This window comes from Psychrobacillus sp. Z3-81, from assembly GCF_056620325.1.
This window is the reverse complement of record NZ_JBWQPU010000007.1, coordinates 56743-114413: the sequence shown is the minus strand read 5'-3', so window position 1 is coordinate 114413 and position 57671 is coordinate 56743. Positions and strand designations below refer to the sequence as shown.

Sequence of the window (57671 nt, the reverse complement as noted above, 5' to 3'; positions counted from 1 at the left end):
TGCTGCTTTGGTTAACGATGGTGATAAGCACAATACCAATCCCAAAAAATACAGATAATACTAGACCGATTGCGGCATCTGCTTTTATCTTAGAATATTGGATAATCCATTGGATTACGTAAACAGATAGAGTGGCAGTAATAGCAGCTCCAAGCATGAGAAGCGGTAAATCCTTCGATTGGAACAATAAAAAAGATAAAGCAATTCCAGGCAACGCTGCATGAGCTGCAGCATCTCCCACCAGGCTTTGTTTTTGAAGAAAAGCAAAGGTCCCATTAAGACCAGCAGCAATACCTAATAAAATTGTACCTACTAAAACCCAGAGTAAGTTTCCTGTTATCACGGACATTCACCTCTCTCACTTGATGATGCTTTCTTTTGTCTGTTCCATAAAAAATAACTTTCCTCCGTATGCTTCCTGTAATTTATCCTTTGTAAAGGTTGTTTCAGTAGGTCCAGAAGCTGTTAAAGTTTGGTTTAATAAAATAATCCAATCAAAATACTCAGGAGCTGTTTGTAAGTCATGATGGACGACAAAAACAGATTTTCCTTGAGCTTTGAGTTGTTTCAGAATTTGTATAATGGTTCTTTCTGTAGCAGCATCTACACCGACAAACGGTTCATCCATAAAATATACTTCTGCTTCCTGTGCCAATGCTCTAGCCAGAAAGACACGCTGCTGCTGCCCCCCGGATAGCTGACCAATAGAACGGTTAGCATATGCCTCCATTCCAACTGCTCGTAGGCTCTCGAGGGCAATTTGTTTATCCTTTGCAGACGGTCTTCTCATTAATCCGACATGACCATACCGTCCCATTAGAACCACATCTATAGCGTTTGTTGGGAAATCCCAATCTACTGCATTTCTTTGGGGGACATAACCGACTTTGCAATCTTTAGGGCGAAGTGGCTTTCCAAGTATGCTCACCTCACCGGTTTTATTAGGGAGCTGGTTTAAAATAGCTTTTAACATCGTAGACTTACCTGCTCCATTGGGGCCAATAATTCCGGTTATTTTTCCAGCAGGAACTTCCACGCTTATATCCTTGAGTACTACCTTTTCCTCGTAAGCAACGGACAAATGCTTTACTTGTAATGCATTCATGATAATCTTCACTCCTATTTTAGTGAATCTACAATGGTATTTACGTTATGCTTATACATTCCGATATAAGTGCCTTCCTCTGTTCCTTCAGGTCCCATAGCATCTGAATAAAGTTCTCCGCCAATTTTTATGGAGTGTCCTTTTTCTTTTGCACCTTCAATCACTGAGTTCATTGCTTTATCGGATACACTTGATTCTATAAAAACAGCCTTAATATTTTGGTCCACCAAGAAATCTACTACATTCTGAATATCTTTAATACCATATTCGGATTCCGTGCTAAGACCTTGTAGACCACGTACCTCAAGGCCATTGCTGTTTCCAAAGTAATTGAAAGCATCATGTGCAGTTACTAAGACGCGCTGGCTCTCTTGGATTTCGCTCATTCGTTCTTGTGTCCAGTCTTTTAAGCTATCTAGCTCTTTAAAGTAGGCAGCCTCATTGTTTTGAAAGTCCTCTTCATTGGTTTTTATTTCATTTACCAATGTTTTGGTGATTTCTTCAGTAGCAAGCTTCCATAACTGGATATCGAACCAAATATGTGGATCGAACTGACCTGGATAGTTTGGGTCTTCCAATAACTGGTCTTCGGGCAATGCTTCACCGATTGCCACTACTACCTTATCTTTTTTCATCTTCTCAAAGATTTCACTCATTTTGCCCTCTAACTCTAGACCATTATAAAAAATCATATCTGCATCCTCTAATAGCTGAATGTCTCCTTGTGTTGCTTTGTAAAGATGAGGGTCTACCCCAGGTCCCATAAGTGACTTAACCTCGACATGTTCTCCACCAATGTTTTTAACAGCATCTGCGACTTGACCTGTAGTGGCTACAATAAGAGGCTTATCTGAATCAGCTTCCCCTACATTTTCATTACCGTTACAACCTACAACAAAAAATACCGCAACAAACAATAACCAAAGTTTTTTCACAAACAACACTCCTTTTCTTTTATATTAATTTATTTCCCGGAGGAAACTTTTAAAACAAAAAAATTTTTATTTCGTTATAACTATATTATTTCCTAAAGGAAACTTTTGTTCATAAGGTTAACACTAATTGTTCGACTTGTCAAAATAATCTATGTAGGTGGATGAAAAAAGGTGAACAAAACATCGCAATTTGGAAAAGAACTAGATGTAGCCTGACTTTAAGATTGGAAGAGAAGGAAGAGGGATGAAATGGATAAAAAAAGTAGACGTACTTTCTAGCTGACTAATAAAGCATACTGCCAAATTTTTAATCCCTGCAACACAATATACAAAATATTTTGATTATAATAAAGTTAGAAATAAAAATAGAAAAAGGGAGTGGAGCTGTGGAAGTATTAGTAGATAGAGTAAAGGACATTATTAAGCCTTCAAGAGGAACATGGGGAATTATTCTAGAAAATCTAGTCACCGGAGAAAAATGGGAGCTAAATAGCGAGGAGCTTTTTTATGCAGCAAGTGTAATCAAGGTACCAATTATGGCTTCCGTTTTTACGAAAGAAGAGAAAGGGAGTTTTTCATTAGATGACCCTTTCGTTTTGCGTAAGGAGGATTTAGTAGGAGGCTCGGGAGTTCTTCAACACCTAACACCAGGTACTTCCTTGCCAATACGAGATTTGGTCACGCTGATGATTATCCAAAGTGACAATTCTGCTACTAATATGTTGATTGACCTAATAGGAAAGGAAGCGGTTGTCTCTTTTATGAAGGAAGCTGGAATGGAGCTTAGCACGTTCTATAACAAGCTCATGATGAACAACCCAAATCCAAAAGGATATAACATGATAACTGCCGCTGATATTGCGATACTGCTAAAGAAAATAGCTAGGAAAGAGCTAGTGAGCGAGAAAGCCAGTGAGGAAATGCTACGTATTATGAAGAAACAGCAAATCCAAGACTGTCTACCGCAAATGTTTCCATCACCGTACTCCAATTATAATAATGGCCGCCCAGCTTGGAAAATGGCGCATAAAACAGGATGGGTTCCTGGAACAAGACATGATGTAGGAGTTTTATATGTAGGAGATAACCAGCTGGCGATAACGGTCTTATCGAAGGAAGAGGATGATCTTGTATCTAAAGCCATTTTAACTGAGATAGGAGCAGCTGCTTACGAATATCTAGCAAATAAAAGCTGAAGAAGGTGTAGTAACTACCAAGTTAAACGAAGAAAGCACTCACATCACAAGATAGTGGGTGCTTTCTATTTACTAAATCTTCATCTCAGCATCTTCTGTTTTTGATTCTCCAATTAGCTCATAAAGAACCTCCTGATAGGCATTCTGTAATTGAATAAGATTTGCTTCCTTTGTTAGCTCCTCAGAGTTTTGAATATCCTGTGCTAAGGAACTAAGTATCTTCTCTAAAGTAATCGAAGCATTCGTGACAGTGTTATAGAGTAGCACCTGCTTGAACTGCTCTTTGTATTCCTCTTTTGACATCCTACTTTCTCCTTTCCAATAAAGTGAAACTTTGATTGGTGGGGGTTTCTTTCATCCCCCGCCATTCATTAGTTGAACCAATCGGGCTTTTAGGGACAGTAAGACTCCCACTTAGCTGTCTCATTTCTTTCGCCATCTTGAAGTGGGAGTCTTACTGTCCCTTAATGCGGGATAAAAAAAATCTTCCCCTTTAAAGAGGAAGATGTTCGTGAATAAGAATACGGCAACATATAAAACCATTTGGATAGGAAAGAATAGACTTCTTCCAAATCCATCTGTGAGTATACGGTTTGTCGTACCATGAATCCTTCAAGCAATAGCTTGACGATCACTGAACACCCCCTATCCGCGTAGGTTTTTGGTGTGTACTAAAATTAGGCAGGTCTCCTGGCTTATGGTCATTGCTTTACTTTCCCTTCCCATTACAAGTAACAGTGGTTAAAAGCTTGCTCCCATTTACAGTTGCGGGACAGCGTCGGATTCTCACCGAACTTCCCTTTTAAGTTCTTCTCTCGAAGAGCACCTAATTCTACACAATATGAAATTACATTCTTACTATATCATACGTTCGTTACTTTGTTATTTTAAATCGTGAAGTATGGACCGAGCTGCTTCTCTCCCTGAGAATAGGCAGCCTCCTAAAAAGGTGCCCTCTAGTGCTCGGTAGCCATGCATTCCTCCGCCACCAAAACCTGTTAGCTCACCTGCAGCATATAATCCGGGAATTTGCTTTCCGTCTTTATTTAACACATGACCCCCTAAATCCGTCTGTAGGCCGCCTAATGTTTTACGAGTCAGGATGTTCAAACGAACAGCAATCAACGGTCCTTGTTTCGGGTCTAATATTTTGTGGGGTGCTGCCACTCGAATAAGCTTATCACCAATATAATTACGTGCTCCTCTTAAGGCGGTTATTTGAAGGTCTTTCGTAAACTTGTTATCCATTTCTCGATCTCTTGCTACAATCTGTCTATGGACATCCTCATATGTTAGTAGAGTGTTTCCGACAAGTGAGTTCATTCCTGCCACAAGGTCCTTTAGATTATCTGCTACTATAAAATCCTCGCCCTTCTCCATAAATGCTTTAACAGGAGCTGTTGGACCTGGAAGAATACGCTTTAACACTTCCTTCACGCTTTTTTCTGTCAAATCAGGGTTTTGCTCTGAACCAGATAAAGCAAATTCTTTTTCGATAATCTTTGCTGTAAGAATGAACCACGAATAATCATAGCCGGTATCTTGAATTGCTTTTAAGGTACCCAATGTGTCAAAGCCAGGAAAGTTGGGGGCAGGGAATCTGTTCCCTTCTGCATCTAACCAAATAGAAGAGGGACCGGGGAGAATTCGAATGCCGTGATTTTCCCAAATAGGATTCCAGTTTTTAATCCCTTCCGTGTAATGCCACATTCGATCTTTATTCACCCAGCGTGCCCCGGCCCTTTCGCTTATCTCAAACATTCTGCCATCGACATATGCAGGTACGCCAGCAATCATATTTTTAGGAGGGGTACCTAACCAGGACGGCCAGTTTTGACGAACGAGCTCTAAGTTAGCACCGATTCCACCAGTAGTTAGGACGACTGCTCGAGCATTGAATTGAAAAGAGTCTATTACCTTTCGAGAGCTGGCTTCTCCTCTTTTCGCATCAGAGGGTTCAAGGACTGAGCCTTTAATCCCTATTACTCTCCCCTTATCTACAATTAATTCATCTACACGGTGCCTTGATTTATAGGTTACAAGTCCGGTTTCCATTCCCTTTCTTACGATTGCCTCAAAAGGCTGGACAACCCCGGGTCCTGTTCCCCAAACAATATGGAATCTAGGGACTGAGTTTCCATGCCCCTCCGCTAAATACCCTCCTCGCTCTGCCCATCCCACTACAGGGAAGAAGCGAATTCCTAGGCCATGTAGCCATTCTCTCTTTTCTCCAGCAGCAAATCTTACATAAGCTTCGGCCCATTTCTTTGCCCAATATTCTTCTTCATTGTCTTCGTCAAAGCCAGCAGTCCCTAACCAGTCCTGCCAAGCAAGGTCATAAGAATCCTTTATACCAACTCTTCTTTGTTCAGGTGAATCTACTAGAAACAGTCCTCCGAAAGACCACCAGGCTTGCCCACCAAGGGAGCTTTCAGGTTCTTGATCTACCAATAATACATGCTTACCTTCTCTAACCAATTCAGCAGTAGCTACTAATCCAGCAAGACCAGCACCTACTACAATTGTTTCCCCATTCATTTTCCCAACCCCTTAAATTGGATAAAAATTCTGAATACATATCCATTATATTTCTTTTCTGGGAGAATAACTATGAGATTAGTAAGTCAGGCGTCCAAAGGTTAAGCGTGCTATAATAAGAGTATTAATGGAGGGAATATATTGGATACAAATATTCGAGAGTCTAGTTATATATATACATATGGATATAAAGATGGGGAACGCGCTCTATGTCAACTAGAGATGCGCTCTTTTTTTGGATTTGATACAGAACAAAAAATACTAAAGAGCAGTATTGCCATTGATCCTTCTAGAAGTCCGTTTATGAAGGGGCGGCTAGATGTACTGATAGAGGCTGATACAATAGAAGAAATTATTCAAGGAGCATCCAGGTATGGCAGTGAGGAGAAAACGAATAAAGTGATTTTCCTGAAAATTAATGATTTGCAGGGAGATGCGATTATTCGGAATGCCGACAGATTAGCCATTGTGCGTGCAATAGGCAGTGAGCTTCAAGGTAAATTTGATCTTCATCAACCACAACAGGTATTTGCTGTAGTTCCTTACCAGAGCCGGTGGTATTTTGGAGAATACAAGAAGAACGAGGCGATTTGGCTAGCTCATATGGAGAGACCTAGGGGTTATTCAACAGCTTTAAGCACGAAAGTGGCACGAGCAGTTGCAAATATTGCAGTACCACATCCAGCTGGAATAAAAGCAATCGATCCTTGTTGTGGAATAGGAACTGTTCTAATAGAAGCTCTTTCCATGGGAATTGATATAGTAGGAAGCGATATTAATCCACTTGTTTGTATAGGTGCGAGAGAGAATTTAGCTCATTTTAATCTAACGGGAGAGGTAACAAAACGTTCTATTGCAGAAATAGAAGAACACTACCATGTTGCCATCATTGATCTACCGTATAATTTATGGACTCATTCATCTTGGGAAGAGCAATTATTCTTATTAGAGCATGCAAGGAGAATCGCTGACAGGGTAGTTGTAGTGACAATAGAGTCTATGGATGAGCGACTTGAATCGGTTGGTCTACAAATAATAGATCGCTGTGAAACGCAAAAGCAACAGTTTATACGTGAAATATTACTATGTGAATAAAGGAGCAAAACGATGAAAGATATATCTGTAGGATCACTATTAGAAGTAATTGGTCAATTATTTTCCGATGAAATATCTATAGCTGTTACTGATCAGGAACAATATATTTATTATCGACCGAGTAAACGTATCGATTTAAAGATAACCCCTGGAGACCCAATTAAGGAAGGAACCCTGGCACATAAGGCTGTGCATGGAAAGCAGAAAGTCTCTGAGTTTATTGATCGAGGAGTTTTTGGAGTTCCATACCATGGAATGGCAGTCCCATTTCAACAGGATGGGGAGATAGGGGGGAGTGTGTTGGCGATATATCCAGCGTTTACCGAGGGAAAATCAGTTATTACGGTAAGAACGCAGGATGGCTGGGTCCCAATTCCGTTTCAGGACGTCATGTACTTGGAGGCGAAGGAGCGTAAGACAACTATTGTGACAAAGGATTTAACCGGCAGCCATAATAGCTCCTTACAAGATTTTGAATATAAACTTCCGAGAGATACCTTTATACGCTGTCATCGTTCCTATATTGTAAATGTCCATCATATTCAAGAGATCTATCCGGATACGCACTCTACCTTTGTATTAGCAATGAAAAATGGAGAAAAGATTTCTGTGAGTCAATCCTACTCTCGTTATTTTAGAAAGTTGTTGGGATTCTAAAAGGTTGAATAAGGGGAAAAACCTCTTTTATTCAACCCTTTTTTTCTATTTTATTCCTTTCTAAAAAATAATTATTTTTAAAAAATTCTGTTTCACCCATCAATTATTCTGCTTCAGTAATATTAATCGGCTCTCTGTCTATTTTTAGCGATTTTGTGACAAAAAGAGTTAAAATTTATTAAAAACTTACTTGTTGATGGGGGTAAACTGATGCTGAATAATCTTGATCGAATTAAAGACACGAGTTTACATAGCTTAGTTGTCAGTGCCGAAGAAGCAGCATCTTGGATTCAAGATGGTATGACATTAGGGTTAAGTGGTTTTACTCGTGCTGGTGATGCGAAAGCGGTTCCACAAGCACTTGTTGAACGTGCGAAAAAAGAAACGTTTAAAGTAAACGTATTTACAGGGGCTTCCTTAGGCTCTGATATCGATAAATTAATGGCTGATGCAGGGATTATTAATAAGAGATTACCTTTCCAAGCAGATGCTACTATGAGAAAGCATATTAACAATGGAGATCACTTATTTGTTGATCAGCATTTATCACATACAGCCGAATTGATTCGTGGAGGCGTACTCCCTACTATCGACTTTGCTATTGTGGAAGCGGTTTCAATTACAGAAGATGGGCTTATTATCCCTACTACCTCTGTTGGAAACTCGGCTACCTTTGTTTCTCAAGCAAAGCATATCATTATAGAGTTAAATTTAGCGGCGACGGAAGCGTTAGAAGGCGTGCATGATGTGTATGAGCCAAAAGCACAAGGGGAAAGAGATCCAATTCCTTTGATTGCTTCCAATCAAAGAATTGGGACTGCTGGTATTCCTGTAGATTCTTCTAAGATAAAAGGGATCGTGTTTACAAAAAATGTAGACTCTCCATCTCCAATTGTTCCTCCCGATGAAGAGACGGAACAAATGGCACAGCACTTGATCACATTTCTTCGTGAAGAAGTGAAGGCTGGAAGATTAACAAATGAATTGGCTCCATTACAAGCGGGTATTGGTTCTGTTGCTAATGCCGTTTTACATGGCATGATTGATTCGGAATTTGAAAACTTAGAGGTATATTCAGAGGTTCTTCAAGACTCTGTGTTTGAATTAATTGATGCAGGAAAAGTTAATTTTGCATCAGGCTGCTCCATCACATTATCTGAGGAAATGATGGATAAGATATATGGAAATTTCGATCTCTACCGTGATAAGCTAGTTTTAAGACCTCAAGAAATTACGAATCATCCAGAAGTTATTCGTCGATTAGGGCTTATCTCTATTAACACTGCACTAGAGTTTGATATTTATGGAAATGTTAACTCTACACATGTATGCGGAACAAGAATGATGAACGGAATCGGCGGATCAGGAGATTTTGCACGAAATGCGCGAGTAGCGATTTTTGTGACAAAGTCAGTTGCTAAGGGTGGAAATATTTCAAGTATTGTCCCATTCGTAGCACACGTAGATCATACCGAGCATGACGTAGATGTAGTCGTTACAGAGCAAGGATATGCGGATTTAAGAGGACTTGCACCTCGTGAAAGAGCAATGAAGATTATTAATAACTGCGTTCATCCGATGTATAAAAAACAACTGCAGGATTACTTTATTGAAGCGCTAGAAAGAGGAGGACAAACTCCTCACGTTCTAGAGAAAGCATTCTCATTCCATACAAATTTCACTAAAAATGGAACAATGCTTGAGCTTGAGCAGCAGGAAGAAGTAGTAAAATAAATAAAAACGAGGAGCCGTCTGAAAAGTCATTTTTAGACGGCTCCTTTGCGTCCATCCCAAGAGTAATGCTTCCTAGCGGAAATCCGTTAAAGAAGGAAGGGGTTTCCCATAAGTTTTTTACTGATGAGATACCCCTTTTATTTTTGTTCTATTAATGAATGTCTTTCTTTTTAAATCTACCACCTCTAACCTCTGCTATATTTCCAACTGCCAAGAAAGCAGAGTCATCAAATTCCTCTACAATCGACTTCAGCTTTGCTTCCTCCAAGCGAGTTATCACGGTAAAGATTACTTTTTTGTCATCACCTGTATAGGCTCCTTCTCCTTTTAAATAGGTCACTCCACGTCCCAAACGATCCATAATGGCAGCTCCTATTTCTTCTACTACGTCGCTAATAATAAAGATTGACTTAGATTCATCTAAGCCTTGAATGACAATATCAATAGTTTTAAAAGCAACAAAATATGCAAGAAAGGAATACATTGCTTGCTCCCAAGTAAATACAAAACCAGCAACAGAAAAAATAACTAGATTTATGATCATAATAATCTCCCCCACAGAGAAAGGGAGAGCTTTGTTAAAGAGGATTGCAAGTATCTCAGAACCATCTAAAGACCCGCCATGTCGTATAACCAGCCCAACCCCCATTCCTAGGACAATTCCTCCGAAAACAGTGGAGAGTAGTAAATCTGTAGTGAAGGGATGAATATGGTGTAAAAAAGAGGTACATAAAGAGAGTACTGTTATACCAAATAGAGTGGAAAGGGCAAAAGTTTTGCCGATTTGCTTATAGCCTAAGAAAAAGAAAGGGATGTTTAGAAGGAAAATATAGATGCCAAGACGCACACCAGTTAAATGAGCTAGGATAATAGAAACTCCTACTACTCCACCATCTAAAATTTGGTTAGGTACCAAAAATAGTTCTAAGCCTACTGACATTAATATAGCGCCTATAGCAATCATAATCATTCTTGCGGCTACAACTTTTCTAGGGGTGCTACGATGGGGAGCTTTCATTTTGATTTCTTCTTTTACTTTTACTTCTTCTAGTTCTATAACACTCAAAATACCTCTCCTCTTTTCTGTATATTCTATATTTTCTATTTTATAGAAGAAAATGAAAAAATAATATTACTTTTTACATCTTTTATAAGTTGTTTTAACTTTTATTCATCGTGATATAAATACGTTATACTAGAGAAAAAAAGAAAGAGGGGAAATAAGTGGTTGATAATTTATTAAAATCTCATGCGTCTGTTAGAAAATATAAGGATTATCAGTTAACAAAGGAAGAAGTTACTGAGCTAGTAGAAATTGCTCAACATGCCGCTAGCTCTCATTTTATTCAAGCTTATAGTGTTATATGGGTATCTGATAAAGATAAAAGAACTGAGCTAGGTAGACTATCAAAGAATCCAGTTCAGTTTGAAACAGCTGGTGCAGCACTTCTTTTATGCGCAGATTTCAACCGGTTACAGGAAGCAGGAAAACTACATGATACTAACATTACAATCGATACTGTAGAAAATGTACTAGTTGGAACGGTGGATGTTGCGCTATTTGCTCAAAATCTAGTGATTGCTGCCGAATCTAAAGGATATGGCATTTGCTATATTGGGGGAGTAAGAAATGCTCCAAAGGAAGTAAGTGAGCTATTTGGACTGCCTGAAGGAGTATTTCCGTTATTCGGTATTACACTAGGGCTACCTGATCAGCAAAATGGGGTGAAGCCTCGATTACCTGTAGCAGCCGTCCTACATGAAAATGAATATAACGCTACAAAATACGCGAAACTATTAAAAGAATATGATCAAACAATAGAAGGCTACTATGCGAATAGAGGGTCTAATCAAAAAGTATCCAACTGGACGAAACAAATGGCCGAGTTCCTAGAGAAACCTAGAAGAGAGCATATGGCAGAATTCCTAGCTAGCAAAGGCTTTCATCTAAAATAACATAAACATAAGAATATTTAAGTATGCTTGGAGGGAAAACGGAAAGTGTCACGTCGTGTGACAACGTTTTCCTGACCAATATCCTGTTGGCTCGCAGAAAGCGTCCGACACAGCGGAGAACCCTGAGGCCACAAAAAGAAGCACTTAAGATTCGTCTGATAGAATCATTAGTGCTCTCATCTGTGTCGTGCTTCGTCTATTTCGTGAAGAAATTTTGTGTATAATAGGGAGTTGAATTTTCGTTAAAAGCCGTACCAATCCCTAGTTTTTCATAGTTCGTATTTAAAATGTTTTTGCGATGACCCAAGGAATTCATTAAACCCTCATGCGCAAAAATGCTACTACTCTGTCCATAAGCTAGATTTTCACCAGCAAAGGAAAAATAATGACCATCTGTTTCTAAACGATCAAAAGGTGATTCACCACGAAGATTTTCATGAGCAAAATAGTTGTGGGCTGCCATGTCATTACTATGCTTTCTAGCAGTTTCGCTAATTGTCTTGTCATAAGTTAAAATAGGTAATCCCCTAATTGCTCTTGCTGAATTGGTCAAATCAAAAAGCTGATATTCAAACCCTTTTTTTAGTTCTTCAGAGGGTTCACCAAACGTATTGGGCTGACTTTTTTCTACTTCTTTGTCGATAATTTGAATAGCCGTTAGTGTTTGATTCTCATGTAAATCATAGAAAAAAGTAATGTAATTATCATTGATTAAAAATAAATCATACTCACCGGTATCCGGAAGAAGATAAATAATATTTCCTTTTCGTAGCTTCTTAATAGGATCACCTAAAGTATTTAATACTTCATCTCGCGTGCTATCCATCTCTAAGCCTAAAAAGGATTGAAAGGATGGCTGGTTCGTAAACATTGCGTTTACTTTGTTGTCATCGTCATACGAAACCATAAAAAAGTTTAGATAATCCTCGTGGTAGGTATGCCACACAAGGTTATACTCATTTAAGCTTACTCGCTTGGGATCTCCAAAAGCATCTTCAATCTCGCTTTTTTTCATGCCCATTTTTATCTGCTCTAGTTCGATGCCGTCCTCGGAAAGAATAATTTGTTTTTCGGCTGGCTGTGCAATAGACTCCGCTTTTATATCCTCTAAATACGCTTTTGCTTCACTGAAATATTGTCCAACCTCTAAAGAATCAATCCATTCATCAATGGGCTCAAGGAAAGAGAGATCTACATATTCGGTTGTATATTCCTCCCATAAAGGTCTAGACAAGAATAAAGCGACAAACAAAAGGAATGTCCATCCAATTACTCTCATACCTTTCACCGTCCAGTTTATTTCTTAATTTCTCCACAAACAATTCTTTTTCCTGAATTGCCGGAAGGATCTGTTTCATAATCGTCCGCATTTTCGTGTATGACTAATGCACTGCCATCTTCATCAAGTAAGGAATTACTTTTTCCAGCAGTCAAAACTACTGCGGGTGTTATTGTTTCTAATTCAATGGTACCATCTTGGTCAACCTCAATATTTGGTAAGTCTCCTGCATGGTAACCCTTTGGATTTTGGAAACCATGCTCTTTTCCTGCTGGATTAAAATGAGCTCCGGCTGAATCAAATGTTGGTTTTTCACATTTAGCCGTTTCATGAAAATGGATAGCCTTTACACCAGGGGATAAGTTTTTCGCTTGAAGTAGAATATGAACACCTTTTTGATTTTCTGTCAGTGTTGCTTTACCTACTTCTTTCCCTTCACTATCTACTAATGAAACATCTACTTTTTCTTTTTCACCTGCATCTGCCTCTGAAAAGCCGCATCCTGCTAAAATAAATGCGAGTGTACAAAATAATCCGATAAGCCTATACATAATATCCCTCCTAATGGTAATTCCACATAAGTCTTGCCAAAACAAGGGATTTTATACGAAGAAAGCGTAAGTACCTATACAATCCCCAAGGAGGTAGAAGGAAAAATAAAAACCTCCTGTTAGTTAACCGATGGAGGTTTCCTAACAAGGAGGTCGCAAACGATAGAAAATATGAGTAACTGAACGACTGTCCTTCCCATACTCTCTGCTAAATATATTGGGCTTTTTCGGATTCCTTGGTCTAACCAAGACGAGTCTTACGAGATCGGATAATAAAAACGATTAGAGTCACTACTACAATAATACTCGCGAATAAATATAGATTTTGATAACCGAGGTTTACGGCTACTAGGCCAAGTACGAAGGAGCCAACAGCAATGCCGATGTCAAACAGGGTAAAGAATGTTGCCGTAGCATAACCACTTCGATCATGGCTAGTAGATTGAATAGCCATTGTTTGAAAGCTTGGCACTACCGCTCCATAGCCTAGTCCAATAAAAGCACCACTTATAAGAAACAGGACAGGGCCATTCATAAAGGCTAGTAAAGTAAAGCCAATCATTAAGAAAACTAAACCAGGAATAATAATATAACTTGGACCTTTCTCATCAAATATTCTTCCTGTAAAAGGTCTTGTTAATAGCATGACAATAGCAAACACAGCAAAAAATGTACTAGTTAAATAAAGGACATTTTTTTCTTGTGAATATATAGATAGATAGGACAAGATACTCGAATAGGAAAAAGCAACACATCCCGCAATAAAAGAAATAGCAACAGCTTTTTTCTCAAATAAGTCGTTCCATGTAATCTTACTTCGAATAGGAGACTCAGCTTTTCTTTCATCCTTAGGGATTCCTAATGCAGTCACAGAACCAATCACCACAATGAGACTCATGACAATAAAGAATGTATCGTAGGAGAAATATTGAACTAGTGATAAAGCAATAAGCGGCCCTACTACCACTGCAAGGTTAGTTGCCATCGTAAAATACCCTAGTCCAGCCCCGCGTCTAGATGTGGGGATTGTATCAGCAGCTAGTGCTCCACTAGCTGTAGTAGCAATACTAAACCATATACCCTGAATGAAACGTAAAGCTAGTAAAATACTAAACAGCTCGATAAAATAATAGAAAATAGTACATAATAAGTATAGCAAGAGACTGACCCAGAGCATTCTCCGCTTGCCAGCGACCTCTAATAACTTTCCTGTAAAGGGTCTTACAGCTATAGCAGAAATTAAAAATATAGTCATTAGTAAACCAGCCTCTTCATCTGAACGGTCTAACGTGTCTGTCACGTATAGAGGAAGTACTGTTACTAAGCCATAAAAAATAATAAAAATAGAAAAGTTTGTACAAAACAAACTGATGAATGATTTTGTCCAGATAGGTTCTTTGTTAGCCAACTAGCATAACCCCCCTACTTAATTTTTCGCAAAAGCTCCATAAGCGTGTTTTGCTCTTCTTGAGAAAGGTTGGAGACTACACTATTTTCGAAGTCGGACATAGAGCTTTGAATCACAGGGAAATTCTCTAGAGCCTCAGAAGTCAATTTAACCATTTTCTCTCTTCGGTCCCTCCCTGAACTAACTTCCAACCAGCCTAAATCGGCTAAGCGGTTCACTGTTCTAGTGATCGTGGGGGCTTCTACATTTAAATATTTCCATATCTGTGTTAATGTCATTTCCTTATGCCTCTCCACGCAGTAGAGCACTGACCACTGAGAAGAATACAGCCCGTGTTGCTTTAAGGTTTGATTCGCCTTATAGGATAAATATCGTGATGTTTGAAAAAGGTCATGAATAAGTGGATTCATATATTTTCTTATACTCCTAAATCTACTATTTACCTAGCTAAACATATCGCACGAAGGTTGCTTTGTAAAGCATAAATAGCTCGGTATAATTTTAAGATAACATAGAAAATAACAAATATATACATAATTTGTTAGTAGTATTTCTTTACCTTCTGATTTAGTAGATTTCCGTTTGGGTTATCCTCAAAGGCACACTCTGAGGTACTGGGAGTGGTGAGGGAAATGTTGTAAAGCAATGGAAAGATTTTAAGGGACTGCCTGGCAATAATCCAGCCGACATATCCTTATAAAGACTTCCCTGGCTAGGCTTGATATGTATCCAAAAGAGGAAAATAAAAAATATCATTTTCCTCGGGAGAGAAAAATGATATTTAATAACAAGACTGATTTTTGTAAAAGAAGCAGGGATTCCATTAAAAATCTTTTATAAAGTATTATAGTTAAATAATTGCTTTTTCGTATAAGTTAGCGATATTTCTTAGAAAAGGATATCCTTACTTGACTAGAAGCACTGGAAAGAAGATACGCGACCTAAATCGGTACCATAGTAGGTCCACGTGAAGCCGTTCCAACGAAAACCGGAAACGGAATTCCGCCCTACATAGGTTGGGAAAATCCAAAATGATCGGCCATTATCTAGCCATATAAACGTGAACCTAAACAAACATCCCCTAATAGCACCAGGATCTACTGCAAATAAGCTAGGGCCACCGCTCTCGCGTTGTGGAGTAAATGAGGGTGGTGGCGTGCTTGGAGGGCCCTGTGGTCTCTGGCTCGGTTGACTGCCTGGCACTCTCGGTCTATTCCCCATACCTGGAAGACCTGGTATTAACGGCAAGTTAATGTTTCCAGGCCATTGTCCTCCTGGGAAATTATCTTGTTGGGGAAACGGAAATAAATTGGTCAAACAACATCCTCCTTTCAATACGGATGAAACTAGTATATGTAAGGAGCAGGAGTTAGGTACTTATAGAAGAGAAAGTGCTTGCTGGACAAGTTTCTCTGCAGGAACTATATGGTCACCCCCGCCTTGGGCAAAGCTATCGTTTCCTCCTCCTTTTCCATTTATTAAGGTTAGTAGCGATTTAATAAGCTCGTTCATTTTTTCTGTTCTTTCCGTTCCTCTCGCTAAAATGATTTGGAGCTTATTATTATTTTCACCTACAAGCATACAAATAGATTGTGGGTCTTGTTCGACAACTAGCTTGGAGAGCTTTTGGAGCTGTTGAATGGGTCTATTTTGATAAATAGCTGTGATGTTCTTATCCTTCAGCTGCTCTCTTAGCTCTTTAGCTTCGTAGCTTAAAAGCTTTTCTTGCGCTTCATTCAATTGCTTTTCAAGATGGTTTTGCCCAGCTATAAGAGTATGAATGGACGCCACTAATTGATCCTCAGGAGAGCTGAGCGTACTGATAAGCTCCTTTAATATTCGATCTTTACGAGTAAATTGAGAAAGAATCCGATTCCCACATAAAAACTCGACCCTTATTTGTTTTTTCTGTCTTTCTGTCCCAACAATTTTTAGCTGTCCGACTTGACCTGTAGAAGAAGGATGGATACCGCCGCAAGCATTATAATCATAGTCTGGAATAATGACTAAGCGGATATCCTCCTTTACTTTGGTTGGCTTTCTTAAAGGATAATTAGATAGCTTGTCTTCCGTTACCCACTTTGTTTCTATGGGCCTGTTCTCTAGGATAATTTGGTTGGCTAGTTTTTCAACTGCTTCTAGCTGTTCTGGAGAAATTTGTTCTGTATTCAAATCTATCGTTACATAGTCTTTACCAAGGTGGAAGCTCACAGTCTTAAATTGAAAAAGCTCGTCAAAAGCAGCAGAGAGGATATGCTGACCAGTGTGTTGCTGCATATGGTCGAACCGCCTCTCCCAGTCTATTGTCGCTTCTACTTTAGTTTCTGCTATTGGTGAAGCAAGATAATGCCGAATTTCTCCATTGATTATTTCCACGTTAGTTACTGCTATTCCATTCATATAGCCTAAATCGTGAGGCTGTCCTCCGCCGGTTGGATAAAATGCTGTTTGGGAAAGGACTACATAGTCAGCTTCCTTTCGAACTATCTGTGCAGAAAATTCCTGAATATAGGGGTCCTCGTAATATAATCTCTTGCTCATCTTTTTCTCTCCTTTTTCTACCGGTAATTTCTAGATAAAAGCACTAACTTTGATTGGATAGTATTTTTCTCTTTAGTTTACTATACTAAAATTAAAAAAATAAAAAATGAGGGTGCTGACATGAGTAAAATTGTCGAAGAATATTGGGATAGGTATTGGGGAGGTCAAGAAAAGCCGGAGGGGATGACTGCTTGGCAATTTGGAGAGAATCCTGATTATCTTGCCCAATTAGTTGTAGATGGCGTGAAGACAGCGACATGCTCTGCCTATGACCTTTATGAAATAGAAGGAGAGCCCCTTCCCCAGGCGGGTGAGTATAGCATTATTCTCAACAGCAAAGATGAACCTGTCTGTATTATTCAGACGATAGACGTTCAAATAATGCCATTTAATGAAGTGCCAGAGGAGTTCGCTTATGCCGAAGGTGAAGGTGATCGTAGTTATACATATTGGAGAAATGTTCATGTGAAGTTTTTCGCAGATGAGTTAAAGAGTATAGGAAAGGAATTTATAGAAGACATGTTGGTAGTTTGTGAACGCTTTAAATTGATAAATGTGAAATGAGGTATAGGTGATGTTTAAAACAGTTACGATGTATACCAATAAATTAAGAATGCTAAGAGGTTTTTATGAAAATGTTTTAGAGATTCCCATATCGGAAACTGGTGAAGGCTTTTTTAAAATGATAATAGGAGACTCCACCCTTATTTTTGCTGAAACCGAAGAGGATACACTCTATCATTTTGCCATTAATATTCCTGGAAACCAGTATACACTCGCTAAGTACTGGGCTAAAAACAAAGTCACACTTAACAGAGAGGCTGGGGTGGAGGATATTTTCTACAGTAGATTTAATGCAGACGCCTTTTATTTTGAAGACCCAGCTGGCAATGTAATAGAACTTATTGCTAGAAGGCATGTCGATAAATGGAGCGATTTCTCTGTTGACTCCTTCCTAAATATTAGTGAAGTTAGCATTACAACCCCACTAGTAAAAGAAGTAGGAGAAAGACTTCAGGACTTAGGAATACCTATTTCCGGCAATTATCAAATCGAACCCGATTCTTTAAACTTTCTGGGAAGGAATGACAGTTTTATTATTTTAGTACCTCCTCAGCGTAGATGGTACTTCTCTAAACAAATTAGTAAAACATCTAAGGTGGATATAGAACTAGACAGTGGGCAACATATATCTATATCACAGGAGGGAAACATAGATTTGGATAACAAACTAGGAGACCTCTAGAAGGAACATTCATGAAATCTGACAACAGGTTTCTTTTTTAAGAAAACTGAAATTATTTGATTAAAAGGGAGCATACTAGTCAATGGCTATTTTATTGACATAATTTCTACAAGTTTTCTTTAGGTATTTCAAACAGAAAGGCTGGTATCCCTATGTGGTACAACAAAACATCCCAAGAAGTATTATCAGAGCTTAAAATCAAATCAGCAGATGGCCTAACAAATGATGAAGCAAAGGCGAGAATAGAACAATACGGACCAAATCGCTTGGCTGCTGCAAAGAGAAAGACATGGAGTCAAAGGTTTTTTGCTCAAATAAACAACGTGTTAATCTATGTATTGCTAGTTGCTGCTGTTATTTCCCTACTAGTGGACGAAATAGCAGACGCAATTATTATAGGTATAGTGGTCATCATAAATGCGGTAGTAGGAATGATTCAAGAGTCTAGAGCTGAAGAAGCGTTAGAGGCACTGAAAAGCCTGTCTACTCCTAAAGCCATTGTAAAACGAGATGGAGTAGTAAAGGAAATAGACTCATCAGAAGTTGTTCCTGGAGACTTAGTAATCGTGAGTGCTGGATCCTATATTCCGTGTGATATCCGTTTGACCGAATCTGCAAATTTAAAAGTGGAAGAGGCTGCACTTACAGGAGAGTCAGTACCGGTTGATAAGGACGCAGAGGCAGATTTAATTAACTCATCAACAAATATTCCTCTGGGTGATCAAAAGAATATGCTCTTTATGTCCACACTTGTTACATCTGGAAGAGGAGCAGGAATTGCTGTATCCACAGGAATGGACACCCAAATGGGGAAAATAGCAGGAATGCTACATACAGAGGACGAGCAAACTCCTCTTCAAAAGAGCTTGGCACAGGTAGGAAAATATTTAGGATTGGCCGCCTTAGCTATCTCAGCAGTTATTTTTGTAATAGGGATACTGCAAGGAAGAGAGCTTTTGGAAATGTTTATGATTGCAATTAGTTTGGCTGTTGCTGCAATTCCAGAGGGTATGCCTGCTATCGTATCCATTGTTTTAGCAATCGGGGTCCAACGAATGATTAAACAAAATGTCATTATTCGGAAGCTCCCTGCTGTTGAAGCATTGGGTTCAGTAAATGTTATCTGCTCTGACAAAACAGGAACGCTTACGCAAAATAAAATGACAGTAACCAATTTCTATGCTAATGGTGAGATAGTTGACATCCAAAAGTTTGAAAAGAAGAACCAGGCTCATGCCCAATTATTAGAAACGTTTATCCTTTGTAATGATGCATCCTATTCGGATAACGAGACTACTGGAGATCCAACAGAAATAGCGCTTTTGGCAGCTGGAGCTAAGAATGGAATAGATAGACCGACTCTCGAGAAAGATTTTCCACGTGTAAGGGAAATACCTTTTGATTCAGATAGAAAGCTGATGACGACTATTCACAAACAAGATGACCTATACTATGTCATGACTAAAGGGGCAATTGACCGATTACTCAATAAATGTAATCGTATTCTTTACAAGAATAAAGTTATGGACCTAACCGCCGATTTAAGAGCAGACATATTAGTTGCTTCTCACACGATGTCTCAAGCAGCTCTACGTGTCCTAGCAGCTGCATTTAAGGTGGAGGAGGAATTAAATTTAGATGCAGCGGAGCAAGATTTAGTTTTTATTGGATTTGTCGGAATGATTGATCCGCCAAGAGAAGAGGTAAAGGATTCTATTGCTACTTGTAAAGAAGCTGGTATACGGACAGTTATGATTACAGGAGACCATAAGGATACCGCATTTGCTATTGCCACGAAGCTAGGAATAGCGACTAAAAAAACGCAGGTAATGGAAGGAACAGAGATTGACCAATTATCAGAAGAACAGCTTTCTACTGCGTGTAAAGATACCAATGTATTTGCACGGGTTTCCCCAGAGCACAAAGTAAAAATAGTGCAAGCGTTAAAAAGCTCAGGACATACTGTTTCTATGACAGGTGATGGTGTAAATGATGCCCCTTCTTTGAAGGAGGCGGATATTGGAGTAGCCATGGGTATTACAGGGACAGATGTTGCGAAGGGTGCTTCCGACATGGTCCTAACAGATGATAATTTTTCTTCTATTGTCAAAGCGGTAGAAGAGGGAAGAAACATTTATAAAAACATTAAAAAGTCTGTTGTCTTTCTCATTTCCTGTAATTTGGGAGAGATTGTTGCTCTCTTTATAGCAATTGTTGCTGGCTGGCCAACACCACTCCGTTCCATTCATATCTTATGGGTAAACTTAGTGACGGATACATTCCCGGCATTAGCTCTTGGAGTTGATCCAGAAGAGTCGGGAGTGATGAAGGAGAAGCCACGAGGGAAAAAAGAGCAGCTATTCCATGGTATGATACCGTTCATGCTGCTTAATGGAGCACTAATAGGAGCATTAACGCTAGTAGCCTTTTATATAGGTTTACAAGGACAAACTAGCGGTGCAAACGAAGAGCTTCTAATTCATGCGCAGACTATGGCGTTTATTACGCTCAGCTTTTCTCAGCTAGTCCATTCACTAAACTTTAGATCTTTAAATCAATCTATTTTTAAAGCTGGACTATTTAAAAATAAGCTGTTAATCTATTCCATTTTATTTGGAGTGCTTGTACAAGCTTTTATCGTATCTTTTGGACCTCTTGCAGAGGCATTTAGCGTACAGTCCTTAGAATTAAATGATTGGGCAATCGTGATTGGCTTAAGTATTGTGCCGTTATTGGTAAATGAATTAGTAAAAGCAGTGAAAGGTTTCCGGTAGGAATATATATTTTAAAATTAGCCCAAACAAAGAGTATAAATAAATATTTTTTAAACAAAAAAGAAAAATGCCTTCTCTAGTGCTAAAATGGGTGAATGGAGGTGTGCCTTTTGAAAATAGAGTCTTATGAGGTAGAACGAATTCTCGATCCTACTGGAATAATTGCTGGAGACCGCTATGAATTTCTTTTAGGAATTGAAGTCCCAGAGGACGATGAGTTATATGAAGAGGGAAATTCTCTAGATTTACGTGTTATTTTAGCTATCGTAAATGATGCAGCTCAGATTAAGCAATATCATTTTATTAATCGATCTAATGGAAAGATATTAGACTTTGGACTTGAAGAAGAGGAAGAAGCAATGGTATTAGCTTTTTGTATGGACAAGTATCAAGAAGCGGAATAAGGTCACAAATAATCAGTAAAATACAATACTGCTTATCAAAAGAAACCGTCCTGTTGGATGGGATGAAACGAGCACTTACGATTTTTATTTCCTATAAAATTGTAAGTGCTTTTCATTTGTTAATGGTATATTTCCACTACATTTTGGTACACAGCAGATACGAAATTCTGTATTATACCGTGAATAAATGTCATAATAATTGGTAAGGTCTTTCTTTTATTTCACATCTTTTTGGAATTGATGTAAACTTGATTGGAAAGATTTAAAGATGATAAAGGTGGCTATTTTGATGGAATTAATTGAACTAATGAAGCATCTACCTATTGTAGACGTCAAAAATGCTAAACAAGTGGACATAACAGGCCTTGCCTATAATTCACGTAAAGTGGAGAATGGACAAGTTTTCTTTTGTATAAAAGGTTTTAAAACGGATGGTCACTCTTATGCTGGACAAGCTGTGAAAAATGGAGCTGTTGCTTTAGTGGTGGAAGAGTTTTTGGAATTGGACGTGCCCCAATACAAAGTGGAGGATGCACGACAAGCGCTAGCAAAGGCGGCAGCAACCTATTATGACCATCCAACAAGTAAGCTAAAAACGATAGGGATTACTGCTACCAACGGGAAAACCTCTACTTCCTTTATGACGAATGCTATTTTAGAAAACCATGGATACAAAACAGGATTAATGGGAACTGTGGTAGTGAAAATAGGAGACTATGCAGAGCCTTCAGAGTTAACTACACCTGAGTCTCTTGATTTGCAACGTTTTTATGCCCAAATGGTAAAAGAAGAGGTAACACATGCAACCATGGAGGTTTCTTCCTCGGCACTCGAATTACATCGAGTTGGTTGCGTAGACTTTGATATTGTTACGTTAAATAATATTAGTAGAGAGCATATAGACTTACATTCTTCCTTTGAAAACTATTTTATGCATAAGTCGAGTTTGATTCGCAATGCTGGAGAGGGAAAAACAGCTATCCTAAATTTAGACGATTCATACTCCGCATCTCTTGTCGACAAAACGAAAGCTACAGTAATAACAATTGGTGTAAACAATCAATCTGCAGATGTTATCTGTAAAGACTTAGACTTATCAACCGGAAGAGCTAAATTTACTGTAGAAATTACAAAGGACTTAGTCACTGCGGATGTAGTAGTTCCAAAACAATCGTTCTATATTCAGCTTTCCACTCCGGGTTTCCATTCTGTTTATAATTCTATGGTTAGTATTGTGATTGGTCTTCTATGTGAGGTGCCGGTTGAAACAATTCAAAAAAGTCTACTGGAATTCGTAGGAGTAGAGCGACGCTTCGAAATCATCTTTGAGGATAATTTCAAAATTATAGATGACCATTTTGCAAATAGTGGGAATATCGATATTACACTCGGCACTTTAGAGAAGATGGACTTTGATCAAATAAGACTTATTTATGCGATAAGAGGAGATCGTGGTGTAACGGTTAATAGAGAAAATGCCGAAACTATTGCACGATGGGCCCCAAAGCTAGGGATTACAGAGGTGGTTGCAACGCTTAGTCGTTCCCATGTTACGGAGAAGGATGTAGTATCTGAAGAGGAGCTAGCTGTCTTTAAAGAAGTGATGGATGAAGCGGGCATTGAAGTGAAGCTGCATGAGGAACTTCCTGATGCAATCAATGAAGGACTATCCGAAGCTAAAGAAGGAGACGTTGTGCTTCTTGCAGGTTGCCAAGGAATGGACTATGGAGCTAAGCTTGCATTAGAGCAGCTAGAAGGGATTTTACCAGAGGTTGATAAGAAAAAACTATATCAGCCACTCGAAAAACGAGTAGCTGGAAAATCATAAAAAACAAGGGGGTGTCCATAAGTAGAAAACTTATGGGGCACCCCTTCCTTCTTTGATAGATATCTTCTATTTATCCTTGCTCCTGTGGTGGTCTCATCAAAATGCCAACATCCTCGTCACAAGGGCCCTCTCAAAATGACTTTTCAGAAGGCTCCTTGTTATCTTTTTGGCACATAATTTAGTTCTTTAAATAATTCCTTTTTCTCTTTGTCCGTCAAATCTCTCCATTGCCCAATAGCTAGACCATCTAGTGTTATGTTCATAATTCGTATACGCTGCAGTCTTTTTACCGTGAAACCTAAAGCAGCACACATTCTTCGGATTTGACGGTTTAAGCCTTGGGTAAGGACAATATTAAATGTATAAGGTCCTAGCTTCTTCACCTTACAAGGGAGTGTTTTCGTATCTAGAATTCGTACGCCATTGCTCATTTTTTCTATAAAGGAATCAGTGATTCTTTCGTTCACTGTAACGATGTATTCCTTTTCATGCTTATTTTCTGCTCTAAGAATTTCATTTACAATGTCTCCATCATTCGTTAAAAGAATCAAACCATCTGAGTCTTTATCTAAACGACCTATATGAAAAATACGTAACGGATGATTAACAAAATCTACAATATTGCCTGGAATATGACGTTCCGTCGTACTTGTAATTCCAACGGGCTTATTTAGTGCCAGATAAACAAGTGGCTGTTCTACCACAACAGGCTTTCCATCCACTCGAACATCATCTCCCTGCTCGACCTGGCTACCTAACTCGGCAATCTTTCCATTAATCGTTACCTTGCCATCCGCAATCCATTTATCTGCTCCACGTCTCGAAACAATTCCTGATTCACTTAAAAACTTATTGATCCTCATGTTTTCCCCCTACTTTTCCTATTATAGTTAGTATAACAAAAGACTTGAACCTGAGTAACTTCTTATAGTTTGGGTAATATACCAGCAAAAGCATTCAGAAAATTTATCGAATAAAAAAATGTTATACTAGAAAATATAATCATGTTTTAATAAAGTTTAGACAACTAGGAGTGGAACTATATGAAAACGAACCCAATGGGTCAATCCAGAACCATACAAACGCATTTAATCTTACCGCCTGATACCAATCACCATGAGACAATCTTTGGTGGCAAGGTTCTTGCATATATTGATGAAATAGCTGCAATCACTTCCATGAAGCACGCCAAGGGACCAGTAGTTACTGCGTCTATAGACTCGGTAGATTTCTTGTCCTCTGCAAAGGTAGGAGATGTGATTGAATTGGATGCTATTGTTTCCTCTACTGGACGCAGTTCTATGGAGGTTTATGTTCGTGTTACTTCCATGAATCTTCTAACTGGAGAAGAAAAATTAACAACAGAATCGTTTCTTACAATGGTAGCGGTAGATGACAACGGAAGGCCGGTGCCGGTACCGGGAATCCACCCAGAAACAGAGGATGAAAGAAGATTATTCGAATCTGGTCCAGCAAGACGTGCACACCGTAGACAACGATTAGAAATGAAGTATTAAACCCTAAGGAGGTGGCTATGTGTTAAAAATAATAGAGGAAAACTATAAGTATCTTTTACTGTTGCTCCTAGCCATTTATCTGATTAATACTCTCTTCTTACATGAAATTACCATTTCAATTACAGTAATTATTTTGGTCCTTGGACTGGAAGGGGTTAACCATCGACAGGAAATAAAAAAACTATCTTATTCACAGCTATCAGTTATGGGAGTGGTCCTTCTAGCTGGGATCGCTTCGGTTCTTTATTTAGTTATTCTAATTCAAATCTTTATAGAGCCTCTTCAGCTTCCTATAGTGATAGTAGATATAATCATTATTTTTGTTTTTGTCATTGCAGTGTATCTGCTCTATCAATTTCTTAAAAAATTATTTTAGCGTGCTTTGGAGCACTAATGACGAGACAAAAGATAGAAAGCACCTATGGTTTTATAAAAAATCATAGGTGCTTTCTTAATTTTTGAGACTTAAGATCTCCGCTGTTTCGGACGCTTTCCCGGAGGCCAACAAGATGTTGGTCAGGAAAATGTTGTCACACGATGTGACGGTTTTAGTTTTCCCTCCCTAAAATGAGCCACAGCCGGACGCTAACGCGTGAATGTTCGCTATCTTTGTGTGGAACTTTTCTGAATTCTATACGTAGCTATAGAGGAGGTGAATAGGTATGAAGCATATTTATGAAAGATCAGCCAAGTATACTAGGTTATCTGCATTTATAGGTATTATTCTTTATGTAATCTTTCTCCAGTTTACGGATACAAACCTTAAAGAAGACTTGGGAGATTATTTTCTCGTTGCTTTTCTTTTCTTGATGGCTTTAGGTGTTTCTTTCTTTTTTCAAGAGGCAGCTAATAAGCTTCCTGCAGATGAAATAGACAAAAATCGTTATTCAACAGAATTTCTGATAAATGAGCTTAATTATCAGAGGGACATTAGTGTGATTCCGATCACTTATCTGGTATCGAATACGGGGGAGAGGCTATATAAAATTACCCCTTCTGAGGATTATCCAATAGCTAGGCTTTTCACAATCGTTGATTTGTTTAGGAAAGGACTCTTTTTTCCTGTTACATACTGTGTCTATACAATGGATGAAAAGCTAGTGAGCTACTTCACCATTAAAAACAAATGGAAGTTTGTTCAAATAAAAGTGTTTAATGCTGAAAAAGAACACCTCTCCACTGCTGTCCTTCCTTTATTTTCTGTTAAAAACAGAGTGATTGTATATGATCCTCACCATAATAAGATGTTTCAGGCGGAGGCAAAAAGCGTATACGGAGATATTGATATAGATGATTTAGAGGGGAAAAGGCTTGCTACCTATCGGTTTGGCATTTTTCCTTATGCGACACACCCGGCATTTGAGGCTCAGTCAATGAATATACATGTGTCCTTATCGAAGGATTTACTAATGAATGAAAAGCTGACATTTAATGCACTGTTTTTCTATTGGACAACCAATTCACAATAAAGCAAGGGGAGAGGGAGGATTCGCTTGATTGAAAGAATAGACACAATCTGTTTACGGGTAAGCAATTTAGAAGGGGCTAGTAAGTGGTACCAAGAAAAGCTCGATTTACACGAAACCTATAAAGGGGATACGTACCGAATTTTACGTATAGGTTCTAGTGACATACCACTAACATTGGAGGAAGGGAAACCTGTCTCTTCAGAGCAGCAATCGTATCCAATATTTTTTACGAAGGATATTCATTCGGCATACGAGAAACTTAAAGATAAAGGTGTGAATGTTAGCGAGATACAACATGATGAACCAAATCACTTTTTTACTTTTTATGATGAGGATTATAATAAGCTACAACTTTGTCACTGGGAGTAGCACTTACGTTGTCCAATAGAAAAGGTGCTTTCTGAAATGTCTTCAGAAGGCACCCTTTTTCTATTAGTTAGTTCTTAAACAGCCTAAATCAGCCCTTAATTATGGTCGTTGAAGCATTAAAAAGAAATCCTCCATAGCAAGTGGCTGAACTCAAAAAAAGGTGCTCCGTGAGCCTAACAACCCAATGATATTCGTACTTGCTTGTTTCATTTCCTCTACAGGAAAGTCTAGTGCTACTTCCTGAATGTTTGCAATGCCTAACGTACGTATCATCTTATCAACTTGCCTTTAGCTGCTATTCTACTTCATCTGCTAAAAATGAATCGTTAAACCTTCTTTTTGGGCTTCTCATCTCTTAAAGCTTTAAATAGCGAGATAACCATTAATATCATGATAAATGAAAATGGCAGTGCAGCAATAATAATCGTATTTTGCAATGCGGTAAGCCCGTTTACAGATAACAATACCAATGCGATTGTTGACTGGATAACGCCCCAAGTAAGCTTCACTGTATTTGGTGGAGTTAAAGATCCGTTTGTAGACTGCATACCAAGCACAAAAGTCGCCGAATCAGCAGAGGTTATAAAGAAGGAACCGATCAGTAAGATGGCAAACAGGGAAATAACAGTGGATAGTGGCATCGTATGGAACATTTCGAAGATAGTTAGTTCTGTTGATAAGCTAGCTAAATCCACTAGTCCATTTTTTTGGATATCTATTGCCGTTGTACCGAATGCTGAGAACCATATAGCACCTAATAGTGTGGGAACGATTAATACTCCCGTCATAAATTCACGAATTGTCCTTCCTTTGGAAACTCGAGCAATAAACATACTGACGAAAGGTGCCCAAGAGATCCACCAAGCCCAATAGAATATTGTCCAAGCGTCTAACCACTCTCGATTTCCTTCGTTAAGTGGAGCAGTACGCATACTCATTTGTACGAGGTTTGCCAAGTAACCTCCAAGGGAGTCCGTAAACATGTTGAATATTAACAAGGTTGGACCAAGCACTATAACAAACAGTAATAAAGCCAAGCCGAGAACTAAATTAATATTTGATAAGTATTTAATTCCCTTGCTTAGACCAGACCAAGCAGATGCAACAAACAATATGGTGACTACTACGATGATTAGGAATTGAGAGAATGCGCTTATTTCAAAGCCAAATAAATAATTAAGACCAGCATTAATTTGAACAGCGCCGAAGCCAAGTGAAGTTGCTACCCCAAAAGCGGTCGCAAATACTGCTAGCACATCGACTAGAATACCCCATGGGCCTTCCATTTTTTTGCCGAAGATTGGCTTCAGTGTTGATGAAATTAAACCAGGTTCTTTCTTTCTAAATTGAAAGTATGCAAGCGATAATGCAATTACTCCATACATAGCCCAAACATGTAGACCCCAATGGAAAAAGGATTGCCTTAGCGATTCTTTAAATGCTTCATCGGTATTAGGTTCTGCTGTAGCCGGATTGATCGCAAAATGTGATAGTGGTTCTGCCGCACCATAGAATACTAACCCAATTCCCATACCAGCCGAAAATAACATGGCTAGCCACGATATTGTGCTGAATTCAGGTCGATCTGAATCTTTTCCTAATCGAAGTTTTCCATATGGGCTAACGATAAAAAATAGGCTCACAAGAACCATGAGCGACATTAAGAGCATGTAATACCAACCAAAAGAGGTTGAAACAAATGTCTTGATCTTATTTGTAACGATCTCAAAACTTTCGGGAGCTATTACACCATACCCGACAGCTAAAATAATGAGTCCTATTGTAATATAGAACACTTTTGATATATTCTTCATGCCTACCTCCTAAAAATTTTAATACAAGTTTCTACTATACTAATATAGAATTTGAGAATCAACCTTTATGACCTACATAATTAATATATGATTAATATATCCTTGTTTCCAAATTACAAAACATTATCAATTGCCCATAAGTTTGTTAAAAATAATAATGGTCTATATTTTCAGACAAAGTTAAACTGAATAATCAAATTATCATCCCTTTTCATTTTAAAAGATTTTTTCCTCATTTACTATGTCATATTTTTTAAAAAAATAATTCTGTCCTTTAATGGGTTATTTGATTAGCAGAGTTTTTATTAGAAATGAAGGTCAGCAGGTGGAAAAAGGGTTAAGGAAAAATTATTATATGCAGGAGTATTTAGAGGGATACCATTTTAATAATGAAATAATCAAAGATTGTTGGGAATTGTTACGAACGGTAGTCCTTGGACTTATTTAGAAAGCAGGATTTTCAAATGGAATTCAAAGAAGGGAAATCCTTCGATCATTCAATCAGCAAGTTGGTCACGCTCACCTTGAAGGGAAAAGTAAGGGGATCATCAAGAAAACGATAGCTACAAGAAAAATATTTAGCAATTGAGGTGTTTGTCTAGGTTGTCTTTCTTCTTCATGCATTTATTAAGTATATAAAGGAGGTGACAAAACATGCACCATAACAACTGTCATTCATGCAAGCAGTCAAAATGGGCTTCTCCAGCTCAGCCGATTGTATGTCCGCCTCAGTATCGTGTTCACGATACATTCGTTCCACGAATCCAACCGGTTATCCAACCGATTGTAAATGTAAATAGAGAGCACACGGTAAATATTCCTCAATACTACTATGCAGAAACAAATGAAACTGTAGCAGGAGAATCTATTAGAGCATGCCCTAGGTCCGGTAACGATTTTGGCTTTGGTGGCGGAGGAGGTTTCCCATCGCAATCCTTCCCTAGATTAAGATAGTTTATTATTCCTATGTCCTACTTCAAAACAAAAGCAATAGTTATTGAATAAATAGTATAGTTAAGAAGGTCACAGACATCCTAGTCTGTGACCTTCTTTTTTTATTTGATACCTTCCTTTTACATAAACTAGTCAATTCTATAGAATTTTCTTATAATAAATTGTTGCATTTGAAAAAATTTCCTCCTATAGAGATATTGAAATTTTCTATATATTTTGATAAAGTTGTTACACAAATTAGAAAATAGGCAAAAGTTGGGGGCTAAGGAATGAAGCTGTTTATATCTGTAGATATGGAAGGGATAACTGGGCTTCCAGACTATACGTTTGTCGAGTCTAATAAGCACAACTATGAACGTGCTAGAAGAATTATGACTCAAGAAGCAAACGCAATCATTGAAGGAGCACTGTCCGCTGGAGTCAAAGATGTTTTGGTAAATGATAGTCACTCTAAAATGAATAATATTTTAGTAGAGGAGTTACATCCTGAAGCAAGTTTGATAACGGGTGATGTCAAGCCATTTTCTATGGTTCAATCATTAGATGAAAGCTTTACAGGTGCGGTTTTTGCTGGTTACCATGCCAGAGCGGGACAGCCGGGTGTTATGAGCCATTCCATGATATTTGGAGTTCGTAATTTTTTTATTAATGATGTGGTTGTTGGTGAATTAGGCTTTAATGCTTATGTAGCGGGCTATTACGGTGTGCCAGTATTAATGGTTGCAGGAGATGACGGAGCCTGCAAGGAGGCAGAAAAACTAATTGATCATGTAGTAACTGTTGCAGTAAAAGAATCTATTTCCAGGTCCGCAGTAAAAACACTGCATCCTAAGAAAGCGCAAGTTCTTCTTTCAGAGGGAATTAAAAAAGCGCTAGCAAACAAAGATAAAATTAAACCTCTTATACCTCCGGATAATCCTACCCTAAAAATAGAGTTTGCTAACTATGGACAAGCTGAATGGGCAGCCTTGATGCCTGGGTGTCATATTATTGAAGGTACGACAATTGTTCAGTACAATGCCAAAGATATTCTTGAGGCATACCGCGCGATGCTTGTTATGACAGAGCTAGCAATGCAGACAAAATTTTGTTAGGAGGACTGTCATGACAAAATATATTATAAAGCGTTTCTTAATGATGGTTGTGACAATCCTTGTCATAGCTTCTCTTACTTTTGTGTTAATGCACTCCATCCCTGGATCTCCATTTAATGAAGAAAGAACAACGAATGAAACAATACAAGCCAATCTTGAAAAGTTTTATAAGCTAGATCAGCCATTATATGTACAGTACTTTTACTATCTGAAATCGATTGTGACTTTTGACTTTGGGCCATCTATTAAGAAGCCAAATGAAACAGTCAATGATTTACTCGCAAGGGGCTTCCCTATTTCCTTTGAGTTAGGAATTACCACCATTCTAGTTGCTTTATTATCTGGAATTATTCTAGGAACTTTAGCTGCTCTGAGGCATAATGGCATATTGGATTATGCGGCCATGACCTTTGCAGTAATTGGTATATCCGTGCCAAACTTTGTGCTTGCCACGCTGTTAATTCAGCAGCTTGCTGTAAATTTAGAATGGTTACCAGCTGCTACTTGGAGTAGTCCAAAACATATGATATTACCAACACTTGCTTTAGCAACAGGACCTATGGCTATCATAGCGAGGCTTACAAGGTCAAGTATGCTGGAGGTATTAACACAGGATTATATTAAGATGGCGCGTGCCAAAGGGCTATCTCCTGTACGCATTGTTATACGCCATGCATTAAGAAATGCACTAATGCCGGTGGTAACCATTATGGGTACAATGCTTGCTGGAATATTGACGGGAACCTTCGTTATTGAGCGTATTTTTGCTATTCCTGGAATGGGGAAATACTTTGTAGAGAGTATTAATAACAGGGATTATCCAGTCATTATGGGTACAACGGTTTTTTATAGTGCCTTTCTAGTGTTCATGTTGTTTCTAGTAGATATCGTATACGGCATTCTAGATCCGCGTATTAAGCTGCACAGAAAAGAGGGGGATGCATAATGACTAATATACAACCTGTATCTCCTGAAGAGATAAAAGATGAATGGTTTCGTCCAAAGGTTAAGGAAGAAGGAGAGGCAGAAGCTGTTGTTAGACCTTCCCTATCATATTGGAGCGATGCATGGAGAAGGCTAAGAAAAAATAAGCTAGCAATGAGTGGATTAGTATTTTTAGTTATCCTTGCAATTATGGCTATATTTGGTCCTATGATGACACCGCACACAATGGATGGTCAACAGCTTTCGAATCAAAATAAGGCACCTTCATTAGAGCACTGGTTTGGAACGGATGAGCTTGGAAGAGATGTCTTTACTAGAACTTGGTATGGAGCAAGAGTTTCTCTTTTCGTTGGCTTAATGGCAGCATTAATTGACTTCTTTATCGGTATTATTTATGGAGGAATCTGTGGTTATAAGGGTGGAAAAACAGACACGGTTATGATGCGAATAGTAGAGGTGTTGTACGGGCTTCCGCATTTATTAGTCGTTATTTTACTAATGGTAGTGATGGGTCCGAGCTTAACCACCATTATTGTAGCGTTGACTGTGACTGGTTGGGTAGGAATGGCCCGGATTGTAAGGGGCCAGGTACTACAAATTAAAAACTATGAATTTGTAACGGCATCGAAGTCTTTTGGAGCCAAAACTTCTCGTATAATAAGAAAAAATCTTCTCCCAAACACGATGGGTCCAATTATTGTACAAATGACCTTAACAGTACCAAGTGCAATTTTTGCAGAGGCTTTTCTTAGCTTTTTAGGGTTAGGGGTTGCTGCTCCTTTTGCGAGTTGGGGAGTAATGGCAAATGATGCGCTTCCAGTAATTTTATCGGGACATTGGTGGCGTCTATTCTTCCCAGCGTTTTTTATCTCCTTAACAATGTTTGCATTTAACGTGCTTGGAGATGGGCTGCAAGATGCACTTGATCCAAAGCTTAGGAGGTAAGGAAGATGACAGAACATCAATTGGATAATGCGAGGGAGCTTATACGAGACAGAGTCGATGAATTAGGGGCAACAATCCAAGAAGGAGATTCTGTTGCCAAAACGAGCAAGCAAAAGTATAAAAAAGTGATATCTGATGAAAAAATTCTGGAAGTGAAGGATTTGCAAGTAGCCTTCAAAACCTTTGGTGGAGAGGTTCAAGCCGTAAGGGGAGTCAGTTTTGACTTATATAAGGGAGAGACTCTGGCAATCGTGGGAGAGTCTGGCTGCGGAAAGAGCGTCACTTCTAATGCCATAATGGGTCTTATCCCTAAGCCTGCTGGCATTATTAAAAATGGCAGCATCTTGTTTAAGGGTAATGACACCACGAAAATGACTGATAAGGAATTGAGGAAGGTTCAAGGGGTAGATATTTCGATGATATTTCAAGACCCTATGACTGCCCTGAATCCTACATTGACGATTGGGGAGCAGCTCACGGAGGGATTGCGTACTCATAAAAAAATTAGTAAGCCTCAAGCAAGGCAAAAAGCCATTGAGATGTTAAATCTCGTGGGTATTCCAAATCCTCAAGAGCGTTTAAAGCAATATCCTCACCAATTTTCTGGGGGAATGCGACAGCGAATTGTGATTGCTATAGCTTTAATTTGTGAACCAGAGCTTCTGGTTGCGGATGAGCCAACGACAGCGCTTGACGTAACGATTCAGGCTCAAATTCTAGAATTATTTGAAGAGATTCAGAGAAAAACCAATATATCTATCATCCTGATCACGCATGACTTAGGGGTGGTAGCGAAAATTGCAGACAGAATTGCCGTAATGTACGCAGGTAAGATTGTGGAAATAGGAGATAAAAGAGAAATTTTTTATACCCCACAACACCCTTACACAAAAGGATTACTAAATTCCGTGCCACGTCTAGACTTGCTGGACGAGGAGCTACAGCCAATCGAGGGTACACCACCCGATTTATTTTCTCCACCAAGCGGGTGTCCTTTTGCAGCAAGATGTAATTTTGCAATGGAGGTTTGTGATCGTGTCTACCCGTTTACGGCAAACTTATCAGAAAAGCATGCGGTAGATTGTTGGCTCCAGGATGAACGAGCAAAAGCAATGCAAAGTCAAATTAAACAGGGATGAGCGCATGAAAGTGCATTCACATAAACATTAAAAAAGGGGGAACTAATTTTGAAAAAATGGTTATCGTTAATGGTTATTGCATTCCTTACAATCGTATTGGCTGCGTGTACTGCAAATGAAGAAGCTGGTAAAAAACCTGCGGATACCGATACTAAGGCTCCTGAAACAGGGGAGAAGGAAGAACCAGCTGAAGAAGAAAAAGTGCTGTATTTAAACAATGGAAACGAACCAACCTCGTTTGACCCATCTGTTGGCTTTGATTCTGTTTCGTGGAGTGCTTTAAATAACTTAATGGAAGGCCTCGTACGACTTTCACAGGACCATCAAGCAGAAGCTGCAACTGCTGAAGATATACAAGTTTCTGAAGATGGTTTAACTTATACGTTTACCATTCGCGATAATGCAAAATGGTCAAATGGAGATCCTGTCCTTGCAAGTGATTTTGTGTATGGCTGGCTGCATATGTTAAACCCTGAAACTGCTTCTCCTGCAGCGTTTTTAGCATATTTCATTGAAGGTGCAGAAGCGTATAACACAGGCGAAGGTGCTCCGGAAGATGTAGCTATTAAAGCGGTTAGTGAAAAGGTTTTTGAGGTAAAGCTAAATGCTCCTACTGAAGCATTCTTAAATATCATTACGAATCCAAGCTTCTTCCCGGTTAACGAAAAAGTTGCGACAGAAAATCCAGAGTGGTTTACAGAAGCTGAATCCTTTGTAGGGAATGGTCCTTTTAAATTGGCGAAATGGGAGCATGATACAAGCTTTAGCTTTGAGAAAAATGAACATTATTGGGACGCTGCTACTGTAAAGCTTGATCGCGTGGAATGGGCAATGATCAATGACTCGAATACAGAGTATCAAATGTACGAAACTGGGGAGTTAGATGTATCTGGAGTTCCTAGTGAGATGGCTGAACAATTAATGGATAATCCTGAGATGAAAGTAGAAGACCAAGCGGGTCTGTATTTCTATCGTTTTAACGCGTCTATGGAGCCTTTTACAAATAAGAAAGTACGTCAAGCATTTGCTTATGCTGTAAACTATCAAGATATGGTTGATTACGTAACAAAGAATGGAGAAAAACCAGCTGAAGGGTTCGTACCTTATGGTTTTGTTGGACCAGATGGGAAAGAGTTCAGGGAGACTGCAGGAAAATTAGTTGAATTCAATCCTGAAAAAGCAAAAACATTACTGGAAGAAGGAATGGCAGAGGAAGGCTGGTCTGAATTACCGGCAGTAACTTTAACTTATTCTACGAATGATACACATAAAAAAATTGCAGAAGCACTTCAAAGTATGTATAAAGATACTCTAGGAGTAGAGGTTGCTCTCCAAAGTATCGAATCAAGTGTATTTGCTACCGAGCAAAAAGAATTTAAATATCAGCTGTCTCGTTCTTCTTTCTTATTCGATTATGCAGACCCGGTAAATGCTTTAGAAAGCTTTATCACTGGTTCTTCCATGAACAGAACTACTTGGTCAAACGCAGAATTTGATAAACTGATTGCTGATATTAAAAATGAAACAGATTCACAAAAACGTTGGGCAATGTTAATTGAAGCAGATAAGATGCTAATGGAAGAAATGCCAATCTTCCCACTTCATTACTACAACCAAGTGACGCTAGAAAAACCAAATGTTTCTGGTATTGTTAGACACCCAGTCGGATATTTAGATCTGAAATGGGCAGATAAACAATAGATTATAATTATTAGATTACTAAGGGAGAAACGGCACTTACATGTATAAAGTGCCGTCCTTTCTTTATTCACAGGAGGAAGATTAATGAAATTAAGACCAAGAAGATTACAACAAGGTGACACGATTGGCATTATTGCTCCTTCAAGTCCTCCAAACAAAGATCAATTAAAGCGCTCTCTGACCTTCTTAGAAGAACTTGGATTATCTTATCAAATGGGAAAAAGTGTAGATAAAGTCTATGGATATTTGGCTGGAACAGATGAAGAAAGATTAGAAGATTTGCATGAAATGTTTGCTGACCCAGGGATTGCTGGAATTATTTGTGCAGGCGGTGGATATGGTTCAGCAAGATACGCTGATAAAATTGACTATCAACTGATGAATGAACACCCAAAAATCTTTTGGGGTTATTCTGACATAACCTTTTTACACACTGGAATGAATATCTATTCTAATATGGTGACATTTCATGGACCGATGCTGGCTTCCGATGTTGGAAAAAACACGTTTGCTGATCTTTCTAAGAAAATGTTCCTTCAATTATTTCAGCCAATGGAATTGCATTACACAGAAGATATTTCCCCTTTGACTCAGATAACTCCAGGTATAGCCAGTGGTGAATTAACTGGCGGTAACCTATCCCTGCTGGCAAGTGGGATAGGAACAAAATACGAAGTAGATACGAAGAATAAGCTTTTATTATTAGAAGATATTGGAGAGGAACCTTACCGAGTAGATGGAATGTTAAATCAGCTACGACAGGCAGGAAAGCTACAGGAGGCAGCAGGATTTGTAATAGGTGATTTTTGTGATGCGGAACCTAAAAAGAGGAAGGAATCGCTCACGTTAGATGAAGTGTTTGATCACTACTTAGGAAGCCTCGGCAAGCCGACGGTAAAAGGTTTTCAAATAGGCCATTGCCAGCCTCATTTTGCTGTTCCATTGGGCTCAGAAGCAGAGCTTGATGCTAATAATCTAACACTCTCTATTTTGCCGGGTGTGGAATAAGGAGAAGAACATGTATATCCAATCAATTGAAACATTTGATATAGCGGTACCATTAACTAAGCCATTTAAAACAGCACTCCGAACAGTGACAACCGCGTTCTCTGTATATGTAAAGGTAACTACAAGTGATGGAAGGGTAGGATACGGGGAAGCCCCTCCTACTCATGTAATTACCGGCGATTCAATGGATAGTATCCGCTATGCAATCAATAACATTATTGCTTCGCAACTCATTGGCCTACATCTGTTAGAAAAGGAAGTTGTATTTGAGCGGTTAAATAAATCGGTAGTTCGTAATACAAGTGCAAAGGCAGCGGTTGATATGGCTCTTTATGATCTCCTTGCTCAGCATGCCGGGCTGCCTTTATACCAATACCTAGGTGGATACCGGAGTAAAATTGAAACGGATTATACAGTCAGTGTAAATGAACCAGAAGAGATGGCAGAAGATGCGGCCAATTATCTAAGTAACGGTTTTGGAATTTTGAAAATAAAGGTAGGAATCGGCGAGATACAGGATGACATCGCGCGTATCAAGGCTATTAGAGAAAAAATTGGCTATAAGGCTTCACTTCGTTTAGATGCGAATCAAGGATGGAGTGCTAAGGAAGGGGTTAGAGCCATCCGAGCTATGGAGGATGCGGGTTTAGATATTCAGTTTGTGGAGCAGCCTGTCCCAGCGCATGATTTAGAAGGTTTAAAATACGTAACAGATCATACGGATACACCTATCATGGCAGATGAAAGTGTTTTTAGTGTGTATGATGCAACTAGAGTAATTAGTATGCGAGCAGCGGATTACATAAATATCAAGCTCATGAAGGCCGGTGGAATCTACAACGCATTAAAGATTAATAATCTAGCAGAAGCATATGACATAAGTTGCATGGTAGGTAGCATGATTGAAACAAAGCTAGGTATTACTGCTGCAGCCCACTTTGCTGCGAGTCAACCAAACATTCGGTATTTCGATTTCGATGCACCGCTTATGCTTGCAAAAGATTTGGTGGAGGGTGGAGTAATCTATCATCAGAATATGATGTCCTTTCCTCCAGAAAGCGGTTTAGGTGTCAAGAGTATACAAAGGGAAGGGGTAGCACCGAAATGATGTCAAAACAACCGTATGAATGGGTATGTGGAGTAAAGGTCGCTACTGTTTGGACAAATCCAGCATCAGCTAGAGAAATAGATACACCTGGAATTTCTAATCCAGTTCAAATGATGGAATGGCTAGAAGCACTTCCTTACAAAGAACGTCTTGCTCTTTGTGACGATAATCGAGTCCAAACACAGCTTTTATATGGAGAACCCGTATTAGTGGAGGATATTCAAGAAGAGTGGGCAAAAATTATTGCGGTATGGCAACCCTCTAAAAAAGACGAGAGAGGCTACCCTGGCTGGGTCCCTCTTTCTCAGCTGAAGCGTGTTACTTTGGAAGACGCTATTGGGATAGGGAGGGTAACAGTTAACAAAGCGCAAATGTTCTATCCAAATGGAGACCCATTTCTAATAGTCCCTTTCAATACTATATTGCCTGTTGTTGAGGAAAAAGAGACCTCTTATGTGGTGCAGACACCAGAAGGACAAGCTTTCATCTCTAAGAAGCAGGTTCAATTTGCGGAATCTGTTGAGCAGCTACCAATGTTTTCAGCAGAAAAAGCGGTAGACCTCGGAGAAGAGTTTTTGGATTTACCATACTTTTGGGGAGGAATGTCTCCCTACGGCTACGATTGTTCCGGCTTTACTTATAATATGATGAAAGCGATAGGTCACTTTATTCCTCGAGATGCAGGAGATCAAGCATTAGGAGGAGTAGAGTTAGCTATGGATGACCCTAAACAATGGAAGAAGGGTGATTTGTTATTTTTTGCGACGAAAGGAACAAATAGAGTTCGTCATGTAGGGTTTTATTATGGAAATGGGCAACTGCTCCATTCTCCTTCTACAGGTAAGGCGATTGAAATTTTGTTGCTAAAGGGGTCAAAGCTGGAAGAAGAGATTTGTGCTATAAGACGATATACCGTATAGGGGGGGAGAATTATGACAGAGAAAGTACTTTTATCGGTACAGGATTTAAAGCGTCATTTTGATATTGGAGCTAATCAAACACTAAAAGCGGTGGACGGTATTAGCTTTGATATTCGAAAGGGAGAAACGTTTGGTTTAGTAGGGGAATCTGGCTGTGGTAAATCCACCGCAGGTAGAACAATTTTAGGGCTTTATAATAAAACCGAAGGAAATGTTTTATTTGAAGATAAAAATGTTCATGGGATGAACGATAGGGAAAGAACAAATTATTTAAAGAAAATGCAAATGATTTTTCAGGATCCGTATGCCTCTCTCAACCCTCGTTCTACCGTTTTGGAGATCATCGCAGAGCCGATGCAGGTCCATAAGCTTTATGAAAGTAAAGCAGAAATGAAGGAAAGGGTTTATGAACTTTTAGAGGATGTAGGACTTAATAGGGACCATGCAAATCGCTACCCACATGAATTCTCCGGCGGCCAAAGACAGAGAATCGGTATTGCAAGAGCGCTAGCTTTAGATCCAGAATTCATCATTGCGGATGAGCCTATTTCTGCTTTGGACGTATCCGTGCAAGCGCAGGTTGTGAAGCTGCTTCAGCGTCTTCAGAAGGAGAAAGGGTTAACCTATCTGTTTATCGCACATGATTTATCTATGGTGAAATACCTTTCCGATCGGATTGGAGTAATGTATTTAGGGCATATGGTAGAGCTTACGACAAGTGAAAAGCTCTATGAAAACCCGTTACATCCTTATACACAAGCTTTACTATCTGCAATTCCAATACCTGACCCGGATATTGAAGAGGCTAGAGAGAGAATTATCTTAGAGGGCGAGCTTCCAAGCCCTATTAATCCTCCTTCTGGGTGTGTATTCCGAACAAGATGTCCACAAGCTATGGAGGTTTGCGCACAGAAGAAGCCAGTTTGGCAGGAAGAAGAGCCTGGCCATTTTGTAGCTTGTCATTTATATCAATAGTAAAAGATCTTGGGTTTCCCAAGATTTTTTTATGCCGGGAACCCGATGTTCGTTGGCTCGTCCCTCGAGGTTGATTGGGAACTGACTGGGTGGCAGAGTCTCCTTCTGTGTCCCTTTTTGCTTGTTATTTGCTAATTGGAATTATTTTCTTAAATTGGTTGACATCTTTTTTAATATTAGTGTACTATGTAACTAATACACTAATATTATCAATCGGAGGAATAAAATGGGCAGAGTGAAGGGCTTAGTTTGGAAAGAATGGATGCAGTATAAAGGCATTATGATACTAGGTATTATTACGAGTGTTATTGGAACGATTGCCAGTCCCTTTCTATTAAAAAGAATGGTTGAAATGGAAGAGCATATAAGTGAGGTTCACCTTATTACCTCCTCTATGTGGATGTATGCATATATTATCTTTTTCTTGGCAATTTTCTTCACTAGTTTAGAAAAAGAGATGAAGAGACCAGATATTTGGTTCCATAATCAGTCATCAGCGTTTACGTTAGTTGGTGCAAAGCTAATAGCTGTATCGCTATTTAGTTTAGTTGGATTACTGATTAATGGTTTTGTCACTATAGTGGAGTACTACCTAATCGTAGAAGAGAATAACCTAGGCTTTGTGTCACTACTCCAATTGGAGCTTTCACTAATTGTGACGACTTATCTCGTGGCATTAGGGGCAACCATAGGTCTACTAACTATGTGGATTTTATGGCGTTTATTAAAGCCTCTTAATACATCCTTTGCATATATCGTAGCAATCGTTGTTTATTTTTACTTTCACCGAACTTATCTTAGAATTACTGAATCGGAAACGTATCAGAACTTCGCTAGTCAGTGGAAGATTCATTTAGAACCCATAGAATTGCTGGAGATAAAGGGTGCCTACTTTGCTGTTTTCATGGATTATACCAATATTTATTTATTTGATTTATTCATTAGGGCTACATTCTTAGTTATCTTATTTTTGCTATCCGTCCTGGTAATTCAAAAGAGAGTAAGAGGGTATCAATATGACTGACTTTCTACCAGACAAACCGATATATCAACAAATCATCGATAAAATATGTGGGGAAATTTTAAAGGGACGTGTGAAGCCTGGTGAAAAGCTCCCATCTGTTCGAGAGAATGCAATGGAATTAGGCGTAAATGCGAACACAATGCAAAGGGTGTATAGAGAACTGGAGTTAATGAAGCTAACAGAGACTAAAAGAGGGCAGGGGACTTTTGTGACGGAGGATCTTCACAGACTAGAATTACTTCGACAGGAAATGATGAATTCACTAGTAGAGAGCTTTATTCAGCAAATGGAATCATTTGGATTTAAGGAAGAGGAAGTCCTTATGCAGCTGAGTAATTGGAAGAGGGGGGATAGCAGATGATTCAAGTAGATCAAGTAACCAAAAAATATGGGAAGCGCGAGGCTGTAGATAGAGTGACGTTATCCTTTCCGAGAGGAAGGATCATTGGTCTGTGTGGGGAAAACGGCTCGGGAAAATCTACGCTTTTAAAATTAATGGCAGGGATATTATCGCCCGATGAAGGATCTATCCTATTGGACTGCGAGAATGTGTCCTACAAAACTGCTGCCAAAGTTGCATACTTAACCGATGCCGATGATATTTTTCCTTATTTTACGGTAAAGCAGCTATTTCAATACTATGCTTCCCAATTTAGTGATTTTCGGATGGATAAAGCAAAGCTTGTAGCCGAATTTCTCGGCATCGACCTTGATTCCTCCTTAAAAAGGCTTTCTAAAGGGAGTAGAGGACGGGCAAAGATTGCTGCGACGTTAGGGAGAGAAGTTGATTATTATTTGCTTGATGAGCCTTTATCAGGCTTAGACCCAATGGTAAGGGAGGATATTATTCGTGGCTTCCTTCGTTTTGTGGATATTGAGAAACAAACTATTATATTGTCTACACATGAAATAAAAGAGGTAGAACCGATTTTGGACGAAATCATTGTTATGCAAGCAGGTCAGGTGATTGCACATCAAAAAGTTGATGATATTCGTGAAAATAATCGTGAGGACATTACACAATGGATGAAAAGCTTGTTTAAGGAGGAGAAGATACATGGATAAGCAGCCAATTGTCAGGCTTGAAAAACTTTCAAAGGTTATAGGTAAAAAGAAGATTATTGATAATCTATGCTTAGATTTATATCCAGGGCAAATAACTGGCTTTTTAGGGCCAAACGGAGCAGGGAAAACGACCACCATTCGTATGATGACCGGACTTATGAGACCGACAGATGGAGAGGTATTTATAGATGGGCAAGCCATTTCCCAGCACTTTGAGGAGACGATGAGTAAGGTTGGGGTTATTGTTGAAAATCCGGAGATGTATAAGTTTATGAGTGGCTATAAGAATTTAGTTCACTTTGCAAGAATGCATAAGCATATTAGCAAGGAGAGAATAGAAGAGGTAATTGCTCAGGTTGGTCTGCAAAATCGGATTCATGAGAAAGTCTCTACTTACTCCTTGGGGATGCGTCAACGACTAGGATTAGCCCAGGCATTACTTCACCGTCCAAAATTTTTAATTTTAGACGAACCAACAAACGGGCTAGATCCAGCTGGAATTCGAGAATTTCGGACATATTTGCGAAAAATTGCGAAGGAGGAAGGGGTCTCCATCTTCGTATCGAGTCACTTGTTAGCAGAAATAGAGCTAATGTGTGATCGAATTGCGGTTATTCAGAATGGAAGGCTGGTTACTCTAAAAGAGGTAAAAGAAGAGCAGTCTTCAGAATATTATTTGGAGGTTACACCGAAAGATAGAGCTCAGGAGTTCTTAACGACAAAGGAAATTCAGTTTACAAGACACGAGCATGGCCTCCTCGTATCTATAGAAAAGGACCAGGTTCCAGTCCTAGTAGGAGAGTTCTTAGCGAACGGTGTGCAGGTATATGAAATAACACCATACAAACGTACGTTAGAGGATCAATTTTTAGAATTAACAGGGGGTGGACAAATTGCTGAATCTCATAAGAAATGAATGGTTGAAGCTTTGGAGTAAGAAGGGTACTTGGGTGATGGTTATCTTAATTGCTTTGCTAATGTTTGCTTCAGCAGGGCTCGGAAAATGGATGAGTACAATGGATGACCCTGTGGATTGGAAGCAAGCTGCCAGCTCTGAATTAACAATGATTGACCAAGAGCTGAACAGTGGAGTAGTATCAGCTGATTTAAAGGACCAAAAAAGAATATTAGAGCATCGCTTGGAGAATAATCTGCCACCTGTTCAAAGCTACTCTGCTGAGGAGTACATTCTGGACGTTCCGTCTATGTTATCTGTTGTAACTCTCTTTACGGTAATTGTAGGAGCAGGAATGATTGCAACAGAATTTTCGACAGGGACTATAAAAATGCTATTAACGAGACCGGTGAAAAGGTGGAAAATACTGGCTTCTAAGTTGCTGGCGATGAGTTTATTTGCAACGGTACTTACAGCTATCACGGTAAGCTTAGGGATCATAACAAGCTATCTATTCTTTGAGTCTACTCCAGCTTATATACTAGAAGCTAATAACGGAGAAATTACAGAAGTATCCTTCTGGGGAAGAGTCTTATTGCTAACTGTTCTTTCTTTAGTAAATGTGCTGGTTATTAGCGTTTTGGCCTTTATGATTGGATCTGTATTCCGCTCTAGCTCTCTGGCGATAGGTATTTCTATCTTCCTACTATTTATGGGGACGAATATAACTTATTTACTTTCCATGAAGTTTGATTTTGCAAAGTATATTTTATTTGCTAATACTGATTTATCACAATTTATAGGTGGTGAACCACTCATAGAGGGCTTAACTTTACCTTTTTCTATTTCTGTTATAGCCATCTATACAGTTGTATTTTTAGTTATTAGCTTTGTGACCTTTAATAAACGAGATATTACTGCGTAAAAAGCCTATTGCATGTTCAGAAGTGTTGTAGTATTCTGTAAATAACAAACGAAAGGAGTGGGGTATTATGGCAATTGTAACTATTAACCAACGAATCAGTCATTTCATGATGTCCCATTCTGTAAACTGGATTAAATAAGGGGGAAAGCTTGAAGTTAATCAAGCTATTCTTTTGCTATTCCATTTACTTTCTTTCTAATGATCGGGGACCATGATTGCTGATTTCGTGCAGTCATGGTTTTTTATTGCCTAATTTTAACCTTTGACTAAAAAGGGCATGATGTTTGGCTAATTATTAGGAGGAATTTAAATTGGATAAAATAGAACAATATGGTTGGAATAATAATTGGGAAGAAAAGTTAAATGGTAGAGGAATTGCTGGTAGGATTTTGTTGGAGCATAAGCATTTATATAGAGTGATAACAAATGAAGGGGAATGGCTGTGTACATTATCCGGAAAGTTTAAGTTTGAGCAAGGGCGAGAGATGTTTCCAGCGGTAGGCGATTGGGTAGTTTTAGAAAAAATGCCTGGGGAAGAAAAAGGGATTATCCATGCTGTACTACCTCGTGTTTCTCAATTTTCCCGAAAGGTAGCTGGTTCTACAACGGAAATACAGCTAGTAGCAGTAAATGTGGATTATGTGTTTCTTGTGATGTCACTTAACCATGACTTTAATATTCGCCGTATGGAGCGTTACTTACTTGCGGCTTGGGACTCAGGGGCAATTCCAGTGATTGTACTAACAAAAAAGGATATGTGTGAGGACTTGGCGTATTATCTAAGTGAGGTAGAGTCAGTAGCGTTTGGGCTAGATGTCTATACAGTGAGTAGTGTCACTGGGGAAGGCATAGAACAACTGTCCAACTTACTGGGAAATGGAAGGACAGGAGCATTGCTTGGTTCATCAGGTGTTGGAAAATCTTCTTTGATCAATGCTTTATCTGGGCAAGAAGTAATGACGGTAAGTGATATCCGAGAGGATGATAGTAAAGGAAGACATACTACTACCCATAGAGAGCTAACCTTGCTACCTAATGGCGGTCTATTGATAGACACGCCAGGAATGAGAGAATTTCAGCTTTGGGATAATAGTGAGGGCGTCAGTGCCAGCTTTCAAGATATCGAGGATTTGGCATTAAATTGTCGCTTTCGAGATTGCGAGCACAAAAAAGAACCCGGTTGTGCTGTCCAAGAAGCTATTCAAGACGGCAGGTTAAAAAATGAGCGATATAAGAGCTACGTAAAGCTCATGCGAGAGCTTGCCCATATCGAAAGGAAAAATGATATGGTGGCTCAAAAGGCGGAACGGGATAAGTGGAAGCAGCTATCCAAGTCGCAAAAAGGTTTTAAAAAGAAAAGATAAGTAAAACGGAATATAAATTTTCTCTTTGAGGTAACCTGAAACTACTGACTATTTTAGTCGGTAGTTTTTTTATCCCGCATTAAGGGACAGTAAGACTCCCACTTCAAGATGGCAAAAGAAATAAGACAGCTAAGCGGGAGATCAACTGTCCCTAAAAGCCCGATTGGTTCAACTAATGATTGGTGGGGGATGAAAGCAAACCCCCACCAATCAAAGTTTCACTTTATAGGATAAGACGATGACAAAACCACCTAGCTTTGCTTGTCGGAGCAGAACAGGCGCTTGCGCATTTCGTGGTGTCCAGTTCCAGCGCCTTGCCCCTCGAGGTCAAATGTGAAAAAGCTGTGGTGGCCGGAGAGCTGCCTCCTCGCTTTTCCCCATTTGCTTGTCAGAGCAGAACAGGCGCTTACGCATTTCTAGGGAAAAGCATATGAATTGCATGGGAAAAAGAATCTCGTTATAATATAGTCAAAGATAGTCAAAGTCAGTTTGCGGAGAAGAGGTGAGAAGATGAAAAATATATCTGACATTATAGAAGGGTATTTAAAAGCGATTATAGAAGAAGAAAGCAAAGGACAAATTGAAATTAAAAGAAGTGAAATTGCTGAAAAGTTTCAATGCGTCCCATCGCAGATAAACTACGTAATTAATACTCGGTTTACCCAAGATCGTGGTTATTTAGTAGAGAGTAAGCGCGGGGGTGGAGGGTATATTCGAATCCTTCGAGTCCGTGCGCATACAAAGGCTGATTTAATTGAGCATATAATAAATAGTATTGAAAATGGTGCCTCAGAATCGGTTACGGAAGATATTGTATTTCGATTACTGGAGGAAGAAGTAATTACAAAAAGAGAAGCAAAACTGCTCTTGGCTGCTCTTAGTAGGAATACGCTGAATATCCCTTTTCCAACAAGAGACAAAATAAGGGCACGCCTTCTAACTGCGATGCTGCTTACTTTGAAATATGAGAAAAATGATTAGGAGACGGGGTGTGTTGAGAAGTGATTTGTGAAAATTGTAAACAGAGACCTGCCAAAGTAACAGTTACACAAGTTCATAATGGTGAACACTTTGAAAGACATTATTGTGAGGTATGTGCAAGTGGACTCAACCCGTTTTACGTAGAATATAAACAGGACCCGCTCTCCTTGCATCAGTTATTGTCTAATTGGTTTAACCATGCAGAGCAACCAATTCACCATAGACAACAAAGACCGGCAATTGCCTGTGAAGAATGTGGTTGGTCTATTCAACGCTTTTTGGATGAAGGAAAATTTGGTTGTGCTAACTGCTATAATAGCTTCCGCGATCAACTACCCACGGTCTTAAAAAGATTGCATAATGGGAATGCTACCCATGTGGGAAAAGCGCCGGGTGCTATTGGAGAGAGAATAGCTTTGAAAAAACGAATTGATAGTATTCGGGACCAAATGAAAGAAGCGATTGAAACAGAACAGTTTGAACAAGCGGCGAGACTTCGCGATGAAGCGAGGGCATTAGAAAGTCAACTTGCCGGAGGTGAAGAAGATGTCCATTGATCATTTTTTAGATAATTCTATCTCCAGTTGGATGGAAGGTAATGGAGAGCATTCCGATATTGTGATGAGCACTAGAATACGATTAGCTAGAAACTTGAACGGCTATCGTTTTCCATTAGCATTTTCGGAGGATGAAGCACATAAAATTGACCATTCTGTCTCTTCCACTCTCATAGACGCAGATGAGCATTTAAAGATGAACTTTTCCTCTATTCAAATAAAAGATATACCGGAGCTTAGTAGACAGGTACTGGTTGAGAAGCATTTAATAAGCCCAAAGCTAGCAAATTCACCTGAGACTGGTTCTGTGCTGTTATCTGAGGATGAATCGGTAAGTGTCATGGTCAATGAGGAGGACCATATCCGGATTCAATGCTTATTTCCAGGTCTTCAAATAGAAGAGGCATATAAGCAAGCAGATACCATTGACAGATTATTAGAAAAAGAACTGCCATATGCCTTTGATGAGCAATTTGGTTACTTAACAAGCTGTCCAACAAATACAGGCACAGGCTTACGTGCTTCTGTCATGATGCACTTGCCGGCACTAACCAAAACAAAGCAGATGAGTAGAATCATAACGATTATTTCCCGGTTAGGAATGGTAGTGCGAGGCATTTACGGAGAAGGTAGTGAAGCGCTCGGCAATGTGTACCAGGTGTCCAACCAAACTACGTTAGGTAAAACCGAAGAGGATATCTTGGCCGATCTTCAGAGTATCACAGAGCAAATTATCCAAAAAGAGAGAGAAGCTAGAGATACTTTGCTAAAGCATTCTCCAAATACATTAGAGGACCGGCTCTACCGTTCCTTGGGAATCCTTTCTTATGCAAGGCTCATGACTACGGAGGAAGCAGCACGTTGCCTTTCAGATGTCCGTTTAGGAATTGATATGGGGCTAATCAAAGATGTGGATGAAACTATTTTAAATGAATGCATGATCTTTATGCAGCCTGGTTTTCTACAAAAGTTTGCAGGCAGTTCATTAACCACAACAGAAAGAGATATGTTTCGAGCGAAGTTGTTAAGGGAACGTTTGCAAAAAGGAGAAAAAGAGAGAAAAGGAGAGAAATCGCATGATGTTTAATCGTTTTACACAAAGATCCCAAAAAGTACTACAATTGGCTCAAGAAGAGGCAATTCGTTTAAAGCATGAATCAATAGGAACAGAGCATATCTTGCTTGGTTTAATTCGAGAAGGAAGTGGAATTGCTGCGAAAGCATTAGATGCTATCGGAGTGGACCCGAAATTAATTGAAAAGGGAATTGCAGAACTAGTAGGTACAGGAACAGAAGATGTTGGCCCGATTGTACACTATACACCTCGTGCGAAGAAGGTAATTGAACTTTCCGTAGATGAATCTAGAAAACTTGGTCATTCTTATATCGGCACAGAGCACTTGCTTTTAGCGTTAATTCGCGAAGGTGAGGGAGTAGCTGCACGAGTATTAAATAATTCAGGTGTAAGCTTAAATAAAGCTCGTCAGCAAGTTCTTCAGTTATTGGGAAGCTCCGATCAAGCTCATGGAAGCAATGGCAATAGCAGTGCTGCTCCAGCTAGTACGCCAACATTAGATGGTCTTGCAAGGGATTTAACACAAATTGCAAGAGAAGGTACATTGGATCCTGTTATTGGTCGAAGCAAAGAAATTACGAGGGTAATTGAAATACTTGCTCGTCGTACTAAAAACAACCCAGTATTAATCGGAGAACCAGGAGTAGGTAAAACAGCTATTGCTGAAGGTCTTGCTCAACAAATTGTACAAAACGAAGTACCAGAAATACTACGTGATAAACGTGTCATGACATTAGACATGGGAACCGTGGTGGCAGGAACGAAATATCGCGGTGAATTCGAAGACCGTTTGAAAAAAGTAATGGATGAAATTCGCCAAGCGGGCAATGTCATTCTATTCATTGATGAGCTGCATACTTTGATTGGAGCAGGAGGAGCGGAAGGTGCAATTGATGCTTCTAACATTTTGAAACCTGCCCTAGCTCGTGGAGAAATTCAGTGTATAGGTGCAACTACGCTTGATGAATATCGCAAATATATTGAGAAAGACGCAGCTTTAGAACGTCGTTTCCAACCTATTCAAGTAGATCAGCCTTCAGTAGACGAAGCAATTCAAATTATTTACGGGTTAAGAGATCGTTACGAAGCTCACCATAGAGTGAAAATTTCTGATCAAGCTGTTGAGGCAGCGGTGAAAATGTCAGACCGATATATTTCAGATCGCTTCTTACCAGACAAAGCAATCGATTTAATTGATGAGGCAGGATCAAAGGTTCGTCTTCGCTCTTATACAACTCCGCCAAACTTAAAGGAACTAGAAGCACAGCTAGAGGCTGTTCGTTCTGAAAAGAATGCTGCTGTACAAAGTCAAGAATTTGAAAAAGCAGCTTCCTTTAGAGATAAAGAGCAAAAAATTAAAGATAAATTAGAAGAAATGAAAGATAGCTGGAAAGAAAAGCAAGGAAAAGAAGAATCAGAAGTAACGGTAGAAGATATTGCTTCCGTAGTATCCATGTGGACTGGTATTCCGGTTTCCAAGCTAGCACAAACAGAATCGGAGAAGCTGTTAAAATTGGAAGAAAAGCTTCATGAACGTGTTATCGGGCAAAAAGAAGCGGTAGATGCAATTTCGAGAGCAATCCGTCGCGCGCGCGCAGGCTTGAAGGATCCAAAAAGACCAATCGGTTCCTTTATTTTCTTAGGGCCAACAGGGGTAGGGAAAACAGAGTTAGCTCGTGCGCTTGCAGAGGTTATGTTTGGTGACGAGGATGCAATGATTCGCGTAGATATGTCCGAGTACATGGAAAAGCATTCGACTTCTCGTCTTGTAGGTTCTCCTCCGGGATATGTTGGATTTGATGATGGAGGCCAGCTAACAGAAAAAGTCCGTCGTAAACCTTATTCTGTCATCCTTTTAGATGAAATAGAAAAAGCGCATCCAGATGTGTTTAACATTCTCCTTCAAGTATTGGAGGATGGACGCTTAACAGATTCTAAGGGCCGTACAGTAGACTTCCGTAATACAGTGGTAATAATGACATCTAACGTTGGAGCAGATGCTCTGAAATATAACAAATACGTTGGCTTTAATCTTCAAGATAATGCAAAATCAGATTATAAAGACATGAAAGGAAAAATGTTAGAGGAATTGAAAAAAGCATTCCGACCTGAATTCCTAAACCGTCTAGATGAGATGATTGTGTTCCACTCACTTGAGAAAGAACATCTAAAAGAAATTGTGACGCTTATGACTGAGCAGCTGGCAAAACGCTTGAAAGAGCAAGGGATCGATTTAGAGCTTACTCCAGCAGCACAAGACAAAATTACTTCTGAGGGCTATGATCCGACATACGGAGCACGACCACTACGTCGAGCACTTCAGAAGCATGTGGAAGATAGACTTTCTGAAGAATTGTTAAAAGGAACTGTTCTAACAGGTCAGCACGTAGTATTTGATGTAGAAAATGATGAGTTCGTCGTACGAACAGCAGAACCAGTAACAGAAGGCTAATAAAATTACGGCATTCCGAACGTGAGAACGGAATGCCTTTTTACATAGGAGGAAGTAATGGCGAAAAGTAAAACAAAATTTATGTGCAGTGAATGTGGTTATGAAGCGGCAAAATGGATGGGTCGATGCCCTGGCTGTGGTGCTTGGAATACCATGGTAGAGGAAAGAGAAGTTGTATCTAAAGGACCAAAGCGCTCCTTCCAGCATTCCACTGGCGTAGCCCAAAAGGCAACTCCCATTGTCTCAGTAGAAACGGTTGAAGAGCCAAGAGTCCAGACAGAATTGACGGAGCTGAATAGAGTATTAGGAGGGGGGATTGTCCCAGGTTCGCTTGTACTGATAGGAGGAGATCCCGGCATCGGAAAGTCCACCTTATTATTACAGGTCTCTGCTCTGCTCGCTAATAAAGGAGAAAGAGTATTGTATATATCTGGTGAGGAATCTATTCGCCAAACAAAGCTTCGTGCAGAACGTCTTGGTGTTACTTCTAGCGAGTTATACATTTACTCTGAAACAAATTTGGAGCTAATCAATGACACAATTGAGCAAGTGGAGCCAAAGTTCGTTATTGTGGACTCTATCCAAACAATCCATCATCCGGAAGTTACTAGCGCTGCTGGAAGTGTGTCGCAGGTGCGAGAATGTACAGCAGAGCTAATGCGTATCGCAAAAACGAAAGGCGTGGCAATTTTTTTAGTCGGTCATGTGACGAAAGAGGGACAAATAGCGGGTCCAAGATTACTAGAGCACATGGTAGATACAGTTCTATATTTCGAAGGAGAAAGGCATCATACGTATCGTATTTTACGCTCACAAAAGAATCGATTTGGTTCCACAAACGAGATTGCTATATTTGAGATGGTGCAATCAGGATTAAAAGAAGTGCTAAACCCCTCAGAATTATTTTTACAAGAGAGATCTCATGGTGCTGCTGGGTCAGCCATTGTTGCCTCGATGGAAGGGACACGACCAATTCTCGTGGAAATTCAGGCGCTGGTTACACAATCAAGCTTTAACTATCCTAAAAGAATGGCGACTGGCATAGATCAAAATAGGGTATCCTTGTTAATGGCTGTATTAGAAAAAAGGATGGGGTTACTTCTCCAAACCCAGGATGCTTATATTAAAGTTGCGGGAGGCGTAAAATTAGACGAACCTGCAATTGATTTAGCCGTTCTAGTAAGTATCGTTTCTAGTTTCCGAGACACTGGAGTGAATCCCACGGATTGCTTTATAGGTGAAATCGGTCTAACTGGAGAAGTAAGGAGAGTCTCTAGAATTGAGCAGCGTGTCCAAGAGGCGGCCAAACTTGGATTTAAAAGGGCAATTATTCCCGCTTCTAATCTAGGTGGTTGGGATTACCCTAAAGGAATTCAGGTTATAGGGATTGAGTCAGTAAACGATGCGATGAAAGAAGCATTTTCTTGATGGGAGCTTAAAATGCTCCCATTCCCAATAGACTTCTTTTAGAAGTAGGAAGTATAATGAAAAAGGCGGAGGTGGACATATTGTTAAAATGGATTATACAAATTTCGTTTATATTAATAGGTGGAACACTAGGGTTAATATTTTTACCGCACTTATACGAATTAATTAATTTATCCCAAAACCCTTGGATTAACAATATATACGTTTCTATTCTTATAGGAGCAGTTTTACTGTATTTTGCGGCACTATTCTTAACCGACTATTTGGTGAACTTCATTCAATGGATGGAAGAAAGATTACTAAAAGCTCCAATCGGAGATTTATTATTTGGAACGCTTGGTCTAGTTATTGGTTTAATCGTAGCCTTCTTATTAGGGACAGCAGTCAACAGCATTGAGCTACCAGTTTTCCAGTCTGTTATCCCAGTATTGCTGTCTATCATTCTTGGATATTTGGGCTTTCAGGTTGGCTTTAAAAAGAGAGATGAGCTTCTTCAAGTATTCACTCCATCTAAACAACTAAATGGGAAGAAAAAAACACCTGAGGACCTGGATGATGAAAGACCCGCAAGTTCTTCTGAAATATATAAGCTTTTAGATACAAGTGTTATTATTGATGGACGAATTGCTGATATTTCCGAAACTGGTTTTATTGAAGGGGTACTGGTTGTTCCTCAATTTGTTCTTACAGAGCTTCAACATATTGCTGACTCCTCGGATACGTTAAAAAGAACAAGAGGGAGACGTGGCTTAGATGTGTTGAACAAGCTTCGATCTGAACGTGCAACAGCTGTGAGGATTGTAGAGGATGATTTCGATGATATATCAGAGGTGGATTTGAAGCTCGTTCGTTTGGCTAAGAAAATGGATGGAATTGTTGTAACAAATGACTTCAACCTTAATAAGGTATGTGAGCTTCACCAGGTACGTGTATTAAATATTAACGATCTTGCTAATGCGGTAAAGCCTGTGGTTATTCCCGGGGAAATAATGCACGTGGTTGTTATTAAAGATGGAAAAGAGCATAATCAAGGTGTGGCATATTTAGACGATGGAACAATGATTGTCGTAGAGGGCGGTAAATCTTATATAGGACAAGCGATAAATGTGGAAGTGACGAGTGTCTTACAAACTTCTGCTGGTCGAATGATTTTTGCAAAACCACAAGAAACGAAATAGGGGGGAGGGTTGTTCCGTAAACTAGGAGCAATCCCTTTTTCTGTATCAATGAGGAGGAAGCCAAAAGGTGGAGTATACAGTGCTATTGCCAGCAGCTGGTAGCGGGAAAAGAATGGGAGCGGGGCAAAATAAACTCTTAATTCCGCTGAACAATGTTCCTATATTAATACATACACTTCGAGTATTTCAAAAGGATCCAAAATGCCATCAAATTGTTTTGGCGGTGAAAAATGAGGAAAGAGCACTCATCCAACAACTACTGGAGGAACACTCCATAACGAAGGTTTCTGCTATTGCTGAGGGGGGAGACGAGAGGCAGCATAGCGTTTATGCTTGCTTGAAGGAGGTCTCCGTAAAAGGAGTTGTCCTTGTGCATGATGCAGCAAGACCTTTTATTAAACAGCATGTTATCCACCAGCTTGTAGAAGCTGCTCAAAAATATGGCGGGGCAGTAGCTGCTGTTCGGGCGAAGGATACGATGAAAAAGGTAGTGGATCATGTTATTCAAGAAACGGTAGACCGAGAAAGTCTATGGATTATTCAGACGCCACAAGCCTTTCCATATGAAATCCTAGAAAAGGCGGAAAGAGTTGCAGAACAGGATGGCTTTCTTGGGACAGATGAAGCAATGCTCGTGGAGAGGCTTGGAGAAAGAGTGTACATAGTGGAAAGCACCTACGATAATATAAAAATGACGACCCCAGAAGATTTACTCTACGGAGAATTTCTGTTAGCAAAACAGGAACAGGAGGAATAAGAATGATACGAGTTGGACAAGGCTTTGATGTACATGAATTCGCAGAAGGAAGACCTTTAATAATTGGGGGGGTTACGATCCCGCACGAGAAAGGGCTTATTGGACATTCAGATGCTGATGTATTGTTGCATACAATAACAGATGCAGCACTTGGTGCAATTGGAGAAGGGGATATAGGACGACATTTCCCTGATACTGACCCAGAATTTAAAGACGCAGATTCTGCAAAGCTGCTTGAACATATTTGGAAAATGGTTGAAGAAAAAGGGTATGTATTAGGAAATGTAGACTGCACCATTATTGCACAGCGACCAAAAATGGCTCCTTATATAGAAGAAATACGTGCTCGTGTAGCTCAGCTACTTAATGCTGATATTTCACAAGTAAATGTAAAAGCGACAACTACAGAAAAATTAGGATTTACTGGTCGCGAGGAAGGTATTGCTTCCCTTGCAACCATTTTGTTAATGAAAAAAGACTAACTTTAAAAATAGCAAGAGCAGTGGTAGAATATATAAAGTTTATGAACAAAGATAACCTCTGATGGTATAACTGTCAGAGTTTGCTTATATTCGGAAGAAAATTAGGAGGATTTATCATGACACAAGAAGTTCGCGTACGCTATGCACCAAGTCCAACTGGAAATCTCCATATTGGGGGAGCACGCACTGCATTGTTTAACTATTTATTCGCTCGTCACCATAATGGGAAATTTATCGTTCGTATTGAAGACACGGACATCGAAAGAAATATTGAAGGTGGAGAGCTGTCTCAGTTAGAAAACCTAAAGTGGTTAGGAATGGACTATGACGAGTCAGTAGACATCGGTGGACCTTATGCACCTTACCGTCAGATGGAGCGATTAGATATTTATACAAAGCATGCGGAGGAAATGATGGAGAAGGGGCATGCTTATAAATGCTTCTGTACTCCTGAAGAGCTTGAAGCTGATCGTGAGGCACAAAAGGAAAGAGGAGTAGCAGCTCCTATGTATAATGGGAAATGCCGTCATCTATCTGCTGAAGAAGTAAAGGCAAAAGAAGACGCGGGTCTATCATATACTATCCGTATGCGTGTGCCTGAAAACGTTACTTATTCATTTAATGATTTAGTACGCGGTCCAGTTTCCTTTGAATCTAAAGATGTAGGTGACTGGGTTCTTGTGAAAGCAAATGGAATTCCAACCTATAACTACGCGGTAGTGTTAGATGACTACATGATGAAGATTACGCATGTATTCCGCGGAGAAGAGCATTTATCCAATACACCAAAGCAATTAATGGTGTTTGACGTGTTTGGATGGGAATATCCTGAGTACGGTCATATGACTTTAATTATTAATGAAAATAGAAAAAAACTATCGAAGCGTGATGAATCAATCATCCAATTTGTTGCACAATACAAGGATCTCGGATATCTACCAGAAGCTATGTTTAATTTCTTCGCACTATTAGGGTGGTCTCCAGAGGGAGAAGAAGAGATTTTCACAAAAGAAGAATTTATTAAGATTTTTGATGTGAATCGTTTATCTAAATCTCCATCTATGTTTGATAAACAAAAGCTCACTTGGATGAATAACCAATATATTAAACAGCTTCCTTTAGAAAAAGTGGTAGAGCTTGCTCTTCCTCATTTGCAAAAAGAGGGACTTCTTCCACAAGAACTATCGGAAGAGCAAATGGAATGGGCTACTAAGCTAATTGCACTTTATCATGATCAAATGAGTTATGGGGCTGAAATTGTAGAGCTTTCTACCCTGTTCTTTAACGATGAGTTAGCATATAATGAGGAAGCCTTAGAAGTGTTGGCGGGCGAACAAGTTCCTGAAGTAATGGCGGCTTTTAAAGCTCAGTTAGAGGGCTTAGAATCCTTCGAAGCTACAGATATTAAAGGAGCTATTAAGGCAGTGCAAAAAGAAACAGGACATAAAGGAAAAAATCTCTTTATGCCTATCCGTGTGGTGACTACAGGTCAAACGCATGGTCCGGAATTAGGGGACGCAATCAGCTTAATTGGCAAAGAGAAAGTAATTGAGCGCGTTGCAAAATTTGCAAAACAATAAAATTGACTTTTATAAACCAAGATGTAAGAATGGGAATACAAATATAGAACGGTAAGAGAAAAGCTAGGACGAGGAGAAGTAAGAGGCTTATGTTCTTTAGAGAGGATCATCACCGGCTGAAAGTGATCTGAACCAATGAGCTTCTGAAATGCACCTCTGAGCGCCATGTCGAAGTTTCGAGTAGGCTGGACGTTTATCCGCGTTAAGGATGTTGAGTGGGAATGAATGATATTCTTTCCAATCAGAGTGGAACCACGCTTTTCGCGTCTCTGTCTAATTATAGACAGAGACTTTTTTTATGGAGAGAATTGAGCATCGGTTGCACGGAGTCTTTTCGCTTTACCTATGTATTTCTCATGTTGGAAGGAGTGAATGAGTATGTTTAATCGTATGAAAGAGGATATAGCGGTAGTGTTTGAGCAGGATCCTGCTGCTACTAGCAAGCTGGAGGTAGTACTCACATATGCGGGGCTACATGCTATATGGAGTCATCGAATTGCACATACCTTATATAAAAAGGAGTTTTTCTTCCTTGCCAGGTTAATATCGCAGTTAAGTAGATTTTTTACAGGAATTGAAATCCATCCAGGTGCAAAGATTGGGCGTCGCTTTTTTATTGATCATGGCTCAGGAGTTGTAATAGGAGAAACATGTGAGATTGGGAACGATTGTACTATCTATCAAGGGGTTACACTTGGAGGGACCGGGAAAGAAAAAGGGAAACGCCATCCTACATTAGAGGATAATGTATTGGTTGCTACGGGAGCTAAGGTGCTGGGTTCTATTACGATAGGGGAAAACAGTAAGGTTGGAGCAGGTTCAGTGGTGTTAAAGGATGTCCCTGCCAATTCAACAGTTGTGGGAATTCCAGGAGTGGTGGTTATACAGGATGGTGTAAAGGTGAAGAAAAAGCTAGATCATCAAGACTTACCGGATCCTGTTTCGGATCGTTGTAAACAGTTAGAGGATAAAGTAGCTGAATTGCAAGGACTAGTTGACCAATTAACAGAGGAAAAGGAGCGAAATACTCGCCATGACAATACAAATATTTAACTCATTAACGCGTGAAAAGGAAGCATTTATACCTTTAGAAGATGGAAAGGTAAAGATGTATGTCTGCGGTCCGACTGTATATAACTACATACACATTGGGAATGCTAGACCTGTAATTGTCTATGATACTGTCCGAAAATATCTACAATATAGAGGATACGAGGTAACGTATGTTTCCAATTTTACAGATGTAGACGATAAGATTATTAAAGCAGCAAACGAGCTTGGGGAAGATGTTTCAGAGCTTACGGAACGTTTTATCCATGCATATTTTGCAGACGTGGAGGCATTGGGCTGCAGTAGAGCGGATGCTCATCCTCGCGTAACCGAACACATGAAGGAAATTATTGAATTTATCGAGGTTTTAATCGAAAAAGGCTATGCGTATGAGTCTCAAGGAGATGTATACTATCGAACTCGAAAATTCGAGGGCTATGGAAAGCTTTCTCATCAATCAGTGGATGATTTAAAGGTCGGTGCCCGTATTGAAAGAGGGGAGAAAAAAGAAGATCCTTTAGACTTCGCACTTTGGAAAGCCGCTAAACCAAACGAGATTTATTGGGAAAGCCCATGGGGAATTGGAAGACCCGGTTGGCACATAGAGTGCTCCGTTATGGCGCGTGAAATTTTAGGAGATACAATTGATATTCACGCAGGAGGGCAAGACTTGACCTTCCCACATCATGAAAATGAAATTGCTCAATCAGAGGCGAGAACAGGGAAGACTTTTGCTCGCTACTGGATGCATAATGGCTATATTAATATCGACAATGAAAAAATGTCAAAGTCATTAGGAAACTTTGTTTTAGTGAACGATATTCGAAAGGAAATCGATCCACAAGTTCTTCGTTTCTTTATGCTAAGTGTCCATTATCGTAACCCGATAAATTATTCCAGAGAATTGGTAGAGCAAGCTGAAGCTGGTTTAGAACGTATCCGTACCTCGTACGAGAACATTTTACACCGCTTAAATAACACCGCTAATCTTGGAGATCAAGACGATGTGTGGAATCACAAAATGAATGAGATTAAAGAGCAATTCGAGATTGCGATGGATGACGACTTTAATACAGCAAATGGTATTGCAGCAATCTTTGAGCTATCGAAGCTAGCTAACACATACTTACTGGAGAAGCAAACCTCTTCCCTTGTACTAAATAACTTTATTGAGCTGTTCGACTCTTTGATGGGTGTTTTAGGCATTGTCCTTAAGAAGGAAGAAGAGGTTTTAGACGCAGAAATAGATGCGTTAATTGAAGAAAGAACAAAAGCTAGAAAAGAAAGAAACTTTGCTCGGGCTGATGAAATTCGTGACCAATTAAAAGCGATGAATATTATCCTGGAAGACACAGCGCAAGGCATTCGCTGGAAGAGGGGATAATCGTGACTGAATGGAAAGAAACTAACACAAAGCAATTGAACTCCCTAGCGCTTGCCTATATGGGAGATGCAGTTTATGAGCAGGTTGTAAGAGAGCACCTTATAAAGAAGGGTGGCGTAAGGCCAAACCTTCTTCATAAGGAGGGAACATTCTATGTTTCTGCAAAGGCGCAAGCCTCGATTGTGAGAGAAATGCTGGATCTTCAATTTTTAACAGAGGAAGAAGAAGCGACTTTAAGAAGGGGCAGAAATGCTAAATCTGGATCAGTT

At 39.4% G+C, this 57671-nt stretch carries 55 protein-coding genes, 1 riboswitch and 1 other annotated feature (2 of these 57 only partly in view); of the genes, 42 read left to right on the top strand and 13 right to left on the bottom strand.

Annotation, left to right across the window (positions count from 1 at the left end; all coding sequences use genetic code 11):
• The 3 genes in view from AC1ECF_RS09595 to AC1ECF_RS09585 are tightly spaced (at most 14 nt apart) and all read right to left on the bottom strand, a layout consistent with a single transcriptional unit that may run on beyond the window.
• Positions 1-349: the beginning of a metal ABC transporter permease gene (locus tag AC1ECF_RS09595; protein ID WP_480389186.1), read on the bottom strand. 551 nt of this gene lie to the left of the window's left edge; the window shows 349 of its 900 coding nt (coding positions 1-349); the start codon lies at positions 347-349; its stop codon lies beyond the left edge, outside the window.
• Between the two features lie 9 nt (positions 350-358).
• On the bottom strand, positions 359-1105 hold the full coding sequence (locus tag AC1ECF_RS09590) for a metal ABC transporter ATP-binding protein (protein WP_480389185.1): 747 nt from the start codon (positions 1103-1105) through the stop codon (positions 359-361).
• 14 nt (positions 1106-1119) lie between these two features.
• Positions 1120-2040 (bottom strand): metal ABC transporter solute-binding protein, Zn/Mn family, encoded by a 921-nt coding sequence (locus AC1ECF_RS09585; RefSeq protein ID WP_480389184.1) that lies wholly within the window; start codon positions 2038-2040, stop codon positions 1120-1122.
• A gap of 386 nt (positions 2041-2426) precedes the next feature.
• Here AC1ECF_RS09585 and AC1ECF_RS09580 point away from each other — a divergent pair, with 386 nt between their 5' ends.
• Positions 2427-3236 (top strand): serine hydrolase, encoded by an 810-nt coding sequence (locus tag AC1ECF_RS09580; RefSeq protein ID WP_480389183.1) that lies wholly within the window; start codon positions 2427-2429, stop codon positions 3234-3236.
• 72 nt (positions 3237-3308) lie between these two features.
• On the opposite strand, the gene AC1ECF_RS09575 is transcribed toward AC1ECF_RS09580, so the two are convergent.
• Together AC1ECF_RS09575 and AC1ECF_RS09570 are read right to left on the bottom strand one after the other, a co-directional pair.
• Complete coding sequence (locus tag AC1ECF_RS09575) at positions 3309-3539, bottom strand: hypothetical protein (protein ID WP_480389182.1); 231 nt, start codon at positions 3537-3539, stop codon at positions 3309-3311.
• A 360-nt stretch (positions 3540-3899) separates the two neighbouring features.
• Positions 3900-4081: riboswitch (cobalamin riboswitch) on the bottom strand.
• A gap of 37 nt (positions 4082-4118) precedes the next feature.
• On the bottom strand, positions 4119-5774 hold the full coding sequence (locus AC1ECF_RS09570; RefSeq protein WP_480389181.1) for an FAD-binding dehydrogenase: 1656 nt from the start codon (positions 5772-5774) through the stop codon (positions 4119-4121).
• Between the two features lie 141 nt (positions 5775-5915).
• Here AC1ECF_RS09570 and AC1ECF_RS09565 point away from each other — a divergent pair, with 141 nt between their 5' ends.
• The 3 genes from AC1ECF_RS09565 (at position 5916) to AC1ECF_RS09555 (ending at position 9260) form a co-directional block, all read left to right on the top strand.
• Positions 5916-6869, top strand: a complete 954-nt coding sequence (locus AC1ECF_RS09565; protein ID WP_480389180.1) for a TRM11 family SAM-dependent methyltransferase — start codon at positions 5916-5918, stop codon at positions 6867-6869.
• A gap of 12 nt (positions 6870-6881) precedes the next feature.
• Positions 6882-7526 (top strand): LytTR family DNA-binding domain-containing protein, encoded by a 645-nt coding sequence (locus AC1ECF_RS09560; RefSeq protein ID WP_480389179.1) that lies wholly within the window; start codon positions 6882-6884, stop codon positions 7524-7526.
• A gap of 210 nt (positions 7527-7736) precedes the next feature.
• On the top strand, positions 7737-9260 hold the full coding sequence (locus tag AC1ECF_RS09555) for an acetyl-CoA hydrolase/transferase family protein (RefSeq protein WP_480389178.1): 1524 nt from the start codon (positions 7737-7739) through the stop codon (positions 9258-9260).
• A gap of 151 nt (positions 9261-9411) precedes the next feature.
• On the opposite strand, the gene AC1ECF_RS09550 is transcribed toward AC1ECF_RS09555, so the two are convergent.
• Positions 9412-10278, bottom strand: coding sequence for a YitT family protein (locus AC1ECF_RS09550; RefSeq protein ID WP_480389276.1), 867 nt, complete (start codon positions 10276-10278; stop codon positions 9412-9414).
• Between the two features lie 206 nt (positions 10279-10484).
• Between AC1ECF_RS09550 and nfsA the strand changes: the two genes are divergently transcribed.
• Positions 10485-11216, top strand: coding sequence for an oxygen-insensitive NADPH nitroreductase (nfsA, locus tag AC1ECF_RS09545; protein WP_480389177.1), 732 nt, complete (start codon positions 10485-10487; stop codon positions 11214-11216).
• 196 nt (positions 11217-11412) lie between these two features.
• Here the strand turns inward: nfsA and AC1ECF_RS09540 are convergent, their stop codons facing one another.
• The 5 genes from AC1ECF_RS09540 to AC1ECF_RS09520 form a co-directional block, all read right to left on the bottom strand.
• The gene (locus AC1ECF_RS09540) at positions 11413-12495 is read right to left on the bottom strand and encodes a CAP domain-containing protein (protein WP_480389176.1); all 1083 of its coding nucleotides are present in this window, start codon (positions 12493-12495) and stop codon (positions 11413-11415) included.
• 17 nt (positions 12496-12512) lie between these two features.
• Positions 12513-13046, bottom strand: a complete 534-nt coding sequence (locus AC1ECF_RS09535; RefSeq protein ID WP_480389175.1) for a superoxide dismutase family protein — start codon at positions 13044-13046, stop codon at positions 12513-12515.
• Between the two features lie 241 nt (positions 13047-13287).
• Positions 13288-14454, bottom strand: a complete 1167-nt coding sequence (locus tag AC1ECF_RS09530; RefSeq protein WP_480389174.1) for an MFS transporter — start codon at positions 14452-14454, stop codon at positions 13288-13290.
• Between the two features lie 14 nt (positions 14455-14468).
• The gene (locus tag AC1ECF_RS09525) at positions 14469-14864 is read right to left on the bottom strand and encodes a MarR family winged helix-turn-helix transcriptional regulator (protein ID WP_480389173.1); all 396 of its coding nucleotides are present in this window, start codon (positions 14862-14864) and stop codon (positions 14469-14471) included.
• Positions 14865-15831: 967 nt separating this feature from the next.
• Positions 15832-16995, bottom strand: coding sequence for an alanyl-tRNA editing protein (locus AC1ECF_RS09520; RefSeq protein ID WP_480389172.1), 1164 nt, complete (start codon positions 16993-16995; stop codon positions 15832-15834).
• Positions 16996-17115: 120 nt separating this feature from the next.
• On the opposite strand from AC1ECF_RS09520, the gene AC1ECF_RS09515 reads away from it, so the two are divergent.
• The 5 genes from AC1ECF_RS09515 to AC1ECF_RS09495 all read left to right on the top strand — a co-directional run bounded on the left by AC1ECF_RS09515 (position 17116) and on the right by AC1ECF_RS09495 (position 23247).
• Positions 17116-17559: an ASCH domain-containing protein gene (locus AC1ECF_RS09515; RefSeq protein ID WP_480389171.1), complete on the top strand. Its 444-nt coding sequence runs from the start codon at positions 17116-17118 to the stop codon at positions 17557-17559.
• A 10-nt stretch (positions 17560-17569) separates the two neighbouring features.
• Positions 17570-18241, top strand: coding sequence for a hypothetical protein (locus tag AC1ECF_RS09510; protein ID WP_480389170.1), 672 nt, complete (start codon positions 17570-17572; stop codon positions 18239-18241).
• A gap of 146 nt (positions 18242-18387) precedes the next feature.
• Entirely contained in the window at positions 18388-21015 is a 2628-nt protein-coding gene (locus tag AC1ECF_RS09505; RefSeq protein ID WP_480389275.1) for a cation-translocating P-type ATPase, read from the top strand.
• Between the two features lie 101 nt (positions 21016-21116).
• Positions 21117-21419 carry a DUF6509 family protein gene (locus AC1ECF_RS09500; protein WP_480389169.1) on the top strand — a complete coding sequence of 101 codons (303 nt, stop codon included), beginning with the start codon at positions 21117-21119 and terminating at the stop codon, positions 21417-21419.
• A gap of 289 nt (positions 21420-21708) precedes the next feature.
• Positions 21709-23247, top strand: a complete 1539-nt coding sequence (locus tag AC1ECF_RS09495; protein ID WP_480389168.1) for a Mur ligase family protein — start codon at positions 21709-21711, stop codon at positions 23245-23247.
• A gap of 158 nt (positions 23248-23405) precedes the next feature.
• On the opposite strand, the gene rluF is transcribed toward AC1ECF_RS09495, so the two are convergent.
• A complete protein-coding gene (gene rluF / locus AC1ECF_RS09490) occupies positions 23406-24110 on the bottom strand; it encodes a 23S rRNA pseudouridine(2604) synthase RluF (protein ID WP_480389167.1) in 705 nt (234 codons plus the stop codon).
• 180 nt (positions 24111-24290) lie between these two features.
• On the opposite strand from rluF, the gene AC1ECF_RS09485 reads away from it, so the two are divergent.
• The 4 genes from AC1ECF_RS09485 (at position 24291) to AC1ECF_RS09470 (ending at position 26602) form a co-directional block, all read left to right on the top strand.
• The gene (locus AC1ECF_RS09485; RefSeq protein ID WP_480389166.1) at positions 24291-24764 is read left to right on the top strand and encodes an acyl-CoA thioesterase; all 474 of its coding nucleotides are present in this window, start codon (positions 24291-24293) and stop codon (positions 24762-24764) included.
• A 19-nt stretch (positions 24765-24783) separates the two neighbouring features.
• On the top strand, positions 24784-25140 hold the full coding sequence (locus AC1ECF_RS09480) for a hypothetical protein (RefSeq protein WP_480389165.1): 357 nt from the start codon (positions 24784-24786) through the stop codon (positions 25138-25140).
• A 286-nt stretch (positions 25141-25426) separates the two neighbouring features.
• Entirely contained in the window at positions 25427-26233 is an 807-nt protein-coding gene (locus tag AC1ECF_RS09475) for a hypothetical protein (protein ID WP_480389164.1), read from the top strand.
• Positions 26234-26257: 24 nt separating this feature from the next.
• Entirely contained in the window at positions 26258-26602 is a 345-nt protein-coding gene (locus AC1ECF_RS09470) for a VOC family protein (protein WP_480389163.1), read from the top strand.
• Positions 26603-26928: 326 nt separating this feature from the next.
• On the opposite strand, the gene AC1ECF_RS09465 is transcribed toward AC1ECF_RS09470, so the two are convergent.
• A complete protein-coding gene (locus AC1ECF_RS09465; RefSeq protein WP_480389162.1) occupies positions 26929-28416 on the bottom strand; it encodes a glycine betaine uptake BCCT transporter in 1488 nt (495 codons plus the stop codon).
• A 654-nt stretch (positions 28417-29070) separates the two neighbouring features.
• On the opposite strand from AC1ECF_RS09465, the gene AC1ECF_RS09460 reads away from it, so the two are divergent.
• The 28 genes from AC1ECF_RS09460 to AC1ECF_RS09325 all read left to right on the top strand — a co-directional run.
• The gene (locus AC1ECF_RS09460) at positions 29071-29370 is read left to right on the top strand and encodes a hypothetical protein (RefSeq protein WP_480389161.1); all 300 of its coding nucleotides are present in this window, start codon (positions 29071-29073) and stop codon (positions 29368-29370) included.
• A gap of 269 nt (positions 29371-29639) precedes the next feature.
• Positions 29640-30464, top strand: coding sequence for a M55 family metallopeptidase (locus AC1ECF_RS09455; protein ID WP_480389160.1), 825 nt, complete (start codon positions 29640-29642; stop codon positions 30462-30464).
• A 10-nt stretch (positions 30465-30474) separates the two neighbouring features.
• Positions 30475-31410 (top strand): ABC transporter permease, encoded by a 936-nt coding sequence (locus AC1ECF_RS09450; RefSeq protein ID WP_480389159.1) that lies wholly within the window; start codon positions 30475-30477, stop codon positions 31408-31410.
• Positions 31410-32354 carry an ABC transporter permease gene (locus tag AC1ECF_RS09445; RefSeq protein WP_480389158.1) on the top strand — a complete coding sequence of 315 codons (945 nt, stop codon included), beginning with the start codon at positions 31410-31412 and terminating at the stop codon, positions 32352-32354. Before AC1ECF_RS09450 ends, AC1ECF_RS09445 begins: the two co-directional genes overlap by 1 nt.
• 5 nt (positions 32355-32359) lie before the next feature.
• A complete protein-coding gene (locus AC1ECF_RS09440; protein ID WP_480389157.1) occupies positions 32360-33493 on the top strand; it encodes an ABC transporter ATP-binding protein in 1134 nt (377 codons plus the stop codon).
• A 48-nt stretch (positions 33494-33541) separates the two neighbouring features.
• Positions 33542-35194, top strand: coding sequence for a peptide ABC transporter substrate-binding protein (locus AC1ECF_RS09435; RefSeq protein ID WP_480389156.1), 1653 nt, complete (start codon positions 33542-33544; stop codon positions 35192-35194).
• An 84-nt stretch (positions 35195-35278) separates the two neighbouring features.
• Positions 35279-36202 (top strand): S66 peptidase family protein, encoded by a 924-nt coding sequence (locus tag AC1ECF_RS09430; RefSeq protein ID WP_480389155.1) that lies wholly within the window; start codon positions 35279-35281, stop codon positions 36200-36202.
• Positions 36203-36212: 10 nt separating this feature from the next.
• Entirely contained in the window at positions 36213-37310 is a 1098-nt protein-coding gene (locus AC1ECF_RS09425; protein ID WP_480389154.1) for a dipeptide epimerase, read from the top strand.
• Positions 37307-38230, top strand: a complete 924-nt coding sequence (locus AC1ECF_RS09420; RefSeq protein ID WP_480389153.1) for a C40 family peptidase — start codon at positions 37307-37309, stop codon at positions 38228-38230. The genes AC1ECF_RS09425 and AC1ECF_RS09420 overlap by 4 nt, the downstream gene beginning before the upstream one ends.
• 12 nt (positions 38231-38242) lie before the next feature.
• Positions 38243-39205 carry an ABC transporter ATP-binding protein gene (locus AC1ECF_RS09415; protein WP_480389152.1) on the top strand — a complete coding sequence of 321 codons (963 nt, stop codon included), beginning with the start codon at positions 38243-38245 and terminating at the stop codon, positions 39203-39205.
• 226 nt (positions 39206-39431) lie between these two features.
• A complete protein-coding gene (locus AC1ECF_RS09410; protein ID WP_480389151.1) occupies positions 39432-40229 on the top strand; it encodes a hypothetical protein in 798 nt (265 codons plus the stop codon).
• Positions 40222-40590, top strand: coding sequence for a GntR family transcriptional regulator (locus AC1ECF_RS09405; protein ID WP_480389150.1), 369 nt, complete (start codon positions 40222-40224; stop codon positions 40588-40590). The genes AC1ECF_RS09410 and AC1ECF_RS09405 overlap by 8 nt, the downstream gene beginning before the upstream one ends.
• Entirely contained in the window at positions 40587-41294 is a 708-nt protein-coding gene (locus AC1ECF_RS09400; RefSeq protein ID WP_480389149.1) for an ABC transporter ATP-binding protein, read from the top strand. The genes AC1ECF_RS09405 and AC1ECF_RS09400 overlap by 4 nt, the downstream gene beginning before the upstream one ends.
• Positions 41287-42210, top strand: a complete 924-nt coding sequence (locus tag AC1ECF_RS09395) for an ABC transporter ATP-binding protein (protein ID WP_480389148.1) — start codon at positions 41287-41289, stop codon at positions 42208-42210. Before AC1ECF_RS09400 ends, AC1ECF_RS09395 begins: the two co-directional genes overlap by 8 nt.
• Positions 42188-43114, top strand: a complete 927-nt coding sequence (locus AC1ECF_RS09390; protein WP_480389147.1) for an ABC transporter permease — start codon at positions 42188-42190, stop codon at positions 43112-43114. The genes AC1ECF_RS09395 and AC1ECF_RS09390 overlap by 23 nt, the downstream gene beginning before the upstream one ends.
• A gap of 320 nt (positions 43115-43434) precedes the next feature.
• Positions 43435-44478 (top strand): ribosome small subunit-dependent GTPase A, encoded by a 1044-nt coding sequence (gene rsgA / locus AC1ECF_RS09385; RefSeq protein ID WP_480389274.1) that lies wholly within the window; start codon positions 43435-43437, stop codon positions 44476-44478.
• A gap of 510 nt (positions 44479-44988) precedes the next feature.
• Entirely contained in the window at positions 44989-45459 is a 471-nt protein-coding gene (locus tag AC1ECF_RS09380) for a CtsR family transcriptional regulator (RefSeq protein WP_480389146.1), read from the top strand.
• Between the two features lie 167 nt (positions 45460-45626).
• Complete coding sequence (locus AC1ECF_RS09375; protein ID WP_480389145.1) at positions 45627-46016, top strand: UvrB/UvrC motif-containing protein; 390 nt, start codon at positions 45627-45629, stop codon at positions 46014-46016.
• Positions 46006-47103 (top strand): protein-arginine kinase McsB, encoded by a 1098-nt coding sequence (gene mcsB / locus AC1ECF_RS09370; protein ID WP_480389144.1) that lies wholly within the window; start codon positions 46006-46008, stop codon positions 47101-47103. Before AC1ECF_RS09375 ends, mcsB begins: the two co-directional genes overlap by 11 nt.
• Positions 47093-49543, top strand: coding sequence for an ATP-dependent Clp protease ATP-binding subunit (locus AC1ECF_RS09365; RefSeq protein WP_480389143.1), 2451 nt, complete (start codon positions 47093-47095; stop codon positions 49541-49543). The genes mcsB and AC1ECF_RS09365 overlap by 11 nt, the downstream gene beginning before the upstream one ends.
• 57 nt (positions 49544-49600) lie before the next feature.
• Positions 49601-50971 carry a DNA repair protein RadA gene (radA, locus tag AC1ECF_RS09360; protein ID WP_480389142.1) on the top strand — a complete coding sequence of 457 codons (1371 nt, stop codon included), beginning with the start codon at positions 49601-49603 and terminating at the stop codon, positions 50969-50971.
• Between the two features lie 80 nt (positions 50972-51051).
• Positions 51052-52149: a PIN/TRAM domain-containing protein gene (locus AC1ECF_RS09355; RefSeq protein ID WP_480389141.1), complete on the top strand. Its 1098-nt coding sequence runs from the start codon at positions 51052-51054 to the stop codon at positions 52147-52149.
• Between the two features lie 67 nt (positions 52150-52216).
• Entirely contained in the window at positions 52217-52906 is a 690-nt protein-coding gene (gene ispD / locus AC1ECF_RS09350) for a 2-C-methyl-D-erythritol 4-phosphate cytidylyltransferase (protein ID WP_480389140.1), read from the top strand.
• 2 nt (positions 52907-52908) lie between these two features.
• Positions 52909-53388, top strand: a complete 480-nt coding sequence (gene ispF, locus AC1ECF_RS09345; RefSeq protein WP_480389139.1) for a 2-C-methyl-D-erythritol 2,4-cyclodiphosphate synthase — start codon at positions 52909-52911, stop codon at positions 53386-53388.
• A gap of 116 nt (positions 53389-53504) precedes the next feature.
• Positions 53505-54968 carry a glutamate--tRNA ligase gene (gltX, locus tag AC1ECF_RS09340; RefSeq protein ID WP_480389138.1) on the top strand — a complete coding sequence of 488 codons (1464 nt, stop codon included), beginning with the start codon at positions 53505-53507 and terminating at the stop codon, positions 54966-54968.
• A gap of 56 nt (positions 54969-55024) precedes the next feature.
• Positions 55025-55242 (top strand) — a binding site (T-box leader).
• 104 nt (positions 55243-55346) lie between these two features.
• The gene (gene cysE, locus AC1ECF_RS09335) at positions 55347-56021 is read left to right on the top strand and encodes a serine O-acetyltransferase (RefSeq protein WP_480389137.1); all 675 of its coding nucleotides are present in this window, start codon (positions 55347-55349) and stop codon (positions 56019-56021) included.
• Complete coding sequence (cysS, locus tag AC1ECF_RS09330) at positions 56002-57402, top strand: cysteine--tRNA ligase (protein ID WP_480389136.1); 1401 nt, start codon at positions 56002-56004, stop codon at positions 57400-57402. Before cysE ends, cysS begins: the two co-directional genes overlap by 20 nt.
• A 2-nt stretch (positions 57403-57404) precedes the next feature.
• A protein-coding gene (locus AC1ECF_RS09325; RefSeq protein ID WP_480389135.1) for a Mini-ribonuclease 3 crosses the window boundary here: on the top strand, positions 57405-57671 show its 5' portion. Its footprint extends 150 nt past the window's final position; the window shows 267 of its 417 coding nt (coding positions 1-267); it begins with the start codon at positions 57405-57407; its stop codon lies off the right edge, out of view.

Bases quoted from the DNA above. Each gene is read 5' to 3' on its own strand.
- AC1ECF_RS09570 (WP_480389181.1), bottom strand. From the start codon at position 5,774: ATGAATGGGGAAACAATTGTAGTAGGTGCTGGTCTTGCTGGATTAGTA.
- AC1ECF_RS09550 (WP_480389276.1), bottom strand. From the start codon at position 10,278: ATGAAAGCTCCCCATCGTAGCACCCCTAGAAAAGTTGTAGCCGCAAGA.
- AC1ECF_RS09380 (WP_480389146.1), top strand. From the start codon at position 44,989: ATGAAAAATATATCTGACATTATAGAAGGGTATTTAAAAGCGATTATA.
- AC1ECF_RS09400 (WP_480389149.1), top strand. From the start codon at position 40,587: ATGATTCAAGTAGATCAAGTAACCAAAAAATATGGGAAGCGCGAGGCT.
- AC1ECF_RS09485 (WP_480389166.1), top strand. From the start codon at position 24,291: ATGAAAACGAACCCAATGGGTCAATCCAGAACCATACAAACGCATTTA.
- cysE (WP_480389137.1), top strand. From the start codon at position 55,347: ATGTTTAATCGTATGAAAGAGGATATAGCGGTAGTGTTTGAGCAGGAT.
- AC1ECF_RS09575 (WP_480389182.1), bottom strand. From the start codon at position 3,539: ATGTCAAAAGAGGAATACAAAGAGCAGTTCAAGCAGGTGCTACTCTAT.
- AC1ECF_RS09525 (WP_480389173.1), bottom strand. From the start codon at position 14,864: ATGAATCCACTTATTCATGACCTTTTTCAAACATCACGATATTTATCC.
- AC1ECF_RS09410 (WP_480389151.1), top strand. From the start codon at position 39,432: ATGGGCAGAGTGAAGGGCTTAGTTTGGAAAGAATGGATGCAGTATAAA.
- AC1ECF_RS09395 (WP_480389148.1), top strand. From the start codon at position 41,287: ATGGATAAGCAGCCAATTGTCAGGCTTGAAAAACTTTCAAAGGTTATA.
- radA (WP_480389142.1), top strand. From the start codon at position 49,601: ATGGCGAAAAGTAAAACAAAATTTATGTGCAGTGAATGTGGTTATGAA.
- mcsB (WP_480389144.1), top strand. From the start codon at position 46,006: ATGTCCATTGATCATTTTTTAGATAATTCTATCTCCAGTTGGATGGAA.
- AC1ECF_RS09430 (WP_480389155.1), top strand. From the start codon at position 35,279: ATGAAATTAAGACCAAGAAGATTACAACAAGGTGACACGATTGGCATT.
- ispF (WP_480389139.1), top strand. From the start codon at position 52,909: ATGATACGAGTTGGACAAGGCTTTGATGTACATGAATTCGCAGAAGGA.
- AC1ECF_RS09420 (WP_480389153.1), top strand. From the start codon at position 37,307: ATGATGTCAAAACAACCGTATGAATGGGTATGTGGAGTAAAGGTCGCT.
- AC1ECF_RS09475 (WP_480389164.1), top strand. From the start codon at position 25,427: ATGAAGCATATTTATGAAAGATCAGCCAAGTATACTAGGTTATCTGCA.
- AC1ECF_RS09460 (WP_480389161.1), top strand. From the start codon at position 29,071: ATGCACCATAACAACTGTCATTCATGCAAGCAGTCAAAATGGGCTTCT.
- AC1ECF_RS09515 (WP_480389171.1), top strand. From the start codon at position 17,116: ATGAGTAAAATTGTCGAAGAATATTGGGATAGGTATTGGGGAGGTCAA.
- AC1ECF_RS09455 (WP_480389160.1), top strand. From the start codon at position 29,640: ATGAAGCTGTTTATATCTGTAGATATGGAAGGGATAACTGGGCTTCCA.
- AC1ECF_RS09555 (WP_480389178.1), top strand. From the start codon at position 7,737: ATGCTGAATAATCTTGATCGAATTAAAGACACGAGTTTACATAGCTTA.
- AC1ECF_RS09440 (WP_480389157.1), top strand. From the start codon at position 32,360: ATGACAGAACATCAATTGGATAATGCGAGGGAGCTTATACGAGACAGA.
- AC1ECF_RS09520 (WP_480389172.1), bottom strand. From the start codon at position 16,995: ATGAGCAAGAGATTATATTACGAGGACCCCTATATTCAGGAATTTTCT.
- rluF (WP_480389167.1), bottom strand. From the start codon at position 24,110: ATGAGGATCAATAAGTTTTTAAGTGAATCAGGAATTGTTTCGAGACGT.
- AC1ECF_RS09510 (WP_480389170.1), top strand. From the start codon at position 17,570: ATGTTTAAAACAGTTACGATGTATACCAATAAATTAAGAATGCTAAGA.
- AC1ECF_RS09415 (WP_480389152.1), top strand. From the start codon at position 38,243: ATGACAGAGAAAGTACTTTTATCGGTACAGGATTTAAAGCGTCATTTT.
- AC1ECF_RS09365 (WP_480389143.1), top strand. From the start codon at position 47,093: ATGATGTTTAATCGTTTTACACAAAGATCCCAAAAAGTACTACAATTG.
- AC1ECF_RS09540 (WP_480389176.1), bottom strand. From the start codon at position 12,495: ATGAGAGTAATTGGATGGACATTCCTTTTGTTTGTCGCTTTATTCTTG.
- gltX (WP_480389138.1), top strand. From the start codon at position 53,505: ATGACACAAGAAGTTCGCGTACGCTATGCACCAAGTCCAACTGGAAAT.
- AC1ECF_RS09495 (WP_480389168.1), top strand. From the start codon at position 21,709: ATGGAATTAATTGAACTAATGAAGCATCTACCTATTGTAGACGTCAAA.
- AC1ECF_RS09450 (WP_480389159.1), top strand. From the start codon at position 30,475: ATGACAAAATATATTATAAAGCGTTTCTTAATGATGGTTGTGACAATC.
- AC1ECF_RS09445 (WP_480389158.1), top strand. From the start codon at position 31,410: ATGACTAATATACAACCTGTATCTCCTGAAGAGATAAAAGATGAATGG.
- AC1ECF_RS09560 (WP_480389179.1), top strand. From the start codon at position 6,882: ATGAAAGATATATCTGTAGGATCACTATTAGAAGTAATTGGTCAATTA.
- AC1ECF_RS09535 (WP_480389175.1), bottom strand. From the start codon at position 13,046: ATGTATAGGCTTATCGGATTATTTTGTACACTCGCATTTATTTTAGCA.
- AC1ECF_RS09590 (WP_480389185.1), bottom strand. From the start codon at position 1,105: ATGAATGCATTACAAGTAAAGCATTTGTCCGTTGCTTACGAGGAAAAG.
- AC1ECF_RS09465 (WP_480389162.1), bottom strand. From the start codon at position 28,416: ATGAAGAATATATCAAAAGTGTTCTATATTACAATAGGACTCATTATT.
- cysS (WP_480389136.1), top strand. From the start codon at position 56,002: ATGACAATACAAATATTTAACTCATTAACGCGTGAAAAGGAAGCATTT.
- AC1ECF_RS09425 (WP_480389154.1), top strand. From the start codon at position 36,213: ATGTATATCCAATCAATTGAAACATTTGATATAGCGGTACCATTAACT.
- AC1ECF_RS09405 (WP_480389150.1), top strand. From the start codon at position 40,222: ATGACTGACTTTCTACCAGACAAACCGATATATCAACAAATCATCGAT.